33 protein-coding genes, 1 pseudogene and 1 riboswitch are annotated in these 40669 nt (G+C 58.8%); of the genes and pseudogenes, 18 read left to right on the forward strand and 16 right to left on the reverse strand.

Annotated features, from left to right (window positions below; all coding sequences use genetic code 11):
• Positions 1-231: 231 nt before the first annotated feature.
• The 6 genes from BZL43_RS18895 (at position 232) to yccS (ending at position 9871) form a co-directional block, all read left to right on the forward strand.
• Positions 232-1674, forward strand: a complete 1443-nt coding sequence (locus tag BZL43_RS18895) for a TldD/PmbA family protein (protein WP_095633703.1) — start codon at positions 232-234, stop codon at positions 1672-1674.
• Positions 1674-3023: a TldD/PmbA family protein gene (locus BZL43_RS18900; protein ID WP_095633704.1), complete on the forward strand. Its 1350-nt coding sequence runs from the start codon at positions 1674-1676 to the stop codon at positions 3021-3023. Before BZL43_RS18895 ends, BZL43_RS18900 begins: the two co-directional genes overlap by 1 nt.
• 137 nt (positions 3024-3160) lie before the next feature.
• Positions 3161-4588, forward strand: coding sequence for a multidrug transporter subunit MdtD (gene mdtD / locus BZL43_RS18905; RefSeq protein WP_095633705.1), 1428 nt, complete (start codon positions 3161-3163; stop codon positions 4586-4588).
• Between the two features lie 232 nt (positions 4589-4820).
• Positions 4821-6158 carry an ATP-dependent RNA helicase DbpA gene (gene dbpA / locus BZL43_RS18910; RefSeq protein ID WP_256582882.1) on the forward strand — a complete coding sequence of 446 codons (1338 nt, stop codon included), beginning with the start codon at positions 4821-4823 and terminating at the stop codon, positions 6156-6158.
• Positions 6159-6289: 131 nt separating this feature from the next.
• Entirely contained in the window at positions 6290-7468 is a 1179-nt protein-coding gene (locus BZL43_RS18915) for an NAD(P)/FAD-dependent oxidoreductase (protein ID WP_095633706.1), read from the forward strand.
• Between the two features lie 219 nt (positions 7469-7687).
• The gene (gene yccS, locus BZL43_RS18920; RefSeq protein WP_095633707.1) at positions 7688-9871 is read left to right on the forward strand and encodes a YccS family putative transporter; all 2184 of its coding nucleotides are present in this window, start codon (positions 7688-7690) and stop codon (positions 9869-9871) included.
• Positions 9872-10019: 148 nt separating this feature from the next.
• Here the strand turns inward: yccS and BZL43_RS18925 are convergent, their stop codons facing one another.
• Positions 10020-10757 (reverse strand): ABC transporter substrate-binding protein, encoded by a 738-nt coding sequence (locus tag BZL43_RS18925; RefSeq protein WP_095633708.1) that lies wholly within the window; start codon positions 10755-10757, stop codon positions 10020-10022.
• Between the two features lie 255 nt (positions 10758-11012).
• Between BZL43_RS18925 and BZL43_RS18930 the strand changes: the two genes are divergently transcribed.
• Positions 11013-11465 carry a GNAT family N-acetyltransferase gene (locus BZL43_RS18930; protein ID WP_095633709.1) on the forward strand — a complete coding sequence of 151 codons (453 nt, stop codon included), beginning with the start codon at positions 11013-11015 and terminating at the stop codon, positions 11463-11465.
• Between the two features lie 108 nt (positions 11466-11573).
• Here BZL43_RS18930 and BZL43_RS18935 read toward each other — a convergent pair whose 3' ends face one another.
• From BZL43_RS18935 to BZL43_RS18945, 3 genes are read right to left on the reverse strand one after another with little or no spacing between them, the layout of a single operon-like run.
• Complete coding sequence (locus tag BZL43_RS18935) at positions 11574-11870, reverse strand: helix-turn-helix domain-containing protein (protein WP_007894945.1); 297 nt, start codon at positions 11868-11870, stop codon at positions 11574-11576.
• 39 nt (positions 11871-11909) lie between these two features.
• A complete protein-coding gene (locus BZL43_RS18940) occupies positions 11910-12401 on the reverse strand; it encodes a M48 family metallopeptidase (RefSeq protein ID WP_095633710.1) in 492 nt (163 codons plus the stop codon).
• Positions 12402-12446: 45 nt separating this feature from the next.
• Positions 12447-14570 (reverse strand): bifunctional diguanylate cyclase/phosphodiesterase, encoded by a 2124-nt coding sequence (locus tag BZL43_RS18945; protein WP_095633711.1) that lies wholly within the window; start codon positions 14568-14570, stop codon positions 12447-12449.
• Between the two features lie 316 nt (positions 14571-14886).
• Between BZL43_RS18945 and BZL43_RS18950 the strand changes: the two genes are divergently transcribed.
• Together BZL43_RS18950 and BZL43_RS18955 are read left to right on the forward strand one after the other, a co-directional pair.
• On the forward strand, positions 14887-15555 hold the full coding sequence (locus BZL43_RS18950; protein ID WP_095633712.1) for a polysaccharide lyase family 7 protein: 669 nt from the start codon (positions 14887-14889) through the stop codon (positions 15553-15555).
• 596 nt (positions 15556-16151) lie between these two features.
• Entirely contained in the window at positions 16152-16757 is a 606-nt protein-coding gene (locus tag BZL43_RS18955; RefSeq protein WP_095633713.1) for a hypothetical protein, read from the forward strand.
• Positions 16758-16889: 132 nt separating this feature from the next.
• On the opposite strand, the pseudogene BZL43_RS18960 reads toward BZL43_RS18955, so the two are convergent.
• The 7 genes and pseudogenes from BZL43_RS18960 to tkt form a co-directional block, all read right to left on the reverse strand.
• A pseudogene (locus BZL43_RS18960) lies at positions 16890-17971 on the reverse strand (IS3 family transposase); the annotation flags it as partial.
• Positions 17972-18514: 543 nt separating this feature from the next.
• Positions 18515-19579 (reverse strand): class II fructose-bisphosphate aldolase, encoded by a 1065-nt coding sequence (gene fba, locus BZL43_RS18965; protein WP_052965043.1) that lies wholly within the window; start codon positions 19577-19579, stop codon positions 18515-18517.
• A gap of 251 nt (positions 19580-19830) precedes the next feature.
• Positions 19831-20163 (reverse strand): MliC family protein, encoded by a 333-nt coding sequence (locus BZL43_RS18970; protein WP_095633714.1) that lies wholly within the window; start codon positions 20161-20163, stop codon positions 19831-19833.
• 56 nt (positions 20164-20219) lie between these two features.
• Complete coding sequence (locus BZL43_RS18975; RefSeq protein WP_095633715.1) at positions 20220-20441, reverse strand: hypothetical protein; 222 nt, start codon at positions 20439-20441, stop codon at positions 20220-20222.
• A 34-nt stretch (positions 20442-20475) separates the two neighbouring features.
• On the reverse strand, positions 20476-21639 hold the full coding sequence (locus tag BZL43_RS18980) for a phosphoglycerate kinase (protein WP_095633716.1): 1164 nt from the start codon (positions 21637-21639) through the stop codon (positions 20476-20478).
• 25 nt (positions 21640-21664) lie between these two features.
• Complete coding sequence (epd, locus tag BZL43_RS18985; protein ID WP_095633717.1) at positions 21665-22726, reverse strand: erythrose-4-phosphate dehydrogenase; 1062 nt, start codon at positions 22724-22726, stop codon at positions 21665-21667.
• A 152-nt stretch (positions 22727-22878) separates the two neighbouring features.
• Entirely contained in the window at positions 22879-24876 is a 1998-nt protein-coding gene (tkt, locus tag BZL43_RS18990; protein WP_095633718.1) for a transketolase, read from the reverse strand.
• Between the two features lie 266 nt (positions 24877-25142).
• Between tkt and BZL43_RS18995 the strand changes: the two genes are divergently transcribed.
• From BZL43_RS18995 to BZL43_RS19010, 4 genes are all read left to right on the forward strand, one after another.
• Positions 25143-26138 carry a metalloregulator ArsR/SmtB family transcription factor gene (locus BZL43_RS18995; protein ID WP_095633719.1) on the forward strand — a complete coding sequence of 332 codons (996 nt, stop codon included), beginning with the start codon at positions 25143-25145 and terminating at the stop codon, positions 26136-26138.
• Between the two features lie 18 nt (positions 26139-26156).
• Positions 26157-27347 (forward strand): methionine adenosyltransferase, encoded by a 1191-nt coding sequence (metK, locus tag BZL43_RS19000; protein ID WP_095633720.1) that lies wholly within the window; start codon positions 26157-26159, stop codon positions 27345-27347.
• A gap of 241 nt (positions 27348-27588) precedes the next feature.
• Positions 27589-29268, forward strand: a complete 1680-nt coding sequence (ligB, locus tag BZL43_RS19005; RefSeq protein ID WP_095633721.1) for an NAD-dependent DNA ligase LigB — start codon at positions 27589-27591, stop codon at positions 29266-29268.
• Between the two features lie 90 nt (positions 29269-29358).
• Positions 29359-29754, forward strand: a complete 396-nt coding sequence (locus BZL43_RS19010) for a DUF1090 domain-containing protein (RefSeq protein WP_095633722.1) — start codon at positions 29359-29361, stop codon at positions 29752-29754.
• Positions 29755-29918: 164 nt separating this feature from the next.
• Here BZL43_RS19010 and BZL43_RS19015 read toward each other — a convergent pair whose 3' ends face one another.
• Complete coding sequence (locus BZL43_RS19015) at positions 29919-30368, reverse strand: cytochrome c (protein WP_095633723.1); 450 nt, start codon at positions 30366-30368, stop codon at positions 29919-29921.
• 128 nt (positions 30369-30496) lie between these two features.
• Between BZL43_RS19015 and BZL43_RS19020 the strand changes: the two genes are divergently transcribed.
• Positions 30497-31669: a murein transglycosylase A gene (locus BZL43_RS19020; RefSeq protein ID WP_095633724.1), complete on the forward strand. Its 1173-nt coding sequence runs from the start codon at positions 30497-30499 to the stop codon at positions 31667-31669.
• A 113-nt stretch (positions 31670-31782) separates the two neighbouring features.
• Here BZL43_RS19020 and BZL43_RS19025 read toward each other — a convergent pair whose 3' ends face one another.
• The 4 genes from BZL43_RS19025 to BZL43_RS19040 form a co-directional block, all read right to left on the reverse strand.
• Complete coding sequence (locus BZL43_RS19025) at positions 31783-32169, reverse strand: MAPEG family protein (RefSeq protein ID WP_095633725.1); 387 nt, start codon at positions 32167-32169, stop codon at positions 31783-31785.
• Between the two features lie 50 nt (positions 32170-32219).
• Positions 32220-33053, reverse strand: coding sequence for an EamA family transporter (locus BZL43_RS19030; protein WP_095633726.1), 834 nt, complete (start codon positions 33051-33053; stop codon positions 32220-32222).
• A gap of 92 nt (positions 33054-33145) precedes the next feature.
• The gene (locus BZL43_RS19035; protein WP_095633727.1) at positions 33146-34030 is read right to left on the reverse strand and encodes a formate/nitrite transporter family protein; all 885 of its coding nucleotides are present in this window, start codon (positions 34028-34030) and stop codon (positions 33146-33148) included.
• A 221-nt stretch (positions 34031-34251) separates the two neighbouring features.
• Complete coding sequence (locus BZL43_RS19040) at positions 34252-34656, reverse strand: acyl-CoA thioesterase (protein WP_095633728.1); 405 nt, start codon at positions 34654-34656, stop codon at positions 34252-34254.
• Between the two features lie 190 nt (positions 34657-34846).
• Positions 34847-34945, forward strand: a riboswitch (S-adenosyl-L-homocysteine riboswitch).
• Positions 34946-34968: 23 nt separating this feature from the next.
• Here BZL43_RS19040 and ahcY point away from each other — a divergent pair.
• The 4 genes from ahcY to BZL43_RS19060 all read left to right on the forward strand — a co-directional run bounded on the left by ahcY (position 34969) and on the right by BZL43_RS19060 (position 40502).
• A complete protein-coding gene (gene ahcY / locus BZL43_RS19045) occupies positions 34969-36378 on the forward strand; it encodes an adenosylhomocysteinase (protein WP_095633729.1) in 1410 nt (469 codons plus the stop codon).
• 185 nt (positions 36379-36563) lie between these two features.
• Positions 36564-37409 (forward strand): methylenetetrahydrofolate reductase [NAD(P)H], encoded by an 846-nt coding sequence (gene metF, locus BZL43_RS19050; RefSeq protein ID WP_095633730.1) that lies wholly within the window; start codon positions 36564-36566, stop codon positions 37407-37409.
• Between the two features lie 192 nt (positions 37410-37601).
• Positions 37602-38417, forward strand: coding sequence for an ABC transporter substrate-binding protein (locus BZL43_RS19055; RefSeq protein WP_095633735.1), 816 nt, complete (start codon positions 37602-37604; stop codon positions 38415-38417).
• A 222-nt stretch (positions 38418-38639) separates the two neighbouring features.
• Complete coding sequence (locus BZL43_RS19060; protein WP_095633731.1) at positions 38640-40502, forward strand: DEAD/DEAH box helicase; 1863 nt, start codon at positions 38640-38642, stop codon at positions 40500-40502.
• The last annotated feature ends 167 nt before the right edge of the window (positions 40503-40669 follow it).

A 40669-nucleotide genomic window follows, 5' to 3' on the forward strand; every position in this document is an offset into this window, starting at 1 on the left:
TTCGGGTTGGATTGCAAATGTGTGATCTACCTGGATCCCTGTGGGAGCGGGCTTGCCCGCGATGAGGCCTGACCAGACAACACGTCTCGACCTGACACATCCTTGCAATCCCTCCCCACACCGCAACGCCCTTGATCCTACCCCCCACCCAGGCCTAATCTAGCGCCACGCAAACGTTTCATCCCCTCGCAATACCGATGCATCGCAACTCCATGCCAAGGAGGTCCCCGAATGTTCGATTTCCACCCCCAGCTCAAGCAGCGTTTTGCTGCCTTGCGCACGGGCGCTGAATTCTTTTCGCTACGTTATGTGCGCGAGTCCGGCCAGTACCTGTCGGTGCGCAAGAACGTCGCCGAACCGCCAAGCCTGAGCCGTGATGAAGGCGCGATGCTGACCGTTCGGGTCAACGGCATCGAAGCCTATGCCGCGACCAACGACCTGAGCCAATCTGGCCTGCAAGCCGCGCTGGATAAAGCCGAGCAACAAGCCCGTCGACTCAAGCCTCATGCCCTGCTCGACCTGCGCGAGCAAGCCGTCTCCAGCGACCGCGCCGACTATTTCTCGCCCAACTTCGACCAGCCCTTTCCGTCCCTGAGCGATTGCTACCAACTGCTCGGCGCCGAATCTGCCGCTGTGCCCAAAGACGAGCGACTGGTCAACTGGCAGGCGAGCATCGGCATCACCCACGTCGAACAAATCTACCTCAACAGCGCCGGTGCCGAGTTGCGTCAGGCCCAGCGTTTCGTCTACCCCAGCCTGGACGTCACCGCCTACGACGGCAGCGACAGCCAGACCCGTAGCCTTGGCCGCGAGAACTTCGGCCAGCAGGGCGGCTTTGATGTGATCAGCCGTTGCGGCCTGATCGGTGCCGGCCCGAAAGTCGCCGATCAGGCGCTGCAATTGCTGCTGGCGCCGAACACCCCGCAAGGCCCGCGCGATTTGTTGCTGATGCCCGATCAAATGATGCTGCAGATCCATGAATCCATCGGTCACCCGCTGGAACTGGACCGCATCCTGGGCGACGAACGCAATTACGCCGGCACCAGTTTCGTCAAGGCAGAAGACTTCGGCAGCCTGCAATACGGCTCCGAACTGCTCAACGTGACGTTCGACCCGGACATCCCCGAGCAACTCGCCAGCTACGGCCATGACGACGACGGCAGCGCCGCCAGCAAGCAATTTCTGATTAAAGAAGGTTTGCTGCTGCGGCCATTGGGCGGTGCGCTGTCGCAATTTCGTGCCGGCATGGATGGCGTTGCCAACAGCCGCGCCTGCGGCTGGAACCGTCCGCCGATCGACCGCATGGCCAACCTCAACATCGAGCCCGGCGATCAACCGCTGGAACAGCTGATCGGCAACATCGAGCACGGCATTTTGATGAGCACCAACCGGTCGTGGTCCATCGATGATGCGCGCAACAAATTCCAGTTCGGCTGCGAATGGGGCCAGTTGATCGAAAACGGCGAGCTCAAGGGTGTGGTGAAAAACCCGAACTACCGGGCGATTTCCGCCCAATTCTGGAAAAGCCTCAGCGCCGTCGGCGATGCCGACACCGTCAAAGTGTTGGGCACGCCGAACTGCGGCAAAGGCGAACCGAACCAGGTGATCCGCGTCGGCCATGCGTCGCCGGCCTGTGTGTTCAGCAAAGTTGATGTGTTTGGGGGAGATGCCTGATGAGTACATCCACGCGCCCTGTAAATAGCCAGGCCGAGTCATTCAAGGAGCTGGTCAACTGGCTGCGCGATGCGCTGCGCACGCCGGAGCAATTCACCCTCAGCTACGCCGCCGAGTCCTCGGCTTTCGTACGCTTCAACCACGCCAAGGTCCGTCAGGCCGGGCAGGTACAACAGGCGAGTGTCGGGTTCAAACTGATTAACGATGGTCGTCATGCCGACTTGAATATCACGTTGTCGGGAAACCACGAAGTCGATCTTCAGCGTCTGGCCGAAGGCCTGCAACAGTTGCGCGAAACCTTGCCACTGTTGCCTCAGGATCCGTACCTGCTGCTTAACCAGAACGTTTGGCAGAGCAACAACGTGCAAGAGCATCCGCTGCCGGACACCGAGCAAGTGGTCGCTGAAATCAACCAGGCTGCCGAGGGGCTGGATCTGGTGGGCTTTTATGCCGCCGGGCCGATCAGTCGCGGTTTCGCCAGCTCTTCGGGCGCGTTCGGCTGGCATCAGGCCAACAGCTTCAACTTCGATTTCAGCCTGTTCCATGAAAACGGTCAGGCGGTGAAAGCCAGTTATGCCGGGCACGACTGGAACAGTGAAGGCTTTGCCAGACGCTTCCAGCAGGCCCGCGAGCAATTGGCGTTTCTGGGGCGTCCGTTGCGCACGCTGCCGCCCGGCGAATACCGCGCCTACCTGGCGCCGGCAGCGCTGGAAGAAATCATGGGCATGTTGAGCTGGGGCGGGTTTTCGGCACAGGCGATTGCCAGCAAGCAGAGCCCGTTGCAGAAGTTCTACGCCAACGAAGCCTGTTTCAGCCCTGACATAGGGTTGAGCGAGCAAGTCAGCGGTTCATTGAGCCCGGCGTTTTCCGACGAAGGTTATCCCCGCGATGATCTGGGATTGATCGCCAAAGGCATGGCCAATGCCCGACTGATCAGTTCCCGCAGCGCCGCCGAATACGACCTGATTGCCAACGGCGCCAGCAGCCATGAATACCCGACGGCGCTGGTCATGCAAGCCGGCAATCTTGCGCAGGCGGACATCCTCAAGCGCCTCGGCACCGGGCTTTACATCAGTAACCTGTGGTACCTCAACTACTCGGACCAACCGGCGGCGCGCCTGACCGGCATGACCCGGTTTGCGACTTTCTGGGTCGAGAACGGCGAGATTCAGGCACCGGTGAGCACCATGCGGTTTGACGACAGCGTCTACAGCCTGCTCGGTTCGCAGCTGGAAGCGTTGACCAAGGAGCGTGAATTGCTGCTTTCGGCCAGCACCTACAGTCAGCGGGCGACTGCCTCGGCGTTATTGCCCGGTGCGCTCGTCAGCCGACTGACGTTGACGCTGTAACACAGATCGTTCCCACGCTCTGCGTGGGAACGCCGCCCGGGACGCTCCGCGTCCCATTACAGGCGTGACGCAGAGCGTCACAGGATGCATTCCCACGCGGAGCGTGGGAACGATCATCTCCGCCCACAAGAGGCCCCATGCCCAACCGCCCACCTCTCGATGCCGTCACCGCCCGCTGGGTACCCTGGGTTGTGGCCATTGCCTTCTTCATGCAGTCCCTCGACGGGACGATCCTCAACACCGCCCTCCCCGCCATGGCCGGGGACCTGGCCGAAGACCCGCTGCGCATGCAGGGCGTCATCATCGCCTACATGCTTACCGTCGCCTTACTGATCCCCGCCTCCGGCTGGATCGCCGATCGCTTCGGCACCCGGAAAATCTTCTTCGGCGCGATTCTCCTGTTCAGCTTCGGCTCATTGCTCTGCGCCTTGTCCAATACGTTGAGCCTGCTCATCGGCGCCCGGGTGATTCAGGGCCTCGGTGGTGCGTTGATGCTGCCGGTCGGTCGATTGGTGGTGCTGCGCGCGTATCCGCGCTCGGAGCTGGTGCGGATCATGGGGTTCATCACCATTCCCGGTCTGCTCGGCCCGCTGATCGGCCCGACCATGGGCGGCTGGATGGTGCAATACCTGACCTGGCACTGGATCTTCCTGATCAACCTGCCGGTAGGCGTCGTCGGTTGCTACGCGGTGTGGAAATTCATTCCTGACCTGCGCGGCAACGAACGCACACGCTTCGACAGCCTGGGCTTTTTGCTGTTCGGCGCGGCGATGGTGCTGATTACCATCGCCATGGAAGGCCTCGGCGAACTGCACCTGCCGCACTTGCGGGTCATGTTGCTGCTGTTTGGCGGCATGGCCTGTCTGGCGGCGTATTGGCTGCGGGCCGGGCACATCGACAATCCGCTGTTTGCGCCCTCGCTGTTCAAGACCCGGACCTTCGCCGTGGGCATCCTGGGAAACCTGTTCGCTCGGCTGGGTAGCGGCGCACTGCCGTTTCTGGTGCCGTTGCTGCTGCAAGTGGCGCTGGGTTATTCGCCGTCACAAGCCGGGATGAGCATGCTACCCCTGGCAGCGGCGGCGATGGTCGCCAAGTCGGTGGCGCGGCCGCTGATCGAACGCTTCGGCTATCGCAGTGTGCTGACTGGCAACACACTGGCGTTGGGGATCATGCTGGCCAGCATGGGCCTGGTCAGCGAGCAGACGCCGTATTGGTTGCTGCTGGCTCAGTTGGCGGTGCTGGGGGCGATCAACTCCTTGCAGTTCACCGCGATGAACACCGTCACCCTGATCGACCTTGACGACGCCAGCGCCAGCAGCGGCAACAGTTTGCTGTCAGTGGTCGCGCAATTGTCCCTGAGCCTCGGTGTGGCCTGCGCCGGCGCCCTGCTCGGTGGCTTCACGGCAGAGATCGGCAATGACGGCGTGGACACGGTTCTGGGCGCGTTCCAGCTGACATTTGTGACGGTCGGAATCATGGCGATGCTGGCCGCAACGATCTTCTCGCAGCTTTCACCCAAGGATGGCCGACGAAGGGTCAGCCGCGAGCACGATATAGAACACTGATCCGTAGCAGCTGCCGAGGCACGAGGCTGCGTTGCGTGTCCGCAGGACCGCCGTCGGGGGGCCGCTTCGCAGCCCGACGCAGCCTCGTGCCTCGGCAGCTGCTACGACTTCTCGTCCGGAAACTTCGGGCGAATGGCCATGAGACTGGTACACTGCGCGACATTTTGTTTTGCAGGCCAGTCCCGTGACCACCATCGCCACCGCTTTTAATACTTTGCCGCTGTCCGACGCCATGCTGGCTAACCTCGACTCCCTCGGTTATGCCCAGATGACGCCGATCCAGGCGCAAAGCTTGCCGGTGATCCTCAAGGGGATGGACCTGATCGCCCAGGCCAAGACCGGCAGCGGCAAGACCGCCGCCTTCGGTATCGGCCTGCTGAACCCGATCAATCCGCGCTTCTTCGGTTGCCAGGCGCTGGTCATTTGCCCGACTCGCGAACTGGCTGACCAGGTCGCCAAGGAAATCCGGCGTCTGGCCCGTGCCGAAGACAACATCAAGGTCCTGACCCTGTGTGGCGGCGTGTCCTTCGGCCCGCAGATCGGCTCGTTGGAGCACGGTGCGCACATCATCGTCGGCACCCCGGGGCGTATCCAGCAGCACCTGCGCAAGGGTTCGCTGGTGCTCCATGGCCTGAACACGCTGATCCTCGACGAAGCCGACCGCATGCTCGACATGGGTTTCTACGATTCCATCGAAGAAATCATTGCCCAGACCCCGGAACGCCGCCAGACCCTGCTGTTCTCCGCCACATATCCGGTGGGCATCAAGCAACTGGCGTCGAAATTCATGCGCACCCCTCAGATCGTGAAGGCCGAGGCGTTCCACGACGATACGCAGATCGAGCAGCGCTTCTACGAGATCTCCCCGGAAGAGCGTATGGACGCGGTGGTCAAGGTCCTCGCGCATTTCCGTCCGGCGTCCTGCGTGGCCTTCTGCTTCACCAAGCAGCAGGTTCAGGAAACCGTTGATCACTTGACCTCCAAAGGCATCTCCGCCGTCGGTCTGCAGGGTGATCTGGAACAGCGTGACCGCGATCAGGTATTGGCCATGTTCGCCAACCGCAGCACGTCGGTGCTGGTTGCCACCGACGTCGCCGCGCGCGGTCTGGACATCGATATGCTGGACATGGTGATCAACGTCGAACTGGCCCGTGACTCGGAAATCCACATTCACCGTGTCGGCCGTACCGGCCGTGCGGGCGAGAAAGGCATCGCGATCAGCCTGGTCGCCCCCTCCGAAGCGCACCGCGCCCAGGCCATCGAGCAACTGCAGAAATCGCCATTGAACTGGGATCAACTGAGCAACCTCAAATCCCAGGGTGGCGCGCCGCTGCTGCCGGTGATGAGCACGCTGTGCATTGGCGCAGGCCGCAAAGACAAAGTACGTCCGGGCGATATTCTCGGCGCACTGACGGGCGATGCCGGCATCCCGGGTGCCCAGGTCGGCAAGATTGCGATTTTCGACTTCCAGGCTTATGTAGCCGTAGAGCGCGGGATCGCCAAGCAAGCCTTGCAGCGCCTGAACGACGGCAAAATCAAAGGCCGCTCGTTGCGCGTGCGTATTCTCTAACCTGATCGTTCCCACGCTCTGCGCGGGAATGCATCCCGTGACGCTCCGCGTCACACAACGGCGGACGCAGAGCGTCCATGGCGGCGTTCCCACGCAGAGCGTGGGAACGATCATTGTGTGAGGACACCGTTTTGCGCTCTACCGAAGTCGTGATCATTGGCGCTGGCGCCGCAGGGTTGATGTGTGCGCTGACCGCCGCCGGGCGCGGGCGCCAGGTGATGTTGCTCGATCATGCGAACAAGGCCGGCAAGAAAATCCTAATGTCTGGCGGTGGCCGCTGCAATTTCACCAATATGTACACCGAACCGGGCAATTTTCTCTCGCAGAACGAGCATTTCTGCAAATCTGCCCTGGCGCGCTACACCCAGTGGGATTTCATCGGCATGGTCGCCAAACATGGCGTGCCGTATCACGAGAAGAAGCTCGGCCAGTTGTTCTGCGATAACAAATCCAGCGACATCCTCGAAATGCTGCTCGCCGAGTGCGATCAGGTCGGCGTCAGCCTGCAGCTGAACACCTCGATTCAGACCATCGAGAAGCTGGAAAGCGGTTATCTGCTGGATACCACGCTGGGCCAGATCACCTGTGAATCCCTGGTGATCGCCACGGGCGGCTTGTCGATTCCGACCCTGGGCGCCACCGGTTTCGGTTATCAAGTGGCCAAACAGTTCGGTCACGACTTGCTGCCGACCCGCGCCGGCCTCGTGCCATTTACCATCACCGATCAGCTCAAGGAGCTTTGCACCGAGCTGTCCGGTACGTCGGTGGATTGCCTGGTGAGCTGCAACGACCAGAGTTTTCGCGAAAACATTCTGTTCACCCACCGCGGTCTCAGCGGGCCGGCGATCTTGCAGATTTCGTCGTTCTGGGAATCCGGGGACACGGTGGACATCAATCTGATGCCGGATCACGACGTGCCGACCTGGCTGCAACAGCAGCAGGCCGAACGTCCCAATAGCGAGTTGAAAACCCTGCTCGGGGAAATCTTCACCAAGAAGATGGCTAACCTGTTGGCGGACAACTGGTTCGTCTCCAAACCAATGAAGCAGTACACCCACGCCGAACTGGCGGGCATTGCCGACAAACTGGCGAACTGGAAAGTCGTGCCAGCCGGCACTGAAGGCTACCGCACCGCCGAAGTGACCCTGGGTGGCGTCGACACGCGCCAAGTGTCGTCCAAGACCATGGAATCGCTGAAAAGCCCGGGCCTGTATTTCATCGGTGAAGTGCTCGACGTCACCGGGCATTTGGGAGGTTTCAACTTCCAGTGGGCCTGGGCTTCCGGATACGCCGCCGCGCAGTACGTCTGATGGACCGCGTTATCGTTCTTCGCGGACAAGCCTCGCTCCTACGGGATTTTTGAGGCGACACACAATCTGTAGGAGCGAGGCTTGCCCGCGAAGGCGTCCCGACAGGCAACATAGAGTGCGCAAGGAACAGATTTTGCTGTCAGATGTGATCGGCGCCATTGCGTCGACGTCATTAGTGGCTCAGTTTAGCGTCATTGCCTCGGAAGGCCTTCGCACTTCATGTCATCGACCACATTTCGGCAGTCTCTGCGTCGCCTCTGGGCGCTGGATAAATTCAGCTACAGCGTGCGGGTTTTCATCGCCCTGACCGGCACCATGGCGCTGTGTTGGTATCAGGATGAAATGGGGCTGCTGATCCCGTTGTTCCTGGGGATCATCGCCAGCGCCCTGGCCGAGACCGACGACAGTTGGCAAGGTCGCCTCAATGCGCTCGCAGTGACGCTAGTGTGTTTCATGGTCGCGGCCCTGTCCGTCGAACTGCTCTTCCCTTACCCCGTCCTTTTTATCATCGCCTTTGCCCTGGCCAGCTTCTGCCTGACCATGCTCGGCGCGCTGGGCGAACGGTATGGCGCGATTGCTTCGGCAACGTTGATTCTGTCGGTCTACACCATGATTGGCGTGGATCAACGCGGCGGCGCGGTCACTGATTTCTGGCACGAGCCGGTGCTGCTGGTGGCCGGCGCGGCCTGGTATGGCTTGCTCTCGGTGTTGTGGCAGGCGCTGTTTTCCAACCAGCCGGTGCAGCAAAGCCTGGCGCGGTTGTTCCGTGAACTGGGTTATTACCTGAAGCTGAAATCGTCGCTGTTCGAACCGATCCGGCAGATGGACGTGCAAGCGCAGCGGCTGGAACTGGCCCAGCAGAACGGTCGGGTGGTGGCAGCCCTGAACGCCGCCAAGGAAATCATTCTGCATCGGGTCGGCGATGGGCGGCCGGGCGTGAAAGTCAGCCGTTATCTGAAGCTGTACTTCCTCGCCCAGGACATTCACGAGCGCGCCAGCTCCTCGCACTACCCCTATAACGCGCTGGCCGAAGCGTTCTTCCACAGCGACGTGCTGTTCCGCTGTCAGCGCCTGCTGCGTCAGCAAGGCAAGGCTTGCCGCGCCCTGGCCGAATCGATCCAGATGCGCCAGCCGTTCACCTATGACGCAAGCTTCGCCGAGGCCCTGAACGACCTGCACGCCTCCCTCGAACACCTGCGAATCCAGAGCAACCCGGCCTGGCGCGGTCTGCTGCGTTCATTGCGAGCGCTGGCCGCCAACCTTGGCACACTCGACCGCCTGCTCAGCGATGCCAGCAACCCCGATGCGCTCGCAGACGCCACCGATAGCAGCCTGCTCGACCGTTCACCACGCAGCCTCAAGGATGTCTGGACACGCTTGCGCACGCAGTTGACGCCAACGTCCTTGTTGTTCCGCCATGCCCTGCGATTGCCCCTGGCGTTAAGCATTGGCTATGGCATGGTGCATTTGATCCACCCATCGCAAGGTTACTGGATCATCCTCACCACGCTGTTTGTCTGTCAGCCGAACTACGGCGCCACCCGCCGCAAACTCGGGCAGCGGATCATCGGCACCGCGATCGGCCTGACCGTGGCCTGGGCGTTGTTCGATCTGTTCCCGAACCCGTTGATCCAGTCGAGCTTCGCGATTGTTGCCGGGGTGGTGTTCTTTACCAATCGCACCACCCGCTACACCTTGGCGACTGCCGCGATCACGCTCATGGTGCTGTTCTGCTTCAACCAGGTGGGCGATGGTTATGGGCTGCTTCTGCCGCGACTGTTCGATACCTTACTCGGCAGCCTCATCGCCGGGCTGGCGGTTTTCCTGTTCCTGCCGGACTGGCAAGGTCGACGCCTGAATAAAGTGCTGGCTAACACCCTCACCTGCAACAGCATTTACCTGCGCCAGATCATGCAGCAATACGCCGCCGGCAAAAGCGATGACCTGGCGTATCGCCTGGCCCGGCGCAATGCGCACAACGCCGATGCTGCGTTGTCGACGACGCTGGCCAATATGCTGATGGAGCCGGGGCACTTTCGTAAGGATGCGGACATCGGTTTTCGTTTCCTGGTGCTGTCGCACACCTTGCTCAGCTATTTGTCGGGGCTGGGGGCACACCGCGAAACGCAATTACCAACGGAGGTGCGCGAGCATCTGATCGACGGCGCCGGCGCAAATCTGGCCGTCAGCCTCGACGAAATCGCTCAGGGCCTGGCGAGCAAACAGCCGATTGCGATTCAGAGTGATGAGGAAGAAGCCTTGGCCAATGAGCTGGAGCAGATGCCGGATGAGATCGATGAAGGGCAGCGGTTGGTGCAGACACAGCTGGCGTTGATCTGCCGGCAGCTGGGGCCGTTGCGGACGTTGGCGGCGCATTTGATCAAGGATACGAGTGAGGCTTGAGATTCGTGGTGATTGAGCGGGCCTCTTCGCGGGCAAGCCTCGCTCCTACGGATTAGGTGTCTTGCACAATTCCCGTGGCCGACACTGATTCTGTAGGAGCGAGGCTTGCCCGCGAAAACGTCAGCTCAGACACCGCAGACCGTTCAGATCACATCCCGTGCTGCCTCAGCAACTTCTCATAACTCCCATCAGCCTTCATCGCCGCAATCTCACGGTCAAAACCGGCAACGATCTGCTCATGCTGCGGGTTCTTCAGACTGACCAGAATATGCAGGCTGTTCTCGCTCAACGGCTTGGGCAAGAACTCCACGGCGTTGCGTACTTTGGGTGACTCCCGAGCAAGGTAATACCGGGCGACGAACTCGTCTTCCAGGGTCAGCTTGACCCGGTCGGCCGCGACCATGCGCACCGCCATGGCGAAGTTATGCACCGGTACCTTCTGCAACGACACAGTGTCATCGAACTCCCGGGAATAGGCATAACCGCGCACTACCGCGATCGGGAACGTGTGCAGTTGATGCAGATTATTGAATTCGATCGGCGTGTCTTTGCGCTTGAGAAAGCGCACGCGATTGAGCAAGTACTCGCCGGAAAACTGCCCCAGCTTCGTGCGCTCTTCGGTGTACCAGGCGTTGACCAGCACGTCGTAACGCCCCTCGCCCACTCCAAACAAGGCACGCGCCCAGGGCACCTGTTCGAAATTACTGGCATAACCGGCCCGGGCCAGTGCGGTGCTGACGATGTCCGTAGCCAATCCGCCATTGACCAGCGTGGCGTCGGTAAAGGGTGGCCAGGCATCGGCTACCAGACGCAGCTTTTGCGCTGCCGCAGCCTGTGCCAGCAACAGCAATCCGATCAAAGCAAACGCTTGATGCAATCGCGGCATGCCAGAAATCCTTAACGGGCGGGTTGCCCGACGTGTTTTCAGCCAAAACTCCAAGGCCCCTCTACCGGCGAAACCGGGTCCTGACAGTAGCGTATCGGCGACATTGCGCAGTGCTGCATCGCAGATTACACAAAGAAGGCAATCTGGCGAGAAATGAATGATGGCATTTTGGTCCTTGTCACAGATTTCTTTGCCATAAAGACATCCCGCCTCAGGGCGCTTAGTATCGGAGCACGTTGTTCAAGGAATCTGAAGATGACAATCCATTGGGTCTGCAAACACCACAGCGATCTGGGTAAAGAGCAGCTTTATGCCATTTTGCAGCTGCGCGCCGAGGTGTTCATCGTCGAGCAGAAATGCCTTTACCAGGACATCGACGGCCAGGACCTGGAAGGTGACACTTGCCATTTGATGGGCTGGGACGAGGATCGTCTGGTGGCTTACCTGCGCTTGCTCGACCCGGAACTACAGGGTGGCGACGTGGTGATTGGCCGTGTGATCATCGCTCCCGCCGCACGCGGCACCGGGCTTGGTCATGAGTTGCTGAGCCAGGCATTGAAACAGGCCGCCAAACGCTGGCCCGACGTGCCGATCTACCTCTCGGCCCAGGCGCATTTGCAGGGGTATTACGGGCGGTACGGGTTTGTGGTGGTGGGTGAGGAATACCTGGAGGATGACATTCCGCATATCGGGATGCGTCGTTCCTGAGGGCCCTTCGCGGGCAAGCCTCGCGCCTACAGGTTATGTGTCGGCCACCGCCGCCCCTGTAGGAGCGAGGCTTGCCCGCGATGGCGTCAGCACCGACGCCGCAAATACTCAGGGATACTCCAACACCGCTTTGATCTGCCGCAGATTGCGCTCGATCCACCCCCGATCAATCGCCCCCCACTCGCGAATCCGGTAGCGCCCCGCATGGTTGCGCGCGCCTTCTTCCTGTTCGAACTCACAAACGATATCCAGATCCGCCAATGCCGCAATGGTGTCCTGGGCCGTGCGCCGAGGCATGCCGGTGACTTCGGTCAACGCCGGGACGCTGCTGGCCAGCCCGCTGTCGATCAGGTACGCCACGTACAACCGGCGGTAGAAGCTGCTTTTGGTCTTGCTCACGTCCATCCATGCGCTCCTTATAGAAGATCTTTTGATCTTGATCCTTCAGTGCATCTCCCGCCACGTCAGGTACACCCGTAAATCGAACTCCACCTGGTGATACCCCGGCAACATGTGTTCGCACAGCTTGTAGAACGCCTTGTTGTGATCCGACTCTTTGAAGTGCGCCAATTCATGCACCACGATCATTTTCAGAAACTCGGAGGGCGCGTCCTTGAACAACGATGCCACGCGAATTTCTTTCTTGGCCTTGAGCTTGCCGCCTTGCACCCGCGAGATCGTGGTATGCAGGCCGAGCGCGCGGTGGGTCAGGTCCAGGCGGTTGTCGAATAACACCTTGTCGATCGCCGGGGCGTTGCGCAAGTATTCCTGCTTGAGGTCCAGGGCATAGGTGTACAGCGCCTTGTCGCTCTGCACCTCATGCTTTTGTGGATAGCGCTGGCTCAGGTAATCGCCCAGCCGACCTTCAGCGATCAGCTGGCGCACCTGGTCCTGCAATGCGGCGGGATAGGCCTGGAGGTATTTCAACGCGGTCATTGGGGCGGCAACACGAGTCTCGAAAAGGTCGCCAGTGTAACGAATTCAACTCGTCAGCGCGCTCCAGTCGAACGGCTCGACAAAGTGACAGGTATCCTCGGCCATCAACGGCCGCGCGACCAGAAACCCCTGCACGTACTGGCAACCGTTGGCTTGCAGCCATTCATATTGCGCCACGGTCTCCACCCCTTCAGCGATGACTAACAGGCCGAACTGTTTGCATAAATCGATGACTCCGCGTACCAGCGCCGCATCCCGCTCGGAGCCCGGCAACCGGGCGATCAAATGCCGGTCGAGTTTGAGCGTGTCCAGTTCAAGGTCACGCAAGTGCGCCAGCGAACAAGCCCCGGAACCGAAATCATCCAGCGCCACTCGCACGCCCAGATTGCGCAGCAAACGCAGCTGTTTGCGTGTTTCGTCGGGGTTAAGCATCAAGGCCTCTTCCGTGACCTCGACCTCCAGCTGCCGCGGTTTCAAACCATGGCGCTCCAGCACCTGGCGCAGCTCGGTAACCAGATTGGGCAGACCGAATTGCGTGCTGCTCAAACTGACGCCCAGCACCAGATCCTCGGCAAACAAGGTATCCCAGGCTTTTCGCTGTTTGGCACTGCGGTGATAAATCCAGCTGCCCAGCCGACTGATCAACCGCGCCTCTTCCAGCAACGGCAAAAACAGCCCCGGAGGTACGTCGCCGACACTCGGATGCTGCCAACGCAACAACGCCTCGAACCCGCGAATCTGCCCGTCGGCAATGGCCACCTGAGGCTGATACACCAGATTGAAATCGCGGTTCTCGATGGCCGTGCGCACGCTCTCTTCAAGCATCAGCCGTGAACGAGCCCGGCCATTCATTTCGTGATCGTAGAAGCGATATTGCTGACGCCCCGCGCGTTTGGCTTCATACATGGCGATGTCGGATGCACGCATCAACCCATCGAGATTAGCCCCACAATCGGGGTAAGTGGCGATGCCGATACTGGCGCCCAAGGCGATGTCCATGCCTTCGATTTGCTGACAGATCGATACCCGCTCGATAAGTTTCTCGGCAATCTTTGCTGCTTGCTCAGGGAGTTCAAGATCCAGCAGCGCGGTGAACTCATCGCCGCCCATCCGCGCCAGAATATCGAAGGGCCGCAAACACGCCTTCAGCTGCTCGGACACCCATCGCAGCACCCGGTCGCCCGCATCGTGGCCGAGGGAATCATTGACCCGCTTGAAGCCGTCCAGGTCCAGGTACAACAGCACCCACGTGCTGTCGGAACGTTCGCCACGCAGCAGCAAGTTTTCAGAGGTCTGATAGAAACCCCGGCGATTGAGCAGGCCGGTCAGCGGATCAGTCACCGCCTGAAACTCCAGCTGTTGATGCAGATGGCGCACCACTGACATGTCCAGCACCGTCACCACCATGGCACGTTGTTCGGTGGGCAACGGCGCGCAGGACAACGCCACCGGCACCTGCTGACCAGGCGCGGTACGCAGCAATGCGTCGTGCAGACGCAGGGTTTCACCGCGTTTATAGCCGGCAAACAATTCCGAATCGGCCCAGATCGGGATGTGCGGTTTTTGCAGGAAATCCAGAAACTCCTTGCCTTGCAGCTCATGCACCGTGGCGTTGAGCAAGCGCGACATCGCAGGATTGGCAAAGCGAATCAGCCCGTCCTCGCCCACCACCAGAATGCCTTCGGCGGCGTTATCCAGCACCGAGGCGTTGAAAGCACGAGCGACTTCCAGGTCATGGCTCAACTGCTGCAAAGCGCGGCGATTACGCTGATGCTCGAGCAGGGCCTGGACTTTGGGTTTGAGAATTTGCGGATCGAATGGTTTGAACAGGTAATCCACCGCGCCACTGGCGTAGCCCTTGATCACGGCGTCCTGGGATTGTTCGTTGGCAGTCAGAAAAATGATCGGCGTGAGGCGGGTTCGCTGGCTGCCACGCATCAAGCGCGCCACTTCGAAACCGTCCATACCCGGCATCTGCACATCCAGCAGCACCAGGTCGACATCGTATTCGAGTAGCAGGCTGAGCGCTTCAAGCCCGGAAGCGGCAGTGATGACCTGCCAGTCCTGGCGCTGTAACAACGCGCGCATGCTGATCAGGTTTTCGGGGTAATCATCAACAATTAAAAGGATTGAGTTGCCTTCAGCTGGCATAGGTAGTGCGCATTCCATGCTGCATCTCTTGTTCGGGACCTCAGGCCGGTCTCTTGTGAAAACCGGACAAATAATGCGACTTCACTCTAGACCCGGATCCGCAAAAGCAGAAGCTACCGGTGCGCCATCACTTCAGTAAAGTTTCAGATAGCCGACTAACGGTCAGTCCTGCAGGCCCCGGAATCCGGGAAAGATGGCATTTCGACAGGATGTTGACGTCAACCATCTGCCAGACGGGCATTAACAAACACCTGTTCTACGCTTATAAAGACAGCCCGAAGGCGCGGGCTAGAGCTTCTGGCACGCGCGTACAGCTTAACGTGGAAGCTTGAACATGATCGATCTCGCAACCTGGAACCTCAGCGTTCCTGTCGGCAGCCCGCCGTACACCGTCGAAACAACCAAACTGGTGGACGGCTTCAAGGATCAATACTTCCATTCCGATACCGGCACCTTGTTTTTCTGGACCCCGGTGACCGGCACCCGCACAGAAAACGCGATTTACCCCCGTACCGAACTCCGCGAAACCTACAGCAATGGCACGCTGAAAAACTGGTACTACCCCGATGCGGATAACTTTTTGCGGGCGACCCTTACAGTCAACCAGGTACCCAGCACGGGCAAGATCGTCATTGGCCAGATCCACGCCTTCAAAAGCCAAAAGCCGATGGTAAAACTCGAGTATCAATATAAAGACTACAGCGCGACTGGAAACATCGTCGCCAAAGTCCGCATGCACCCTGACGACGATACCGCCCGCATCATCACCATCGCCACGGGCATAAAACTCGATCAGGAATTCTCCTACCTCATTCACCTCAGCCCCGGCGGCGCATTGGGCATCAGTGCGGCCGGCTATCAGTGGGACACCGACATCAGCGCGATGTGGCGTGATAAACCGCTGTACTTCAAGGCCGGCGCCTATGTGCAGGACAACACTGGCTATACCACTGAAGGCGGGGAAGTGAACTTCAGCAGGCTGGATATCGATCACGATACCTGAGGCAACTCGATCTCCTGTAGCAGCTGCCGAGCCCGCGAGGCGGCGTTCGGCCGCGAAGCGGCCGCCGTCCGGCACATACGTTTTACCTGAAAAACATGAAGCCTGATTTTGCGACTGCTACGCAGCCGAACGCAGCCTCACAGGCTCGGCAGCTGCTACGGACATAACGATCCGGGCATCTGCAAAAGTCGTAGGACTGCTCCGACTGTGGCGAGGGAGCTTGCTCCCGCTGGGCGGCGAAGCAGTCCCAAGCCCTGCCACCCAATTCCCCAGACACACCGCACCGCCCGGTTCACGACGGCCGCGCCGCCAAACGAGGTAAGCCCCTAGCCACAAAAAGTGGCATCCCCACCGCCCTCTGTAGGACCCGCGGAAGGCTGCGATCTTTTGATCTTGAGCTACGCAACCCGTCCTACACCTATCGAATACATAATAACAAATATAGCAAAAAGTCATGAAAAACTATCATTTTTCACAGTACCTAAGCTTGCAAAGCCCTCCTAAACTAACGACTAATTTCACACGCCACATGAAATTGATATATCAACTAAAAAATTAGCCAACAGCTAAGTAATGTTATCTTTTGGAGGTAAATCATGCCCACCACCGCAGAAGCATCCTACCCATCACTTTGTTTCTCAGCGAAACTTTCAATCCCCAATCAGGTCGGGAATGTTCCAATTCCTGGCTACGTAGGTTTTGAGACGGCAATAGACAAAGCTTACGTACATGCACACAATAGCCTTTACGATAAGGGAGCAAAAATTCCGGACTACGAGTTAAAGGCAGTCGATAACTTATGTATAAACAGTTATCCAAACAGCACTGCTGTATTACTTTATTTTTATTATGCAGAAGATACCACGTACACACTAAAAAGTGCAGACAAAAAATTCAACTACTGCAAGCCTTTATACGTCAAAGACGACGCAGGAAAGGTTGTTGCCTCCCCAAATAATGTCAGCTTCTTCCAATTAAAAGTAAACGATAAAATTGTTCTATTGAACGACATAAAAGAAAATACATTCGAACTTACATTAATATTAAAAAATAGCGAATTGATAGTTGGAGAAAAGACAACATGGGAGGCTAACAAAAATTTCTACTGTGCGCCAATTTTGGCAAAACGAGGCGCCACAGGTACAAAATTTCAGTGCACAATAATCGAAAGAGGTGCCTTTTCACCCACTCTTCACGAGTAGAAATAAACAACCAACACAGAGGCTAAAATTGGGGGCATCCATTAGCCTTGACTCAAGTGCAGTGGTCTAATTTCCCCGGACACCTCTATAGGTAGAAAATGCATCTATCGAGGAGTTTTTATGACCGGCTGTCTAGTCCTGAAATAGGTTTACACCTGTTTCATGCACCGCATCGGGCGTTTTGTATTTCAAAGACAAGTGCGGACGCTCGCGGTTGTAGATCGATACCGACTCACTCACCATCTTCTTCGCCTGCGTTAAATCCTGTGGTCGCTGGAGCAAAAGCTCTGTCTTTAATATCCCGTTGACCCGCTCTGCCAAGGCGTTTTGGTAGCAGTCATAGCCGTCCGTCATTGAACATCGAATGCCGTGTTTCGCATGCAGCTCCTGATACATTCCCGAGCAATACTGGCTGCCTCTGTCCGAGTGATGCACCAACGGCTGCTCCGTTCGACGGTGCTTTACTGCCCGGCGCAGTGCGTGTGCTACCGACTCGGTGTGCAGGCTTTCATGGACGTGATAGCCCACGATCTTTCGCGAAAAGGCATCCGTCACCAGGCTCAGATAGGCCACACCCTCCTGCGTTGGCAAATAGGTGATGTCAGCCACCCAGACTTGTTCCGGGCCGCTTGGAACAACTTGATCAGGACCTGGCTTGAGCAGGTTCGGGTGGCGTCGGAAGCGATGATGGCTGTCAGTCGTCTTGTGATAAGCCCGCTTGCGAGCTACCAATAAACGTCTTTCCCGCGGGATCGAAAACAGCCGATCTCGACCCACTTGCAGCTCAAGTTGAGGCTGGCAATGCAGCAAATAATGCAGCTTTCGGGTGCCCAAACGCGGCTGCCGCTGACGTTTTTGCTGAACGAAATCGGCAACTTTCTGATTCAGAACCAGACGAGCAGCGTAGGCGCGATTGCGTTTGTAGTAAGCCTGTCGGCTTATCCCCATGAACTGGCAAGCCCTGCTGATGCTCAGGTTTTTGATTCGTTTTTTCGCGAGGACTTGCCGGGACGCTTTTTTACGACAGAAAGACCATAGTCATTCTTCAAGACATCCACGACCGCCTCGAAAAACTGCGCTTTCTGATTGGACAGAGCTAACTGCTCTTCAAGCTCTTTGATGCGTTGCTCTGGCGTTAATGGTCGGTTTTTATCAGGCATAGACCCCATCCTCGGCGAGCCAATGTATGTGCCTGGGCTCCAATCTTGCCGACCCATTACACCCTCCTGAGAATAGATCAGAAGGTGTAAACCTTATTCAGGACGGGACAGGGCACATGAATGAATCCATCACCTTTTTCTGGACCCCTTTTCTGAAAACCGAACGGTAATGGAGAAAAAATGAATTCCACTATTGATCTTGACGAACTGTTTGCATCCGACATTATTCAGCTAATTGAAAACAACCATGTATCACCAATCGACTTTGGAAACTACGAACCATACAATTTCATAATAAATCGAGAAAACTTTGATTCCTATTATGGTCGCCTCGACGATAAATCAAGCTGAATGCTTGAGGAATCAATAAAAGAAAACATTAAGTTCGAATGCAACCCAGAATCTGTTAATACTTCTCCCCCACCAGCTTATATCAAGAAGCCAGATGGAGATGACACACCTCAATGGATCTGGGACCATTATAAAAATGGCGGCCGTACAAGTTAAACGCTATCGACAATCGAAAAATCTACTTAAATTTTTAACGACAAAAACCCGCCTTTCGGCGGGTTTTTATGCAACTAAACCGCTTTTGACTTAGTTAACCTTAGCGTTCAACTCACCCTTCAGATAACGCTGGTACATCGCTTCCAACGAGATCGGCTTGATCTTCGAAGCGTTGCCCGCTGTACCAAATTGGTTATAACGGTCAATACACACATCACGCATAGCAGTCACGGTTGCGCCGAAGAACTTGCGCGGGTCGAACTCGCTTGGGTTGGTAGCCATCAGGCGACGCATGGCGCCAGTGGAGGCCAGGCGCAGGTCGGTGTCGATGTTGACCTTGCGCACGCCGTGCTTGATGCCTTCGACGATTTCTTCAACCGGTACGCCGTAGGTTTCTTTGATGTCGCCGCCGTACTGGTTAATGATCGCCAGCCACTCTTGCGGAACCGAAGACGAGCCGTGCATCACCAGGTGGGTGTTCGGGATGCGTTTGTGGATTTCCTTGATGCGGTCGATGGCCAGCACGTCGCCAGTAGGTGGCTTGGTGAACTTGTAGGCGCCGTGGCTGGTGCCGATGGCGATGGCCAGGGCATCGACCTGGGTGCGCTTGACGAAGTCAGCGGCTTCTTCCGGGTCGGTCAGCATCTGGCTGTGATCCAGAACGCCTTCGGCGCCGATGCCGTCTTCTTCACCAGCCATGCCGGTTTCCAGCGAACCCAGGCAGCCCAGCTCGCCTTCTACCGATACGCCGCAGGCGTGAGCCATGGCTACGGTTTGTTGGGTAACACGGACGTTGTAGTCGTAGTCGGTCGGGGTCTTGCCGTCTTCGCCCAGGGAACCGTCCATCATGACCGAGCTGAAGCCCAGCTGGATGGAGCGCTGGCAGACGTCAGGGCTGGTGCCGTGGTCCTGGTGCATGCACACCGGGATGTGCGGGAATTCTTCGATCGCCGCCAGGATCAGGTGACGCAGGAACGGGGCGCCTGCGTATTTGCGAGCACCGGCCGAAGCCTGGACGATCACCGGGGAGTCAGTCTTGTCAGCGGCTTCCATGATGGCGCGCATCTGCTCAAGGTTGTTGACGTTGAAGGCTGGAACGCCGTAGCCGAACTCGGCTGCGTGGTCCAGCATCTGGCGCATGCTGATAAGTGCCATTGTGTGTGTCTCTCCCGGTTGAGGGTCGTTAATCGTGCCAGCCTGCCGTAGCGGCGGCGGCTATTCAAGTTATTGCAGATCGGAACTGGCCCGGACTGCGAATTCGGTGGTGCATCAATCTCTACAAGCCGTCGATTTCCTGTAGGAGCGAAGCTTGCTCGCGAAGGGGTCATCACATTCAACACATGTGTTGTCAGTTAAACCGCTTTCGCGAGCAAGCTTCGCTCCTACAGGTTTGGCGCAGCTTCCTCTTACTCGGCTTTACAACCGCGGCCGATCAAATCATTGGTGGCGACCCAATACACCAGGCCTTCCTCACCTTTTACGTGAAACGCCAGCATGTCGTTGCTGTACAGAGAACCTTCGGCGCCCGGTTCAAGCTTCAAGCGGTAGACCTGATCGGCACCGCCCAGACGAACATCGACTTCCTTGCGGTTAATGTCAGTGTAGCGCCAGAGTACTTTGGCCTGACTGTCGCAGGTCCAGGTGTTCCAGCTTTGCGTGGGCTCGGCAGCGTTGAACAGGTTCAGATTGGCGCAACCTCCCAGCAATGCCAGGGCCGCAGCGGCGATAAAGCGTTTCATCCATGTTCCTCGACTGACGGCACACGCCGCCAGCCTTGAATAAAGAGTCAGACCCCTCAAGGGCAACCATGTTCCTTGGCCGGGACCTGTGTCTCGTATTTGTCCAGGCCATCGGGCCCGGAACGCTTGTTGATCACCGGGTTGGTTTCCGCTTGCCAGTCGGCCTGGTAGCAGCCTTTTTCCTGTGTTTGCGGCGCGGGCTCCGGCGTGGCTTTGGGGTTACTCCCGCAAGCCGCCAGCATACCCGCGGCGATCAACAGCATTAAGGACCTGACCATGTGAACACTCCTTTGCCTGGCCAAATGCGCGGCCTCAGGCCTTGGCCCGGCTTTCCAGGACTTCGACGGCCGGCAACACTTTGCCTTCGACGAATTCGAGAAACGCGCCGCCGCCGGTAGAAATGTAGGAGATTTGTTCGGCAACGCCATATTTATCGATGGCCGCCAAAGTGTCGCCGCCGCCAGCGATGGAGAACGCCGAGCTTTCGGCGATGGCCTGGGCCAGCACTTTGGTGCCGTTACCGAACTGGTCGAATTCGAACACGCCCACCGGGCCGTTCCACAGGATGGTCTTGGACGACTTCAGCAGCTCGGCGAAATTCGCCGCGGTCTGTGGGCCGATGTCCAGGATCATGTCATCGGCGGCCACGTCAGCGATCAGTTTGACGGTCGCGGTCGCGGTTTCAGCGAATTCCTTGGCAACCACCACGTCGACCGGCAGCGGAACGCTGACCTTGGCGGCGATTTCCCGGGCGGTGTCCAACAGGTCCGGCTCGTACAGGGACTTGCCGACCGGATGACCGGCAGCGGCCAGGAACGTGTTGGCAATGCCACCGCCGACGATCAGTTGATCGCAGATCTGGCTCAGGCTGTTGAGCACGTCGAGTTTGGTCGACACTTTGGAGCCGGCAACGATAGCGGCCATCGGCTGCGCTGGGGCGCCCAGGGCTTTACCCAGCGCGTCCAGTTCGGCGGCCAGCAGCGGACCAGCGGCGGCGACTTTGGCGAACTTGGCCACGCCATGGGTCGAACCCTCGGCACGGTGAGCGGTGCCGAAGGCGTCCATCACGAACACGTCACACAGGGCCGCGTATTGCTTGGCCAGTTCGTCAGCGTTCTTTTTCTCGCCCTTGTTGAAGCGCACGTTTTCGAACAACACGATGTCGCCGGCTTTCACGTCGACGCCGCCCAGGTAATCGGACACCAGCGGCACTTCGCGGCCCAACGCCTTGCTCAGGTAATCTGCCACCGGCGCAAGGCTGTTCTCGGCCGAGAACTCGCCTTCGGTCGGACGGCCAAGGTGCGAGCAGACCATCACGGCAGCACCTTTTTCCAAGGCCAGCTTGATGGTCGGCAGCGAAGCCAGGATTCGCGCATCGCTGGTGACAACACCGTCCTTGACTGGGACGTTGAGGTCTTCGCGGATCAGTACGCGCTTACCTTGCAGATCGAGGTCGGTCATCTTCAACACGGTCATGGGTCGCATTTCCTGGATAGCTGTTTTAGAGAGCAGTTTTTGATTGTGGTGCAGCTGTTTGCAAATAGTGTTCTGCAACGTCCAGCATTCGATTGGCAAAACCCCATTCGTTGTCGAACCAGGCCAGGATGTTCACCAGCCGTGGGCCGGAAACGCGGGTCTGACTGGCATCGACAATGGCCGAATGTGGGTCATGATTGAAATCACAACTGGCGTGAGGCAACTCGGTGTAGGCCAATAAGCCCTTGAGCGGGCCATGGGTGGCGGCCTCACGCAGAATCCGGTTGACCTCGGTGGCGTCGGTATCGCTTACGGTCTGCATCGTAATGTCGAGGCAGGACACGTTAACCGTCGGCACCCGCACAGCTTTGGCCTGAATTCGTCCGGCAAGTTCCGGCAGCAGGCGTTCAATGCCTCGCGCCAGACCAGTGGACACCGGAATCACCGACTGGAACGCCGAACGTGTACGGCGCAGGTCTTCGTGGTGATAAGCGTCGATCACTGGCTGATCGTTCATCGCCGAGTGGATGGTGGTGATCGACACGTATTCCAGACCAATCGCCTGGTCCAGCAAGCGCAATAAAGGCACGCCGCAATTGGTGGTGCAGGAGGCGTTGGACACCAGCAGTTCGTCGCCGGTCAGGCAATCCTGGTTCACGCCATAGACGATGGTGGCGTCGACATCTGCCTCGCTGGCCATCGGTTGTGAGAACAGCACCCGCGGCGCACCGGCGTCGAGGAACCGCTGGCCATCGGCACGCGTGTGATAGGCGCCGGAGCATTCCAGCACCAGATCGACGCCCAGTGACGCCCAATCGATGCCTTCGGGGGTGGCACTGCGCAGGACCTTCACGCAGTCGCCTTTAATATGCAGACAATCGCCCTCGACCCTTACCTCACCGGGAAACCGCCCGTGTGTGGAGTCAAAGCGTGTCAGGTATTCAATGCTGGCCATGTCGGCCAGATCATTGATCGCGACAATTTCAAACCCTGCCGCCGAGCCTCGCTCAAACAACGCACGCAAGACGCAACGACCAATCCGGCCGTAGCCGTTGAGTGCAACTTTGTAAGGACGCGGTTGAGGCATGGGGTTCTCGATTACCGTGGTGAATCCGTCAGTGTTGCGTTGAATGTTCTATTGCCATCGCGGGCAAGCCCGCTCCCACATGGACGGTGTAAATCCCTGTGGGAGCGGGCTTGCCCGCGATAGCGTCAGAACAGGCAATACATCACCTGGACTTAGTCTTCCAGCAGCTCTTCAGCCTGACCCAGGATGTTTTCCAGGGTGAAGCCGAACTCTTCGAACAACGCAGGCGCAGGCGCCGACTCGCCGTAGGTGGTCATGCCGATCACACGGCCTTCCAGGCCCACGTACTTGTACCAGTAGTCCGCGTGAGCGGCCTCGATGGCGATACGCGCGCTGACCTGCAATGGCAGAACAGCTTGCTTGTAGCTGGCGTCCTGGGCTTCGAAGACGCTGGTGCACGGCATCGAAACAACACGCACCTTGCGGCCTTGCTCGGTCAGTTTGTCGAAGGCTTGAACGGCCAGGCCGACTTCCGAACCGGTGGCGATCAGGATCAGCTCAGGCTCGCCTGCGCAGTCTTTCAGCACGTAGCCACCGCGATTGATGCACTCGATCTGCACGGCATCACGGGTTTGGTGCTGCAGGTTCTGACGGGAGAAGATCAGTGCCGACGGACCCTCGTCACGCTCCAGTGCGCATTTCCAGGCCACTGCCGATTCAACGGCATCGGCTGGACGCCAGGTATCGAGGTTCGGCGTGCAACGCAGGCTGGCCAGTTGCTCGATCGGCTGGTGAGTCGGGCCGTCTTCGCCCAGACCGATGGAGTCGTGGGTGAACACATAGATGATGCGTTTCTTCATCAGCGCCGACATGCGCACCGCGTTGCGGGCGTATTCCATGAACATCAGGAAGGTCGCGCCGTACGGCACCAGGCCGCCGTGCAGGGCCACGCCGTTCATGATCGCGCTCATGCCGAACTCGCGAACGCCGTAGTACATGTAGTTACCGCTGGCGTCTTCGGCGGTGACGCCTTTGCAACCTTTCCACAAGGTCAGGTTGGAACCGGCCAGGTCAGCCGAACCGCCCAGCAGTTCCGGCAACAGCGGGCCGAACGCGTTCAAGGCGTTCTGGCTGGCTTTACGGCTGGCGATGGTTTCGCCCTTGGCCGCGACTTCAGCAATGTAAGCAGCCGCTTTTTCCGCGAAGTCTTCCGGCAGGTCACCGCTCAGACGACGAATCAGTTCGTTGGCCAGCTCCGGGAAGGCCGCGGAGTAAGCAGCGAAACGCTGATCCCACTCAGCTTCGGCAGCGCGACCGGATTCCCTGGCGTCCCACTCGGCATAAATATTGGCCGGGATTTCGAACGGGCCGTGGTTCCACTTCAGTGCTTCACGGGTCAGAGCGATTTCCGCATCACCCAACGGGGCACCGTGGCAGTCTTCCTTGCCCTGCTTGTTCGGCGAACCGAAACCGATGGTGGTCTTGCAGCAGATCAGCGTCGGCTGCTCGCTTTTGCGCGCCGTATCGATGGCGATCTTGATTTCTTCCGGATCATGACCGTCGACGTTGCGGATCACCTGCCAGTTATAGGACTCGAAACGCTTCGGCGTGTCGTCGGTGAACCAGCCTTCGACTTCGCCGTCGATGGAAATGCCGTTGTCATCGTAGAAGGCGATCAGCTTACCCAGGCCCAAGGTGCCAGCCAGGGAACTGACTTCGTGGGAAATGCCTTCCATCATGCAGCCATCACCCAGGAATACGTAGGTGTGGTGATCGACGACGTTATGGCCGGGACGGTTGAACTGCGCCGCCAGGACTTTTTCCGCCAACGCGAAACCTACGGCGTTGGCCAGGCCTTGCCCCAGTGGACCGGTGGTGGTTTCGACGCCCGGGGTGTAGCCGTATTCCGGGTGACCCGGAGTGCGGCTGTGCAGCTGGCGGAAGTTTTTCAGGTCATCGATCGACAGGTCATAGCCGGTGAGGTGCAGCAGCGAGTAGATCAACATCGAACCGTGACCGTTGGACAGCACGAAGCGGTCACGGTCGGCGAACGATGGATTGCTCGGGTTGTGCTTGAGGTAGTCACGCCAAAGTACTTCGGCGATATCCGCCATACCCATAGGGGCACCGGGATGGCCGCTGTTGGCTTTTTGCACGGCATCCATGCTGAGGGCACGAATGGCGTTGGCACGCTCACGACGGCTGGGCATCGCTGTTCTCCTGCGGATATTGAGTTAATAAAACGAAACGGAAAAAAGGCGAGCATTTTCCCTCACCGACCGCCTTCGGGGCAATGACAGATAGTCATCCGAAGGCGTTTTTCCAATGGATAACAGCGTATTCGACTGGTGAAACCTTTCCGCTGTTCGTTTGCTGACTGAACCTAACGCGGAAAAGCGCCATCTATCGAGCAATATCAAAACTTTTTGATATTGCCCTTGCGATGATTTCTGACCCTCACTAGACTGCTGGCCTTATGAATTTACGCGTGCCTTCCATTCAACATGACGATTGCGATGAACTGGCGGCCCTGTGCAAGGCCGGTGGCGATCCTCTGCGACTGAATGTATTGCGCGCGCTGGCCAACGATTCGTTTGGCGTACTGGAACTGGCGCAGATCTTCGGCATCGGTCAGTCCGGCATGAGTCATCACCTCAAAGTGTTGGCCCAGGCCGACCTGGTGGCGACCCGCCGTGAAGGCAATGCGATTTTTTATCGTCGTGCGCTGCCCCACACCGACCTGCTGGGCGGCAAGCTGCATGCCGCGTTGCTGGAAGAAGTGGACAACCTGACCCTGCCTGCCGATGTGCAGGCGCGGATCGGTCAGGTCCATGGGCAACGAGCAGCGGCCAGCCAGGATTTTTTCTCACGGGTCGCAGAGAAGTTTCGTGCCCAGCAAGACTTGATCGCCGGCCTGGCGCAATACCGCGAAAGCGTGGTGACACTGCTCGACAAGCTGAGTTTCGGCCCGGGCGCCACAGCCATCGAAGTGGGCCCCGGCGATGGCGGTTTTCTGCCGGAGCTGGCGCATCGTTTCGTTCAAGTCACAGCGCTGGACAACAGCCCGGCGATGCTCGATCTGGCTCGCCAGGTCTGCGAACGTGAAATGCTGGCTAACGTCAGCCTGCAACTGGCCGATGCATTGAACGGTGTAAGCCTCAAGGCAGATTGCGTTGTACTGAACATGGTGCTGCACCATTTTGCCGCGCCGGCCGAAGCCCTCAAGCGCATGGCCGACTTGCTGCAACCGGGCGGAAGCCTGCTCGTGACAGAGTTATGTAGCCACAACCAGAGTTGGGCCAGGGAGGCCTGCGGTGATCTGTGGTTGGGGTTTGAACAGGACGATCTGGCCCGTTGGGCCACCGCTGCGGGACTCGTTCCCGGGGAAAGCCTCTATGTAGGCTTACGTAATGGTTTCCAGATTCAGGTCCGCCATTTTCAGCGACCGACTGGCGACACTCACCATCGGTAAATTCAGGAAAAAATCGAGATGAGCGAATACTCCCTCTTCACCTCCGAGTCCGTGTCTGAAGGGCATCCGGATAAAATCGCCGACCAGATTTCCGATGCGGTGCTGGACGCCATCATTGCTGAAGACAAATTCGCCCGTGTAGCGTGCGAGACCCTGGTCAAAACCGGCGTGGCAATCATCGCAGGTGAAGTCACCACGTCGGCCTGGGTCGATCTGGAAGACATCGTCCGTAAGGTGATTCTCGACATCGGCTACAACAGCTCCAATGTCGGCTTCGACGGTGCCACTTGCGGCGTGATGAACATCATCGGCAAGCAGTCCCCCGACATCAACCAGGGCGTTGACCGTGCCAAGCCTGAAGATCAGGGCGCCGGCGACCAGGGCCTGATGTTCGGTTACGCCAGCAACGAAACCGACGTGCTGATGCCAGCACCAATCACCTTCTCGCACCAATTGGTTCAACGTCAGGCCGAAGCCCGTAAATCCGGCCTGCTGCCTTGGCTGCGCCCGGATGCCAAGTCGCAAGTGACTTGCCGTTACGAAGGCGGCAAGGTTGTCGGTATCGACGCAGTTGTACTGTCGACCCAGCACAACCCTGACGTGTCCTACAAAGACCTGCGCGAAGGCGTGATGGAGCTGATCGTCAAGCACGTACTGCCTGCCGAGCTGCTGTCCAAGGACACCCAGTTCCACATCAACCCGACCGGCCAATTCATCATCGGTGGCCCGGTGGGCGACTGCGGCCTGACCGGCCGCAAGATCATCGTCGACAGCTATGGCGGCATGGCCCGTCACGGCGGCGGCGCGTTCTCCGGCAAGGATCCATCGAAAGTTGACCGTTCGGCGGCCTACGCCGGTCGTTACGTGGCCAAGAACATCGTGGCTGCCGGCCTGGCCGAGCGTTGCGAGATTCAGGTTTCCTACGCGATCGGCGTTGCACAACCTACGTCGATTTCGTTGAACACCTTCGGCACCGGCAAAATCAGTGACGACAAGATCGTCAAACTGGTTCGCGAAGTGTTCGACCTGCGTCCATACGCAATCACCACCATGCTCGACCTGCTGCACCCGATGTACCAGGAAACCGCTGCGTACGGCCACTTCGGTCGCACCCCGGGCACCAAGACTGTGGGCGACGATACGTTCACCACTTTCACCTGGGAAAAAACCGATCGCGCCGACGACCTGCGTGTCGCTGCGGGCCTGTAAGACTTTTCCTGCGGTACCCAAAGCCCCGCACGGTTCGCCGTGCGGGGCTTTTTCATGAGTGAGCTCAAAAGATCGCAGCCTTCGGCAGCTCCTACAGGTGTACGCCATTCCCTTGTAGGAGCTGCCGAAGGCTGCGATCTTTTGATCTTCGCACTTCGAAACACGCAGAATCACACCCTTGCAACCCACACCCGAAAACTGACTAGCCTTGAAAGCATCCCACTGAGCAAGGACGCTCTCGATGCTGCCCAACCTGCGCCTGTTTTTCGCTTTCCTGCTGACCCTCGCCAGCCAGACCGCCACTTCCACCGAATGCCCCGATTGGCCGCCCACCCGCGCACAGGACGAAATCACCACCCTGCAACTGCAAATCGATCGCTGGGACGACAGCTACCACCGTGAAGGCCAATCGCTGATCGCCGATGAGCTCTATGACCAGTCCCGGACGCGACTGACCGAATGGCGTGAGTGTTTTGATTCAGGCCCCTCCCCAGAACCATTGCGTACCGCCGGCGGCACAATTGCTCACCCCGTCGCCCATACCGGCCTGGAAAAACTGCGCGATGGGCGCGCCGTCGAAGCCTGGCTGAAAGATCGGGGCGAGGTGTGGATTCAGCCCAAGGTTGACGGCGTGGCGGTGACGCTGATTTACCGCAACGGCTGGCTGCACCGGGCGATCAGTCGTGGGGACGGGGTAAAAGGCCAGGACTGGACAGCCGCGGCACGCCAGATCGCCGTCATCCCTGAAAAACTTACGCAGTCGCTGGACTTGCTGGTGCAAGGCGAACTCTATTGGCGCCTGACCGAACACGTACAAGCCGAGGCCGGCAGCCTCAATGCCCGCGCCACGGTGGCCGGGTTGATGGCACGCAAGGCGCTGAGCACCGAGCAGGCCGCCGGAATTGGGTTGTTTGTCTGGGACTGGCCGCAGGGCCCGAAAAGCCTGCCCGACCGGGCGGCAGCTCTGGACAAGTTGGGGTTCCCGAGTACCGCTCCCTACAGTCAGCCGATCAAGGCCTTCGCCGATGCCGAACGCTGGCGCGAGCACTGGTATCGCTCGCCGCTGCCCTTTGCTAGCGATGGAGTCGTGCTGCGCCAGGACCAGCGCCCACCGGCCGAGCGCTGGCAGGCGAAAACGCCTTACTGGAGCGTCGCCTGGAAATACCCTTTTGCCCAGGCGCTGGCCGAGGTACGTAAAGTCCACTTCAAAATCGGACGAACCGGCCGCATCACACCGGTGCTGGAACTGGTACCGGTAATGCTCGATGACCGGCAGATCAGGCGCGTCAGTGTCAGCTCCCTGCAACGCTGGGAAGCGCTGGATATTCGCCCGGGCGATCAGGTTGCCATCAGTCTGGCGGGGCTGACCATTCCCAGGCTCGATGGGGTCGTATTGCGCAGCACCGAACGCCCGGAACTGAACATACCGCTGGCGGCCGACTTTCATTCTTTAAGCTGCTGGCAGCCCACACCCGGATGCGAAAGCCAATTCCTCGCACGCCTGAGCTGGCTCAGTGGCAAACAGGGGCTGGCCTTGCCTCATGTCGGGCCGGGTACCTGGGAGAAACTGCTCAAGGCCGAACGCCTCGACAGCCTGGTCGATTGGTTGACCCTTGATGAGCAAGAGCTTGCTAAGATTGACGGCTTCGGCGAGCGCAGCAGTACTCGTCTTTGGAATAGTTTTAACAGTGCCCGGCAACGTCCTTTCGCTCGCTGGCTCAAAGCCTTGGGTTTGCCGCCCACCGGTCAGGCGCGCCTCGCTGGCTCCTGGCAGGCACTGGCGCAACGGAACACCGAACAATGGCAGGCCGAAGACGGCATCGGCCCGGGGCGCGCAGCACAATTGAGCGCATTTTTCCGCGATCCGCAGGTCCTGGCCTTGAGTGAAGCTTTACGTACTGCCGGGATTGACGGTTTCTAGACGTCAGCCCTGCCTGAGAACCGGGAACCCCACAGGACCGATGCGCTCAAACAGCCCATTGCCATATCGAATTTTTCACCTGGAGCTTTTATGAAACTTCTTTCACCGCTTGCCTTGTTGACCCTGTGCAGCGTGATGGCCGCTCCATTGATGGCCGCCGAAGACGCCCCCGGCCTGACCGGTTGCGCCGCCAAAAAACAAGGCATCATTAACCAGATCGAACTGGCCAAGTCCCGCGGCAACGCCGATCAACAGGCTGGCCTGGAAACTGCCCTGAGCGAAGTCACTGCCCATTGCACCGACGCTTCCTTGAAGAAGGAACGGGAAAACAGGGTGCTCGACGCCAAACACGAAGTCAGCACGCGTCAGGCCGACCTCGAGAAGGCGATGAAAAAAGGCGATGCCGAGAGAATCAACAAGCGCAAAGAGAAACTGGCTCAATCGCGCAAGGAGTTGCAGGAAGCACTGGATGAACTGGATAAATAGTCTGGCTTGAACAAGGCACTTTTGTGGCGAGGGGGCTTGCCCCCGTTGGGTTGCGAAGCAGCCCCAAAATTGCAACCGCAATCATTCTGTCGATTGCGCTGGATTGCGACTGCTACGCACTCGAACGGGGACAAGCCCCCCTCGCCACAGGAGAGCGCCGCCAATCAATGATCCCGAAACTCTTTATGGCATGCACTGCAGGCATCTTCGACTTTCTGTACCGCCGGCCCCAGATTGCTGATTTTGTAGGGCTGAACCTTGCTGGCAATCACCAGTTCACCGGTGGCGCCTTCAAGGGTGCGGGCCATTTCCTGGAAGCGTGCCTGCTTCTGCCAGACATCGTCCTTGGCGCTGGTGTGATCCTCTTCGCGCACCTGCGGGAAATGTTTCCACGGCTCACGGGACAACGCGTCGAGCCTCACCGCGCCATCGACGAATTTCGGGCCATCGAACGGAATACGTCCGCGCAACATGCCGCCCAGGTCTTCGCCAATCTTGAGCATTTGCTTGAAGATCGCCTTGCGCTGACCCAGGGGCGAGTTCGGATCGACACCACCGCAGGCAGATAAGCTCAGGCAGGCCAGCAATACAACGGAAAGTCTTTTAAGCATCATGGTGGCTTCAGGTCACTGGAAACGGCAGCCAGTATCCTCGCGTCACCGGCAAAGACCAATAGCCCTATTATCAATACGGGTTGTTTGAGCGCATGGAGCACTCAGGCAACCGGCAAAGGAATTACTCCATGAACAGCCGTTTCAAGGCATGGCGTCACAATCTGGCCTGGACCCTTCCGATGGTGGCCGTACTGGCAGGTTGCACCGGCGGCGACAGCAGCAAACCGAAAACCCACGCACTGGCGACCTACTCCAGCGCCACTTGGGAAGCGCTTCCGGCAGTATCCGACAACGACCTCGTCGCCGGCTTCGGCTCGTGGCGCAGCGCTTGCACCCGGCTCAAGGCCGATCCGGTGTGGGGCGGCACCTGTGCGGCTTCCGCCAATGTGCAGCCAACCGCCAAAGACATCCGCAGCTTTCTAAAACAGAACCTCGACGTCTATGGCTTGCGCGCCGCCAATGACAACCCCAACGGGCTGATCACGGGTTACTACGAACCGGTGTACCCCGGCAGCCTGACCCAGACCGAGGAAGCCAACATCCCGGTGTACGGCGTGCCCGAGGACATGATCATTGTCTCGCTGGACAGCATCTATCCGGAGCTCAAAGGCAAACGCCTGCGCGGACGGCTCGAAGGTCGCGTACTCAAGCCGTACGATGATGCGGCAACCATCGAAACCAAAGGTGTGAACGCGCCGGTAATTGCCTGGCTGACCGACCCGATGAACCTGCAATTCCTGCAAATCCAGGGTTCGGGTCGCATCCGTCTTGATGACGGTCGTCAGTTACGCATCGGCTACGCCGACCAGAACGGCCACCCCTATCGGCCCATCGGCCGCTGGCTGGTGGACCAGGGTGAGCTGAAAAAAGAAGACGTGACCATGGGGGCTATCAGCACTTGGGCCAAGGCTAATCCGACGCGCATTCCCGAACTGCTCGGCAGCAACCCCAGCTACGTGTTTTTCACCCGCAACCCCGACAGTAACGAAGGGCCCCGCGGTTCGTTGAATGTCCCGCTGACCGCAGGGTATAGCGCGGCGGTGGACCGCAAGGTGATTCCACTCGGCAGCTTGTTGTGGTTATCGACCACACGCCCGGACGGCAGCGCACTGGTACGCCCGGTGGCCGCCCAAGACACCGGCGGCGCAATTGCCGGCGAGGTTCGCGCAGACCTGTTCTGGGGCACCGGGGATGCCGCCGGGCAATTGGCCGGTGATATGAAACAGCAGGGGCAGATCTGGATGCTTTGGCCCAAGGGGGCGGCGTTGCCGCAAGTGCCGCAGGTAGCGGACTCGCTTTAAAAGCAAAGATCGCAGGCTTCGCCAGCGACTACATTGACCGCGTGCACCGCAATATCGCGGATGAACATCGATCCCTGTAGGCGCTGCCGAAGGCTGCGATCTTTTGATCTTCTTTAAACCGACACCACAAAGAAACTGACGATCAACCCCATGCCAATGGCCCACACCAACGACCGCAGAATCGCCCAGTCTGCCAGATAGCAAATGATGTAGAGCAGCCGACTGGTGATGAACAACACCGACAGCACATTGATCGTCACCAGTTCGGCATTGCCGGCCAAGTGCGCGACGATCACCGCCGCCGCAAACGCCGGTGTCACTTCGAAGCTGTTCAACTGCGCCGAATGCGCACGCCTGGCCACACCTTGGAGCGAATCCAGAAACGCCCGCGGATCGTGATTCTCTTTCAGCCCGAACTTGCCGCCGCTGAACTTGGCGACGCCTGTGCATAGATACGGCAAGCAGATCGCAATCAAAATGCACCACAGAGCAACCGTCATAACGCAGTCCCTTCTTCAAATTATAGAAAATCGAATTCCATCAGCGGCGGCTAAAACTTCATCACCAACATGCCGATCAGCACCAGCCCACAGGCTAAGAGCCGGGGTCTGCCGAAAGGTTCTTTCAGATAGCGCATCCCAAACAGTACCACCAGAATCACACTGATCTCGCGCAACGCCGCCGCTTCGGCAATCGAACCGAGCTGCATCGCCCACAGCACCAGAGCGTAGCTGAACAGCACGCAGAACCCGACCGCCAACCCCAATCGCCACTGCTCGCGCCAGAACAGCATGAACGCCGGCCGCTTGCTCATCAGTGCCAACAGCGGAAACGGCCAAGCGCTGAGCAAGGTGACCCACACCAGGTAGTCCAACGGATGGGACCAGCGCCGTAGCGCCTGGCCATCGATGAAGGTGTAGCAACCAATGCACAACCCGATCAGCACCACCACCGGCAGCATCGACCATGGCAGACGCACCCCGCCACCGCCCTGCCAGAGCAGGCACAACATGCCGAACGGAATCAGCAAAATGCCCAAGATCTGCTGAGTCGTCAGCACTTCCCCGGCGTAGATCAGCGTCAGCGCCAGCACCACCAGCGGCGACAGGCCACGCATCAACGGATAGACCAGACCGAGATCGCCAACCCGATAGGCCTGGATCAACAGGTACCGATAGAGCAACTCGAATACCGCTGACGCGAGAATCCACGGCCAGATGTCCAGTGGTGGTAGCGCCACGAAGGGCAGCATCAGAGCGACAAACAGCAGCGCCACGCTGTCCATGCAGGCCACCACCAACAGCCGCTCCGCACTGAATTTGATCAGGGTATTCCACGCTGCGTGCAACAGCGCCGCCACCAACACCAGAACCGTCGCAAGCACGGCACACTCCTTGTTTTTCTCCCGCCCACCCCTTCAAATCTAAACATACAAGCGAGCCTGCTCGCGATGAAACCACCGCGATGCACCTCACTTCACTCATCTTTACGCTGGCGTGGATCCGGCGTTTGATCCGTGCTTTTCTTCGGCGGCCCGCTTTCGCTACGAATCTGTGCATGGCTGATCAGGGCGAAGATAAAACTGCCACCGATGATGTTCCCCACCAGCGTGGGGCCTGCAAACACCAGCCAGTAATCCTTCCACGGCAACTCGCCGGCAAACACCAGGTACGAGACCTCGACCGATCCGACCACGATGTGGGTGAAATCTCCCAGGGCCATGAAATAGGTGATGAGGATGATGATCCACATCTTGGCGCTTTCCATGGACGGGATCATCCAGACCATGGTGGCGATCATCCAGCCGGAGATGATGCCTTTGGCGAACATTTTGCTCGCGTCGTTCTCCATGACCTTGCGCCCGATGTCGAGGAAGGCCAGATCGGTCTTGGTATCAAAAATCGGCAGGTGCAGCATCACATAGGCCACCAGCAGAGTGCCGCAGAGATTACCCACCAGCACGATCGACCACAGCCGAAACAACCGAGCGAAATTACCCGGCGTAGGCTTGCTCATGATCGGCAGCACGGCGGTCAGGGTGTTCTCGGTAAAGAGCTGCTGACGGGCAAGAATCACCGCGAGAAAACCTGCGCAGTAACCGAAACTGGCAATCACCTTGAAGCCTTCGCCGTCCGGCAGGCGCGAATTGAGCAACCCCATGCCCATCAGTGACAACCCCATGGTCAGGCCGGCAGCCAGGGCCGACCACCACAGCGCCGCTACGCTACGCTCGAGTTCCTGATTACCTTGGGTTCGAATGATTTCATGAAGCACCGCCGCGCGCGGTGGCTGGTTCTTGTCGACTTCGCGCTGCTCTTGCGCCGAAAGGTCCGGGGTCTTGCCGTCTTGAGGCGTCTCCATAAAGCTCCTGAACCAAGGGTGGGTCGTTTAACTACGACACGTGGGGATCGGGGCTGTTCACTACCTGGCGAAACGAAGCAAACCTGTGGCGAGGGAGCTTGCTCCCTTCGGGGCGCGAAGCGGCCCTAAAACCTGCCGGGTTCTTTCAGACAGACTTCACTGTCGGCTTACGACTGCTTCGCAGCCGGGCGGGAGCAAGCTCCCTCGCCACAGAGCGGCAATCACTCGCCGATGTCATCATCCTTGAACTGGTCTTTGACGTACCTGATCTCGGTCCGGCCGTGCGGCGCGGGCAGGCCGTCTTCGCCCAGGTTCACGAAAACCATCTTCTCCACCGTCAGGATGCTCTTGCGGGTGATCTTGTTGCGCACTTCGCAAGTCAGCGTGATCGAGGTATGACCGAACTTGGTGGCAGTGATGCCCAGTTCGATGATGTCACCCTGGCGCGAGGCGCTGACAAAGTTGATTTCGGAAATGTATTTGGTCACCACGCGCTGATTGCCCAGCTGGACGATGGCGTAGATCGCCGCTTCTTCGTCGATCCAGCGCAACAGACTGCCGCCGAACAGCGTGCCGTTGGGGTTGAGGTCTTCAGGTTTTACCCATTTGCGGGTGTGGAAATTCATGGGGGCTCCGAGGTTGAGTTGTTTGGGCGATAGGGTTATAGCCCCAGCTTCAAGTTTTAAGCGACAAGCTGCAAGTTAAAAGCCGATCTGCGTTTGCTTGCCGCTTGTAGCTTGTCACTTGCCACTAGCCGGATAAAGAAAGCTATAATCACCGCCGATTTCAAAACGGCTCCTACCGTTTTCCCGCCACCTGTCCGAGGGGCGCTGCAGCAGGTTTGACCTGTCAGGCTCGGATGGGGCGTTGACTGGCCACGGCCAGACACTAAACGCACAACGGCGCCCATTCGCATACATTACGAATGGAGGCTCATCATGAGCGCTGTTATCACGCCTGCAGATTTTAACGATTACAAAGTCGCCGACATGTCCCTGGCTGCCTGGGGCCGTCGCGAAACCATCATCGCCGAATCCGAAATGCCAGCCCTGATGGGCCTGCGCCGCAAATACGCCGCCGAGCAGCCGCTCAAAGGCGCGAAGATTCTCGGCTGCATCCACATGACCATTCAGACTGCCGTGCTGATCGAAACCCTGGTTGCCCTGGGTGCCGAAGTGCGTTGGTCGTCCTGCAACATTTTCTCGACTCAAGACCAGGCCGCCGCTTCCATCGCCGCTGCCGGCATCCCGGTATTTGCCTGGAAGGGCGAGACTGAAGAAGAGTACGAGTGGTGCCTGGAGCAAACCATCCTCAAAGATGGCCAGCCTTGGGATGCCAACATGATCCTCGACGATGGCGGCGACCTGACCGAGCTGCTGCACAAGAAGTATCCGCAGGTGCTGGATCGCGTCCATGGCGTCACCGAAGAAACCACCACCGGCGTTCACCGTCTGCTGGACATGCTGGCCAAGGGCGAGCTGAAAATCCCGGCCATCAACGTCAACGACTCGGTAACCAAAAGCAAGAACGACAACAAGTACGGCTGCCGTCACAGCCTGAACGATGCGATCAAGCGCGGTACCGACCACCTGCTGTCCGGCAAGCAAGCGCTGGTCATCGGTTACGGTGACGTGGGCAAGGGCTCGGCCCAGTCCCTGCGTCAGGAAGGCATGATCGTTAAAGTGTCCGAAGTCGACCCGATCTGTGCCATGCAAGCCTGCATGGACGGTTTCGAACTGGTTTCGCCGTTCATCGACGGTATCAACAACGGTACCGAAGCCAGCATCGACAAAGCCTTGCTGGGCAAGATCGACCTGATCGTGACCACCACCGGCAACGTCAATGTTTGCGACGCAAACATGCTCAAAGCCCTGAAGAAGCGCGCTGTGGTCTGCAACATCGGTCACTTCGACAACGAAATCGACACCGCTTTCATGCGCAAGAACTGGGCATGGGAAGAAGTGAAGCCACAGGTTCACAAGGTTCACCGCACCGGCCCGGGCGCATTCGACGCTCAGAACGACGACTACCTGATTCTGCTGGCCGAAGGCCGTCTGGTTAACCTGGGCAACGCCACTGGCCACCCAAGCCGCATCATGGACGGTTCGTTCGCCAACCAGGTTCTGGCGCAGATCTTCCTGTTCGGCCAGAAGTACGCCGACCTGTCGCCAGCCCAGAAAGCCGAGCGCCTGACCGTTGAAGTACTGCCTAAGAAACTGGACGAAGAAGTGGCCCTGGAAATGGTCCGCGGTTTCGGTGGCGTGGTCACTCAATTGACCAAGCAACAGGCTGACTACATCGGCGTCACCGTCGAAGGCCCGTTCAAGCCGCACGCTTACCGGTACTGACAGCAGCTGCGAGCTACAAGCTTCAAACTGCAAGTAAAGGCGGTTGTGTTTACTTGCAGTCTGGGCTTGGGCTTGTCTCTTCATGGTAATTAACACAGCAGTGAACTGTGAGCTTCAAACGCGAGAATCGGCGCACCGCCCACTTGCAGCTTGAAGCTTGCAACTTGCCGCTGGAGGTCCCCTCCATGTCCCAAGAACGTCGCTACAGTTTCGAATTCTTCCCGACGAAGACCGATGCTGGGCATGAAAAACTGATCGCCACTGCCCGTCATCTGGCGAGCTACAACCCCGACTTCTTCTCCTGCACCTACGGCGCTGGCGGTTCGACCCGTGATCGCACCCTCAACACCGTGTTGCAGCTTGAAAGCGAAGTCAAAGTCCCTGCCGCACCGCATCTGTCTTGCGTGGGCGACAGCAAGGACGATTTGCGCGGCCTGCTGAGCCAGTACAAGGCAGCCGGCATCACGCGCATCGTTGCGCTTCGCGGTGACCTGCCCTCGGGCATGGGCATGGCCAGCGGCGAGATGCGTCACGCCAATGACCTGGTTGAATTCATTCGTGAAGAAACCGGCGATCATTTCCACATCGAAGTCGCTGCTTACCCGGAGATGCATCCGCAAGCGCGCAACTTCGAAGACGATCTCAATAACTTTGTGCGCAAGGCTAACGCCGGCGCCAACAGTGCGATTACTCAGTACTTTTTCAACGCCGACAGTTATTTCTACTTCGTCGAGCGGGTGCAGGCCAAGGGCGTGAACATCCCGATCGTGCCGGGGATCATGCCGATCACCAATTACAGCAAGCTGGCGCGTTTTTCCGATGCGTGCGGTGCGGAAATTCCGCGCTGGATCCGCAAGCAACTGGAAGCCTACGGGGACGACACCCAGAGCATTCAAGGCTTTGGTGAGCAAGTCATCACCCAGATGTGCGAACGCCTGCTGCAGGGTGGCGCTCCAGGGCTGCATTTCTATACGCTGAACCAGGCTGAGCCGAGCCTGGCGGTGTGGAATAACCTGAAGTTGCCGCGTTAATCGTCGTTAAAGCAAGATCAAAAGATCGCAGCCTTCGGCAGCTCCTACAGAGGTATGTATGCCCCTGTAGGAAATGCCAAAGGCTGCGATCTTTTGCTTTGTGTGCCCTTTTATTGTGCAGCCATACCCTGAAGCAGAGCTTCTGGATCCGGTTTCTGGCTCTTTATGATTTCTCGTCGTAATCTCAACCCCATGCCTCTGATCGCTCAGTTACTGACCGTGCTTCTGTTCACTTGCCTGAGCCTCACTGCTCGGGGCGAGAAGTTGCGTATTGTCACCGAACCCTGGGCACCTTACGTGTATGAGGAAAACGGCAAGTCTTTGGGGCTGGACTATGAAACCACCGCCATTGTCTTCAAACGCCTTGGAATCGACGTGGAATGGCAGTTCCTGCCATGGAAACGCTGCCTGTCGATGCTTGAGCAAGGCCAGGCAGATGGCGTGCTGGATATTTTCCACAGCGCTGAACGCGACGCGACCCTGCTCTACCCCAGCGAGCCACTCTCGCAAGTCGAGTTCGTGATGTTCTACGCCAACGAGCGACCGTATCCGTTCCGTACCCTGAACGACCTGAAAGGCCTGACCATCGGAACCTCGCCGGGCTACCTGTACAGCAAGGACTTCAGCGAATCGACGCTGTTCACCCAGGAGCCGGCACCCACCCATGAAGCCAACTTCGGCAAACTGGTGCGCGGGCGCATCGACCTGCTGATCACCGATCGCCGGGTGGGCCAGCATTTGCTCGATCAACTGAACATCCGCGACAAGATCACCGAGAACCCGCTCATCATCAGCCAGCAAAGCCAGTTTCTGGCGGTACGCCGCAATGCCGGGATGGATTTGTTGGTGCAGCGTTTCGGTGCCGAGCTCAAACGCTTCAAGCGCGAACCAGCCTATGCTGAACTGAGCGCCCGCTATGGTGCCAGCCCGGCCACCGAAGCACGGCCTGCCAACAGCACCGCAGCTGGCGGAAAAACCGTTGAGCAGCAGGAAAGCGGCGCGCAGTGATTGCTCTGTTATACTCCGGCCTTCCCGCCAGGCTCACGCCCGGACGCTCGGACTTGTTCAAGGCATCTCGACCCCGCTACAGCGCAGCTTTTCAGCCCGCGCGAGCGCTCCAGACGAGCCTTCGAGGCCCAGCAGGACCGGACGGGATTGCGTCCTCTTAAACGCGATTCGCGCCAGGCAAGACTCCCATTGGGCCAAGCCCTAACTAAAACAGGATTACTCATGTCCTTTGCTTCCCTCGGTCTCTCCGAGGCTTTAGTCCGCGCCATCGAGGCTGCGGGCTATACCGAGCCTACTCCGGTGCAACAGCGGGCCATTCCCGCCGTGTTGCAAGGTCGCGACCTGATGGTCGCGGCACAGACAGGTACTGGTAAAACCGGTGGTTTCGCCCTCCCGATTCTGGAGCGGTTGTTCCCCAACGGTCACCCGGACAAATCCCAGCGTCATGGCCCGCGCCAACCGCGCGTACTGGTCCTGACCCCAACCCGCGAACTCGCGGCCCAGGTGCACGAGAGCTTCAAGGTCTATGCCCGTGACCTGAAATTCGTCAGCGCCTGCATCTTCGGCGGCGTCGGCATGAACCCACAGGTCCAGGCCATGTCCCGCGGTGTCGACGTGCTGGTGGCCTGCCCCGGTCGCCTGCTTGACCTCGCCGGCCAAGGCAGCGTCGATTTGTCCCACGTGGAAATCCTCGTGCTGGACGAAGCCGACCGCATGCTCGACATGGGCTTCGTCCATGACGTGAAAAAGGTCCTCGCCCGCCTGCCGGGCAAACGCCAGAACCTGTTGTTCTCGGCGACATTCTCCAAAGACATCACCGACCTCGCCGGCAAGCTGCTGCACAATCCGGAACGCATCGAAGTCACGCCGCCGAACACCACGGTCGAGCGGATCGAACAGCGCGTATTCCGCTTGCCAGCCAACCACAAGCGTTCGTTGCTGGCGCACCTGATCACCGCCGGTGCCTGGGAACAAGTGCTGGTATTCACCCGCACCAAACACGGCGCCAACCGCCTGGCCGAGTACCTGGACAAACACGGTCTCACCGCCGTCGCCATCCACGGCAACAAGAGCCAGAACGCCCGCACCAAAGCCCTGGCCGACTTCAAGGCCGGTGAAGTGCGCATCCTGGTCGCCACCGACATCGCCGCTCGCGGCCTGGACATCGATCAGTTGCCTCACGTAGTCAACTTCGAACTGCCCAACGTCGACGAAGATTATGTGCACCGAATCGGTCGTACCGGCCGTGCCGGGCGTTCGGGCGAGGCGATCTCGCTGGTCGCTCCAGACGAAGAAAAGCTGCTCAAAAGCATCGAGCGCATGACCAAGCAGAAGATTGCCGACGGCAACCTGATGGGCTTCGATTCCAGCGCTGTGGAAGCCGAGAAACCTGAAGTCCGCGAGCGTCCGGATGTGCGTAACCCGCGCAACCCACGTGGCCCGCGCGGCGACGGTCCGAACGGCAGCGGCGGTGGTGGCGGTCGCAAAGACAAAGGCAAGGACAAGGGCAAGGAAAAACCTGCTGCCGCTGGCCGTGGTGATCGCCCGGCCCGCGAACGCAAGCCTCGCGAAGGCACCCCGGCCCGTGAGTCTCAGCGTCCGGCACCTCGCGCCGCCGCTGATCGTGCTCCGGACGAGTTCCTGGACGACGATATCGATAACTTCGGTAACCGCGTCGATTATGTGCCTCAAGCCAAACCGGCTCAGGGCCGTGGTCGCCGTCCGGGCGCTCCGGCACAAGGCGCAGGCGCAGGTGCTCCGCGCACCGGTCAGCCACAAGGTCGCCAGAATGGTCCGCGCAACAGCAGCGGCGCATCCACCGGCACCCCGCCGGCCAAGCGCAGCGGCCCACGCAACGGTGCCCCACGTGACGGCCAGGCCCGCCGCGAAGAGTCTCGCAACCGCCGCCCGGCCCGTGACGAACAGTCTCGTTCGGAACCGGCCGTGCAGAACCCGCGCAGCCCGGCACCAAGGATCATTCACAAGGAATCAAAAAGCGATCGCTTCCCGACACCTGAGCAACTGGATCAACTGCCAGGCCGTCCACGCGGAGAAAAACCAGCCTTGCTGACTCGCAATCGCTGATTTATCGCTGATATGAAAAATGCCCCGGCTCTCACGATCCGGGGCATTTTTTTGGGCGCTGCAAACTGCTTTTGTAGGAGCTGGCGAAGCCTGCGATCTTCTGATCTTGCCTTTATCAGCGGTGATCTTGAAAAGATCGCAGCCTGCGGCAGCTCCTACGTCTCAGC

It is taken from the genome of Pseudomonas sp. PICF141 (assembly GCF_002286815.1).
GTDB lineage: Bacteria > Pseudomonadota > Gammaproteobacteria > Pseudomonadales > Pseudomonadaceae > Aquipseudomonas.

Bases quoted from the DNA above. Each gene is read 5' to 3' on its own strand.
- epd (WP_095633717.1), bottom strand. From the start codon at position 22,726: ATGCCTCAACCGCGTCCTTACAAAGTTGCACTCAACGGCTACGGCCGG.
- fba (WP_052965043.1), bottom strand. From the start codon at position 19,579: ATGGCACTTATCAGCATGCGCCAGATGCTGGACCACGCAGCCGAGTTC.
- BZL43_RS18945 (WP_095633711.1), bottom strand. From the start codon at position 14,570: ATGGAATGCGCACTACCTATGCCAGCTGAAGGCAACTCAATCCTTTTA.
- yccS (WP_095633707.1), top strand. From the start codon at position 7,688: ATGTCATCGACCACATTTCGGCAGTCTCTGCGTCGCCTCTGGGCGCTG.
- BZL43_RS19035 (WP_095633727.1), bottom strand. From the start codon at position 34,030: ATGGAGACGCCTCAAGACGGCAAGACCCCGGACCTTTCGGCGCAAGAG.
- mdtD (WP_095633705.1), top strand. From the start codon at position 3,161: ATGCCCAACCGCCCACCTCTCGATGCCGTCACCGCCCGCTGGGTACCC.
- BZL43_RS18925 (WP_095633708.1), bottom strand. From the start codon at position 10,757: ATGCCGCGATTGCATCAAGCGTTTGCTTTGATCGGATTGCTGTTGCTG.
- BZL43_RS19060 (WP_095633731.1), top strand. From the start codon at position 38,640: ATGTCCTTTGCTTCCCTCGGTCTCTCCGAGGCTTTAGTCCGCGCCATC.
- BZL43_RS19040 (WP_095633728.1), bottom strand. From the start codon at position 34,656: ATGAATTTCCACACCCGCAAATGGGTAAAACCTGAAGACCTCAACCCC.
- BZL43_RS18935 (WP_007894945.1), bottom strand. From the start codon at position 11,870: ATGGACGTGAGCAAGACCAAAAGCAGCTTCTACCGCCGGTTGTACGTG.
- BZL43_RS19055 (WP_095633735.1), top strand. From the start codon at position 37,602: ATGCCTCTGATCGCTCAGTTACTGACCGTGCTTCTGTTCACTTGCCTG.
- BZL43_RS18900 (WP_095633704.1), top strand. From the start codon at position 1,674: ATGAGTACATCCACGCGCCCTGTAAATAGCCAGGCCGAGTCATTCAAG.
- metK (WP_095633720.1), top strand. From the start codon at position 26,157: ATGAGCGAATACTCCCTCTTCACCTCCGAGTCCGTGTCTGAAGGGCAT.
- BZL43_RS18950 (WP_095633712.1), top strand. From the start codon at position 14,887: ATGATCGATCTCGCAACCTGGAACCTCAGCGTTCCTGTCGGCAGCCCG.
- tkt (WP_095633718.1), bottom strand. From the start codon at position 24,876: ATGCCCAGCCGTCGTGAGCGTGCCAACGCCATTCGTGCCCTCAGCATG.
- BZL43_RS19020 (WP_095633724.1), top strand. From the start codon at position 30,497: ATGAACAGCCGTTTCAAGGCATGGCGTCACAATCTGGCCTGGACCCTT.
- BZL43_RS18995 (WP_095633719.1), top strand. From the start codon at position 25,143: ATGAATTTACGCGTGCCTTCCATTCAACATGACGATTGCGATGAACTG.
- BZL43_RS19015 (WP_095633723.1), bottom strand. From the start codon at position 30,368: ATGATGCTTAAAAGACTTTCCGTTGTATTGCTGGCCTGCCTGAGCTTA.
- metF (WP_095633730.1), top strand. From the start codon at position 36,564: ATGTCCCAAGAACGTCGCTACAGTTTCGAATTCTTCCCGACGAAGACC.
- dbpA (WP_256582882.1), top strand. From the start codon at position 4,821: ATGCTGGCTAACCTCGACTCCCTCGGTTATGCCCAGATGACGCCGATC.
- BZL43_RS18930 (WP_095633709.1), top strand. From the start codon at position 11,013: ATGACAATCCATTGGGTCTGCAAACACCACAGCGATCTGGGTAAAGAG.
- BZL43_RS19010 (WP_095633722.1), top strand. From the start codon at position 29,359: ATGAAACTTCTTTCACCGCTTGCCTTGTTGACCCTGTGCAGCGTGATG.
- BZL43_RS18895 (WP_095633703.1), top strand. From the start codon at position 232: ATGTTCGATTTCCACCCCCAGCTCAAGCAGCGTTTTGCTGCCTTGCGC.
- BZL43_RS18955 (WP_095633713.1), top strand. From the start codon at position 16,152: ATGCCCACCACCGCAGAAGCATCCTACCCATCACTTTGTTTCTCAGCG.
- BZL43_RS18975 (WP_095633715.1), bottom strand. From the start codon at position 20,441: ATGGTCAGGTCCTTAATGCTGTTGATCGCCGCGGGTATGCTGGCGGCT.
- BZL43_RS18940 (WP_095633710.1), bottom strand. From the start codon at position 12,401: ATGACCGCGTTGAAATACCTCCAGGCCTATCCCGCCGCATTGCAGGAC.
- ahcY (WP_095633729.1), top strand. From the start codon at position 34,969: ATGAGCGCTGTTATCACGCCTGCAGATTTTAACGATTACAAAGTCGCC.
- BZL43_RS18980 (WP_095633716.1), bottom strand. From the start codon at position 21,639: ATGACCGTGTTGAAGATGACCGACCTCGATCTGCAAGGTAAGCGCGTA.
- BZL43_RS19025 (WP_095633725.1), bottom strand. From the start codon at position 32,169: ATGACGGTTGCTCTGTGGTGCATTTTGATTGCGATCTGCTTGCCGTAT.
- ligB (WP_095633721.1), top strand. From the start codon at position 27,589: ATGCTGCCCAACCTGCGCCTGTTTTTCGCTTTCCTGCTGACCCTCGCC.
- BZL43_RS18970 (WP_095633714.1), bottom strand. From the start codon at position 20,163: ATGAAACGCTTTATCGCCGCTGCGGCCCTGGCATTGCTGGGAGGTTGC.